Annotated in this window: 42 protein-coding genes; 19 read left to right on the top strand and 23 right to left on the bottom strand. The window is 69.1% G+C overall.

The window, feature by feature from the left end:
• Nucleotides 1–61: 61 nt before the first annotated feature.
• A complete protein-coding gene (locus Q4I23_RS04425) occupies nt 62–1,255 on the bottom strand; it encodes a sensor histidine kinase (RefSeq protein ID WP_498525425.1) in 1,194 nt (397 codons plus the stop codon).
• A 103-nt stretch (nt 1,256–1,358) separates the two neighbouring features.
• On the bottom strand, nt 1,359–2,300 hold the full coding sequence (locus Q4I23_RS04430) for a transglutaminase family protein (protein WP_498525426.1): 942 nt from the start codon (nt 2,298–2,300) through the stop codon (nt 1,359–1,361).
• A 193-nt stretch (nt 2,301–2,493) separates the two neighbouring features.
• Here Q4I23_RS04430 and Q4I23_RS04435 point away from each other — a divergent pair, with 193 nt between their 5' ends.
• The 4 genes from Q4I23_RS04435 (at nt 2,494) to Q4I23_RS04450 (ending at nt 4,786) form a co-directional block, all read left to right on the top strand.
• Entirely contained in the window at nt 2,494–2,928 is a 435-nt protein-coding gene (locus Q4I23_RS04435; protein ID WP_035679968.1) for a Fur family transcriptional regulator, read from the top strand.
• Nucleotides 2,929–3,090: 162 nt separating this feature from the next.
• Entirely contained in the window at nt 3,091–3,333 is a 243-nt protein-coding gene (locus Q4I23_RS04440) for a hypothetical protein (RefSeq protein ID WP_498525427.1), read from the top strand.
• A gap of 241 nt (nt 3,334–3,574) precedes the next feature.
• Nucleotides 3,575–4,273, top strand: a complete 699-nt coding sequence (locus Q4I23_RS04445) for an HAD family hydrolase (RefSeq protein ID WP_454020170.1) — start codon at nt 3,575–3,577, stop codon at nt 4,271–4,273.
• A 126-nt stretch (nt 4,274–4,399) separates the two neighbouring features.
• Nucleotides 4,400–4,786 (top strand): response regulator, encoded by a 387-nt coding sequence (locus Q4I23_RS04450; RefSeq protein ID WP_454020171.1) that lies wholly within the window; start codon nt 4,400–4,402, stop codon nt 4,784–4,786.
• Here Q4I23_RS04450 and Q4I23_RS04455 read toward each other — a convergent pair.
• Nucleotides 4,781–5,509, bottom strand: a complete 729-nt coding sequence (locus tag Q4I23_RS04455) for an SAM hydrolase/SAM-dependent halogenase family protein (RefSeq protein ID WP_498525428.1) — start codon at nt 5,507–5,509, stop codon at nt 4,781–4,783. The two genes, Q4I23_RS04450 and Q4I23_RS04455, sit on opposite strands and share 6 nt — an antisense overlap.
• Nucleotides 5,510–5,677: 168 nt before the next feature.
• On the opposite strand from Q4I23_RS04455, the gene Q4I23_RS04460 reads away from it, so the two are divergent.
• From Q4I23_RS04460 to Q4I23_RS04480, 5 genes are read left to right on the top strand one after another with little or no spacing between them, the layout of a single operon-like run.
• Nucleotides 5,678–6,676 (top strand): metal ABC transporter solute-binding protein, Zn/Mn family, encoded by a 999-nt coding sequence (locus Q4I23_RS04460; RefSeq protein ID WP_498525429.1) that lies wholly within the window; start codon nt 5,678–5,680, stop codon nt 6,674–6,676.
• Between the two features lie 22 nt (nt 6,677–6,698).
• The gene (locus Q4I23_RS04465) at nt 6,699–7,502 is read left to right on the top strand and encodes a metal ABC transporter ATP-binding protein (protein WP_454020174.1); all 804 of its coding nucleotides are present in this window, start codon (nt 6,699–6,701) and stop codon (nt 7,500–7,502) included.
• Nucleotides 7,499–8,704 (top strand): metal ABC transporter permease, encoded by a 1,206-nt coding sequence (locus Q4I23_RS04470; protein ID WP_498525430.1) that lies wholly within the window; start codon nt 7,499–7,501, stop codon nt 8,702–8,704. The genes Q4I23_RS04465 and Q4I23_RS04470 overlap by 4 nt, the downstream gene beginning before the upstream one ends.
• Nucleotides 8,701–9,687 (top strand): metal ABC transporter permease, encoded by a 987-nt coding sequence (locus Q4I23_RS04475; RefSeq protein ID WP_498525431.1) that lies wholly within the window; start codon nt 8,701–8,703, stop codon nt 9,685–9,687. The genes Q4I23_RS04470 and Q4I23_RS04475 overlap by 4 nt, the downstream gene beginning before the upstream one ends.
• Before the next feature lie 31 nt (nt 9,688–9,718).
• Nucleotides 9,719–13,144: a PAS-domain containing protein gene (locus Q4I23_RS04480; protein ID WP_498525432.1), complete on the top strand. Its 3,426-nt coding sequence runs from the start codon at nt 9,719–9,721 to the stop codon at nt 13,142–13,144.
• Nucleotides 13,145–13,151: 7 nt separating this feature from the next.
• On the opposite strand, the gene Q4I23_RS04485 is transcribed toward Q4I23_RS04480, so the two are convergent.
• Both Q4I23_RS04485 and Q4I23_RS04490 read right to left on the bottom strand, forming a co-directional pair.
• Nucleotides 13,152–13,361: a cold-shock protein gene (locus Q4I23_RS04485; protein WP_014238764.1), complete on the bottom strand. Its 210-nt coding sequence runs from the start codon at nt 13,359–13,361 to the stop codon at nt 13,152–13,154.
• A 369-nt stretch (nt 13,362–13,730) separates the two neighbouring features.
• Nucleotides 13,731–15,167 carry a sigma-54-dependent transcriptional regulator gene (locus Q4I23_RS04490; RefSeq protein WP_454020178.1) on the bottom strand — a complete coding sequence of 479 codons (1,437 nt, stop codon included), beginning with the start codon at nt 15,165–15,167 and terminating at the stop codon, nt 13,731–13,733.
• A 281-nt stretch (nt 15,168–15,448) separates the two neighbouring features.
• On the opposite strand from Q4I23_RS04490, the gene coaBC reads away from it, so the two are divergent.
• From coaBC to Q4I23_RS04530, 8 genes are all read left to right on the top strand, one after another.
• Entirely contained in the window at nt 15,449–16,705 is a 1,257-nt protein-coding gene (coaBC, locus tag Q4I23_RS04495) for a bifunctional phosphopantothenoylcysteine decarboxylase/phosphopantothenate--cysteine ligase CoaBC (RefSeq protein WP_498525433.1), read from the top strand.
• Nucleotides 16,702–17,196, top strand: a complete 495-nt coding sequence (gene dut, locus Q4I23_RS04500) for a dUTP diphosphatase (protein WP_454020180.1) — start codon at nt 16,702–16,704, stop codon at nt 17,194–17,196. Before coaBC ends, dut begins: the two co-directional genes overlap by 4 nt.
• Nucleotides 17,196–17,651: an RrF2 family transcriptional regulator gene (locus Q4I23_RS04505; protein ID WP_014238770.1), complete on the top strand. Its 456-nt coding sequence runs from the start codon at nt 17,196–17,198 to the stop codon at nt 17,649–17,651. Before dut ends, Q4I23_RS04505 begins: the two co-directional genes overlap by 1 nt.
• 75 nt (nt 17,652–17,726) lie before the next feature.
• A complete protein-coding gene (gene cysK / locus Q4I23_RS04510) occupies nt 17,727–18,686 on the top strand; it encodes a cysteine synthase A (protein ID WP_454020181.1) in 960 nt (319 codons plus the stop codon).
• A gap of 309 nt (nt 18,687–18,995) precedes the next feature.
• Nucleotides 18,996–19,805, top strand: coding sequence for a hypothetical protein (locus tag Q4I23_RS04515; protein WP_454020182.1), 810 nt, complete (start codon nt 18,996–18,998; stop codon nt 19,803–19,805).
• Between the two features lie 71 nt (nt 19,806–19,876).
• Complete coding sequence (locus Q4I23_RS04520) at nt 19,877–20,665, top strand: HesA/MoeB/ThiF family protein (protein WP_454020183.1); 789 nt, start codon at nt 19,877–19,879, stop codon at nt 20,663–20,665.
• Between the two features lie 26 nt (nt 20,666–20,691).
• Complete coding sequence (locus Q4I23_RS04525) at nt 20,692–21,129, top strand: DsrE family protein (RefSeq protein ID WP_498525434.1); 438 nt, start codon at nt 20,692–20,694, stop codon at nt 21,127–21,129.
• 5 nt (nt 21,130–21,134) lie between these two features.
• On the top strand, nt 21,135–21,392 hold the full coding sequence (locus Q4I23_RS04530) for a hypothetical protein (RefSeq protein WP_498525435.1): 258 nt from the start codon (nt 21,135–21,137) through the stop codon (nt 21,390–21,392).
• 194 nt (nt 21,393–21,586) lie between these two features.
• Here Q4I23_RS04530 and phoB read toward each other — a convergent pair whose 3' ends face one another.
• From phoB to ccoN, 17 genes are all read right to left on the bottom strand, one after another.
• On the bottom strand, nt 21,587–22,291 hold the full coding sequence (phoB, locus tag Q4I23_RS04535) for a phosphate regulon transcriptional regulator PhoB (RefSeq protein ID WP_137103701.1): 705 nt from the start codon (nt 22,289–22,291) through the stop codon (nt 21,587–21,589).
• Between the two features lie 31 nt (nt 22,292–22,322).
• On the bottom strand, nt 22,323–23,123 hold the full coding sequence (gene phoU / locus Q4I23_RS04540) for a phosphate signaling complex protein PhoU (RefSeq protein WP_454020186.1): 801 nt from the start codon (nt 23,121–23,123) through the stop codon (nt 22,323–22,325).
• Between the two features lie 59 nt (nt 23,124–23,182).
• The gene (gene pstB, locus Q4I23_RS04545; protein ID WP_173400345.1) at nt 23,183–23,968 is read right to left on the bottom strand and encodes a phosphate ABC transporter ATP-binding protein PstB; all 786 of its coding nucleotides are present in this window, start codon (nt 23,966–23,968) and stop codon (nt 23,183–23,185) included.
• Nucleotides 23,969–24,005: 37 nt separating this feature from the next.
• Nucleotides 24,006–25,304, bottom strand: a complete 1,299-nt coding sequence (gene pstA, locus Q4I23_RS04550; RefSeq protein WP_454020187.1) for a phosphate ABC transporter permease PstA — start codon at nt 25,302–25,304, stop codon at nt 24,006–24,008.
• On the bottom strand, nt 25,297–26,679 hold the full coding sequence (gene pstC, locus Q4I23_RS04555) for a phosphate ABC transporter permease subunit PstC (RefSeq protein WP_498525436.1): 1,383 nt from the start codon (nt 26,677–26,679) through the stop codon (nt 25,297–25,299). Before pstC ends, pstA begins: the two co-directional genes overlap by 8 nt.
• Before the next feature lie 92 nt (nt 26,680–26,771).
• Nucleotides 26,772–27,815, bottom strand: a complete 1,044-nt coding sequence (locus Q4I23_RS04560; RefSeq protein ID WP_237904664.1) for a PstS family phosphate ABC transporter substrate-binding protein — start codon at nt 27,813–27,815, stop codon at nt 26,772–26,774.
• A gap of 191 nt (nt 27,816–28,006) precedes the next feature.
• Nucleotides 28,007–29,512: an ATP-binding protein gene (locus tag Q4I23_RS04565; RefSeq protein WP_498525437.1), complete on the bottom strand. Its 1,506-nt coding sequence runs from the start codon at nt 29,510–29,512 to the stop codon at nt 28,007–28,009.
• Between the two features lie 148 nt (nt 29,513–29,660).
• On the bottom strand, nt 29,661–31,931 hold the full coding sequence (locus tag Q4I23_RS04570) for an NADP-dependent malic enzyme (protein ID WP_498525438.1): 2,271 nt from the start codon (nt 31,929–31,931) through the stop codon (nt 29,661–29,663).
• A gap of 218 nt (nt 31,932–32,149) precedes the next feature.
• A complete protein-coding gene (locus tag Q4I23_RS04575; protein WP_237904659.1) occupies nt 32,150–32,812 on the bottom strand; it encodes a Crp/Fnr family transcriptional regulator in 663 nt (220 codons plus the stop codon).
• Between the two features lie 207 nt (nt 32,813–33,019).
• The gene (gene ccoS / locus Q4I23_RS04580) at nt 33,020–33,157 is read right to left on the bottom strand and encodes a cbb3-type cytochrome oxidase assembly protein CcoS (RefSeq protein ID WP_454020535.1); all 138 of its coding nucleotides are present in this window, start codon (nt 33,155–33,157) and stop codon (nt 33,020–33,022) included.
• A complete protein-coding gene (locus Q4I23_RS04585; protein ID WP_498525439.1) occupies nt 33,111–35,579 on the bottom strand; it encodes a heavy metal translocating P-type ATPase in 2,469 nt (822 codons plus the stop codon). The genes ccoS and Q4I23_RS04585 overlap by 47 nt, the downstream gene beginning before the upstream one ends.
• Before the next feature lie 48 nt (nt 35,580–35,627).
• Nucleotides 35,628–36,152 carry a FixH family protein gene (locus Q4I23_RS04590; protein ID WP_498525440.1) on the bottom strand — a complete coding sequence of 175 codons (525 nt, stop codon included), beginning with the start codon at nt 36,150–36,152 and terminating at the stop codon, nt 35,628–35,630.
• A gap of 46 nt (nt 36,153–36,198) precedes the next feature.
• Nucleotides 36,199–37,737, bottom strand: a complete 1,539-nt coding sequence (gene ccoG, locus Q4I23_RS04595) for a cytochrome c oxidase accessory protein CcoG (RefSeq protein WP_498525441.1) — start codon at nt 37,735–37,737, stop codon at nt 36,199–36,201.
• Between the two features lie 291 nt (nt 37,738–38,028).
• Complete coding sequence (ccoP, locus tag Q4I23_RS04600; protein ID WP_183177485.1) at nt 38,029–38,916, bottom strand: cytochrome-c oxidase, cbb3-type subunit III; 888 nt, start codon at nt 38,914–38,916, stop codon at nt 38,029–38,031.
• 3 nt (nt 38,917–38,919) lie between these two features.
• Nucleotides 38,920–39,081 carry a cbb3-type cytochrome c oxidase subunit 3 gene (locus Q4I23_RS04605; RefSeq protein ID WP_014238792.1) on the bottom strand — a complete coding sequence of 54 codons (162 nt, stop codon included), beginning with the start codon at nt 39,079–39,081 and terminating at the stop codon, nt 38,920–38,922.
• Between the two features lie 13 nt (nt 39,082–39,094).
• Complete coding sequence (gene ccoO, locus Q4I23_RS04610; protein WP_114861498.1) at nt 39,095–39,835, bottom strand: cytochrome-c oxidase, cbb3-type subunit II; 741 nt, start codon at nt 39,833–39,835, stop codon at nt 39,095–39,097.
• A gap of 19 nt (nt 39,836–39,854) precedes the next feature.
• Nucleotides 39,855–41,351: a cytochrome-c oxidase, cbb3-type subunit I gene (gene ccoN, locus Q4I23_RS04615; RefSeq protein WP_014238794.1), complete on the bottom strand. Its 1,497-nt coding sequence runs from the start codon at nt 41,349–41,351 to the stop codon at nt 39,855–39,857.
• 246 nt (nt 41,352–41,597) lie between these two features.
• On the opposite strand from ccoN, the gene Q4I23_RS04620 reads away from it, so the two are divergent.
• The gene (locus Q4I23_RS04620) at nt 41,598–42,128 is read left to right on the top strand and encodes a hypothetical protein (protein ID WP_038525553.1); all 531 of its coding nucleotides are present in this window, start codon (nt 41,598–41,600) and stop codon (nt 42,126–42,128) included.
• Nucleotides 42,129–42,245: 117 nt separating this feature from the next.
• Entirely contained in the window at nt 42,246–43,454 is a 1,209-nt protein-coding gene (locus tag Q4I23_RS04625) for a class I SAM-dependent rRNA methyltransferase (RefSeq protein WP_498525442.1), read from the top strand.
• 76 nt (nt 43,455–43,530) lie between these two features.
• Here the strand turns inward: Q4I23_RS04625 and Q4I23_RS04630 are convergent, their stop codons facing one another.
• Nucleotides 43,531–44,799, bottom strand: coding sequence for a class I SAM-dependent RNA methyltransferase (locus tag Q4I23_RS04630; RefSeq protein WP_498525443.1), 1,269 nt, complete (start codon nt 44,797–44,799; stop codon nt 43,531–43,533).
• Nucleotides 44,800–44,824 lie beyond the last annotated feature (25 nt).

Here is a 44,824-nt window from a genome sequence, read left to right on the forward strand (position 1 = left end):
GGCATAAGGACCCCCCTCTCCCTCCCCCGCCCAGCGGGGGAGGGCCGGGGTGGGGGCAACGCTACCCGGCCACCCGCTCCGCCGGGAAGACCAGCGTCATGGTGGTGCCGCGGTCGGGGGCGGTGTCGATGTCAAGACGGCCGCCGTGAAGCTCCACCAGCCGCTTGGTCAGAGGCAGGCCCAGGCCCGTGCCGATGTGGTTGCGGCCCAGCGCGCTGTCGATCTGGCCCCAGGGCTCCAGCGCCTTTTCCAGCTCGTCGGCAGTCATGCCGATGCCGGTGTCGTGCACCGACAGGCACAGCGTCCCATCGGCCGCCACGCGGCCGTTCAGAGTGACCACCCCGTCGGGCGGCGTGAACTTCACCGCGTTTGACAGCAGGTTCAGCAGCATCTGCCGCAGCTTGCGCTCGTCGGCGCGCAGCGGCGGCAGGTCGGGCGGCAGGTCCGTGTCGATGCCGACCCCGGCCCGCCCGGCGCGGTCGGACAGCAGGCGGGCGCTGCCCACGGCGACGCGCGGCACGTCCACCAGGGATTCGGCCAGCTCCAGCCGCCCGGCCTCGGCCTTCGACAGGTCGAGCAGGTCGTTGATCAGGTCCATCAGATGGCGACCGCTTTCCGCGATGTCGCGGGCGTAGTCGCGGTAGAGCGGGTTGGAGATCGGCCCCAGGACCTCCTGTTCCAGCAGCTCCGCGAAACCCATCATGGCGTTCAGCGGGGTGCGGATCTCATGGCTCATGCAGGCGAAGAAGGCGGTCTTGGCCCGGTTGGCGCGCTCCGCGGCGCGGCGGGCCTCGTCAAGCTGGCGGGTCCGCTCGATGATCTGCTCGTCCGTCCGCGCCAGCAGGGCCACCCCCGACCCGATGCCGAGGTACCGCCCGTTCTCCAGCACGACGAAGCCGGACGCCAGCGCGCCGGGATTGTCCTGCATGATCCGCCGCGCGACCTCGCAGAGCGGAAGGTCCGCCTCGACCAGCAGCGGCGCCGGGTCCATCGCCGTCCGTGCCGGCGCCTGCGGATCGGCAATCCCCGCCAGCGCCAGACGGTCCACCAGCCCCAGAACGCGTCCGTCCTCCGCCGTCACGGCGAGCGCCGGCAGGCCGGGCTGGGCGGCCAACCGATCCCGCAGGGTGCGGCAGGGCACGTCCGGCCCGACGGACGGCTCAGGGACGGCCAGCAGGGCCGCCGTCAGGACAGGGGCGGCCTCCGTTTCCGGCGTGCCGCCGGGGGCGGGACTGGTCGGATCGGGATCGAGCACGGGGTAACGCAGCCTCGTCTGTCGGATGGGACGGTCGGTCCGGAACCGACACGGCCCCGGACCCTCCATTCTGGCAGACGTTCGTTTGCAATTGGTTGCCGTATCAGACGGCGCCAGCCGCCGGCATCGGGTTTTGCGGAGCGCCGCCGGCACCCGCCCCGCCGGTCGCCGTAACCTGCACATCCACCGTCATGCCGAGGAAATCCGCCGGCGCCCCGGTCCAGGAGCCGCCGAGCGGCACCGCCTGCGAGGGGTCGCGGGCGACGGCGACACGGATCAGGTTCTTGCCGCCGACGATGCCGTTGGTCGGGTCGAACTCCACCCAGCCGCAGCCCGGCAGGTAGATCTCCACCCAGGCGTGGGTCGCCCCGCCGCCGGTCATCGCGCCCTCCTGCCCGTCCCGCGCGGGATCGTAGAGGTAACCGGACACGAAGCGCGCCGCGAAACCAAGCGAGCGCACCGCCTCCATCATCAGAAGCGCGAAGTCGCGGCAGGAGCCGCTCTTCCACGTCAGGGTGTCCACCGGGCTCTGGGTGCCTTCCAGGTCGCGGGCCTGATAGGTGAAGGTCTCCTTGATGGCCCGGGTCATCGACACCAGCATGTCCTGCGTGTCGGGCGGCCCGCCCTCGCCCAGCGTCACGAACTGCCGGGCCCATTCGTCCACCAGATGCTCGGGGTCCGGATAGTGCCGCTGGGTGGTCAGCGCCAGATCCGGCACCTCCTCCGCGGAATAGCTGAAGGGATAGGAGCGCGCGTAGTCCTCGATGGGGAATTCCAGCTCGCCCATCGGGTAGTGATCGACCCGGATGTGGCTTTCGAAGCGCAGCTCCGTCGCCGGCTGGTCGAATCTCGCCACCGCGATGGAGTTGCCGAAAACGTCGTGGAGCCAGCGGACGGAGGCCGGCGGCGGGCTGATCACCAGACCCGTCTCGATCAACCGCAGATCGTGGCTGTCGCGGGGCCGGAACATCAGGCGGTGGTCGCCGAAGGTCACCGGATTGGCGTAGCGGTAGGTGGTGGTGTGGTGGATGTCCAGGGTCATCATGGCGCGCGCCCTCTCCGTAAGCCGACACCAAACGTCGGCGTTTGTGAATGGTTCCGAATCACAGTATGGTGCTCGGGCTTTTGGGTGGCCGTGCCGGGGAGGGACGGCGGCCAACGCGCGGCCGGGGCCACAGGCGCCAAGCCATACGGGGCCGAACCGCGCGCGCCAGTGAGACGACAACAAGGGGACTTCCATGCCTTCGCGCCTCGAACAGCTCTGCATCGAGAAAGGGCTGAAGATGACCGACCAGCGCCGCGTGATCTCGCGCGTGCTGTCGGAGGCCGCCGACCACCCCGACGTGGAGGAGGTTCACCGCCGGGCGTCCACCATCGATCCGCGCATCTCCATCGCCACCGTCTACCGCACGATGCGCCTGTTCGAGGACGCGAACGTCATCGACCGGCTGGACTTCGGCGACGGCCGCGCCCGCTACGAGGAAGCCGGGTCGGAGCACCATCATCACCTGATCGATCTCGAATCCGGAAAGGTGGTGGAGTTCCAGAATGAAGATCTCGAACGGCTGAAGGAAGTCATAGCCCGCGAATTGGGCTATGAACTGCTCGGCCATAGGCTCGAATTGTATGGTGTTCCGTTGCGCCGCCGCACCACCACGTCGGAGGGGGAGTAACGCCCGGGCGTGCCCAGCCTTGAGTCCTTTGGGACTCGCCGGGCACCATCCGGACGATAATCCCATCAATTGCGGGTTGCGCCGGGCGCGGGTCTGTCCAGAGGCGGTGCGTGGTCCTAGCTTCAGGACCGCACACGAATCATCGACGGACCAACCGCCGCCATGGACGACACGAACAACGACCCGGTTCTCGCCCACCTCGATCGGCTGACCGACAGCGTCACCCGCCGTCTGGACAAGTTGGAGGAGCGCCTGCGCATCCTGGAGCAGGACAACGGCGAGATCATCAACCTCCTGATCGCCGTGAAGGCCGGGCTGGAGGAATGCGCCGGAGAAATCGCCGTGGGCGAGATGCTCATCGAGGCGGACGACGCGGACGATTCCCCCAGCCCGTCGCTGCACTAAAGCGGATTGCAATCCGCTTTGGACCGCGACGGCGGTCCCGGCCGCACATGCGGCCGAAGCCCGCCTCTCGCGGGAACATCGTTCCCGCTGGCGGCAGGCGGATGCCATCGGCATCCGCTGAGAGCCGGCGAATGAGGCGATGTGAATCTAAAGCGAACGGAAGTTCGCTTTAAGTTGCCCCGGACGGCGCCGTTCAACGCATTTGGCTTGTGACGCGGCGCGTTCCGCCGGATAAGGGCGCATGCAGACCAGCGCCACGCCCGTTTTCGACGCCATCACCTCCGGTCCCTCCACCGGAGGCGCCACCACACACGGCGTCGGTCCCCTGGCCTCCATCGCGCCGGGGGTGGCCTTCTTCGACTTCGACGGGACGCTGATCCACGGCGACAGCCTGCTGATGTTCATCGGCGAGGTCATCGGGCGCAACCGCGCCCGGCTGGCCTTCCTGGACGCCCTGCGGTCCGGCCTGCACCGCCACGCGCGCGGGCGCGGGCCGGGGGTGGATTTTCCGGGATCGGTCAAGACCATCCTGCTGCGCCGCACGCTGCGCGGCGTTCCGGTGGCCGACGCGCTGGCCGCCGCGGAGCGGCTGGTCCATCGCATCCGCTGGCACGCCCCGCTGGTCGAGACCCTGAAGATGCACCGGCGCGAGGGGCGACGGGTGGTCGTCGCCACCGGGGCGCTCGACGTCTACATGCCGGCGCTGCTGCGCGGGCTGAACGTCGACGACCTGCTCGCCACCGGGATGGAGGTGGAGGACGGCACCCTGACCGGGCGGCTGTGCACCGGCAATTGCGTCCGGCTCGACAAGCTGGAACGGGTGCGCGGCTGGATCGCCGCCAATGGCCCGTTCGGCGAGACCTGGGGCTACGGCAACCGGCCCAGCGACCTGCCGATGCTGTCCATCGTCGACCGTCCCACCGTCGTCAAGATCCGCTGACCTCAAGATCCGCTGATCGGGCGGCGCGTGCCGCCCATGGGGATTTGCAACCGCAATCCGCTTGGCTTAGAAAGCCCCTCAGGTTCAAGGCCCCTGAAGTTCGGGGAAGCCCGTGGTGAGACCCCCATGACGACCGGCTTTTCCATCGACGCCGACATCCGCCCGCCCGGCCAGGGGGGCCGCAGCGCCGTGGTCGCCGACGACGATCCCGGCCAGCGGGACGCGCTGGCCCGCCATCTGGCCGAACGCGGCTTCACCGTGTCTACGGTGTCCGGCGGCTTCGAGGCGCTGAGCCTCATCGGGGCCGAGGGTCCGTCCGTCGCCCTGCTGCGCCGCCACCGGCTGGAGGATGAGGGGGACCGGGCCGCGGCGCTGGCCTGCATGCTCTACCCGCACACCCGGATCATCCTGACCGCCGGCGCGCCGGACGCCCAGCCGGGGAACAGCCCGGTCACCGTGCTGGTCCGCCCCGTGGATCTGGCGCTGCTCGACCTCTGCCTGGACGGGCTATAGGACGATCTCCACCGGCGTCCCCACCGCCAGCCCGGCGTCATGGTCGGCGCGGCCCCGGTTGACGGCGATCTCCGCCAGACCGCTGGAGTTCGCGTACCACAGCGCCTCCCCCACCGGGACGTCGGCGAAGGTCCGGCCCCGGCGCACCGTGCGCCCACCGGCCCGCAGCACCGCGTTCTCCGGCAGCCGGTCGGCGCGCAGGCCGGTCATGGCATTGCCGTAGACGTCCACATAGACGATCCGCGCCAGATCGTCCGGCCAGTCGGGCCGCGCGAGACTGGCCGGAGCGACGGGCTCCAGCGCGACCGGGTTCCCCATGGCAAGGCTGGCCGCCACCGGGGCAAACAGGTCCCGCCCGTGGAAGCTGGCCGACAGCCGCTCGGGCCGCCAGCCGATGGTCCAGGCGCGCGCCGCCCCGGCCCGCCGCCGCAGAAGCTCGAACAGGCCGTTGTCCGGCCCGACGAAGCGGCGTCCGTCGGCCTCCACCACCAGCGGGCGGCGGTCGGTCCCGACGCCGGGGTCCACCACGCAGAGGAAAACGCTGTCCGCCGGGAACTCCGGAGCGTAGGCGGCCAGCAGATAGGCCGACAGCTGCGGGTCGAAGGCGGGCGCGTCGGCGAACAGGTCGATGACCGGCAGGCCCGGCGCCATCCGCGCCAGCACCGCCTTCATCTGCCCGGTGTAGGGGCCGGACAGCCCGAAATCCGTAAAGAGCACGATCATTCCGCCACTCTAGCGCACTCCGCCCCGTTCGGTAAGACACGGATCGTTACGAGCCGCCTTGCAAGGCCCGAGAGGCGGTTCATATATTCATGGAACGCAAATGCATTCCGCCCCGTTTACTTGGTCCGTCCGCCCTAACCTTGCCGATCTTTGTCGGGATCAATGAATATGAACATATGTTCAAAAACCTTCGCGACGAAGAGCCTGACGAACTTTATTGCCATCATGGGCTTGGCCGTTTGCCTCCTCTTGCCGGGAGCGGCGCAGGCCGAAAGTGAACGGCCCCATATCGTCGCTACCACCGGCATGGTCGCCGACCTCGTGCGGGCGGTGGCCGGCGACCGGGCGGAGGTGGAGGCGCTGATGGGCGAAGGCGTCGATCCGCACCTGTTCAAGCCCACCCGCTCCGACACGGTGAAGCTGCTGCGGGCCGACGCGGTGTTCATCAGCGGCCTGCATCTGGAAGGCAAGATGACCGCTGCCTTCGACCGGCTGCGCGAGTCCGGCAAGCCGGTGGTGGCGTTGGGCGACGCGGTGCCCAAGGAGCGGCTGCTCAGCCCGCCGGAGTTCGAGGGCGCCCACGACCCGCACATCTGGATGGATGTGGGGATCTGGGCGAGCACCCTACCGTCCATCCGCGACGGGCTGGCCCGGCTCGACCCCGCGGGCGCCGAGACGTACGCCCGCAATGCCGACGCGTACGGGGCGGAGCTGGCGCGGCTCGACGCGTACGCCCGGCGCATCCTGTCCTCCATCCCCGGCAAGGCCCGCGTGCTGGTGACCGCCCACGACGCCTTCAACTATCTGGGCCGCGCCTATGGGATCGAGGTCCGCGGCATCCAGGGAATCAGCACGGAATCCGAGGCCGGGCTGCGGATCATCGAGGAGCTGGCCGCGTTGCTGGCGGACCGCGGCGTGCCGGCGGTCTTCCCGGAAACCAGCGTGTCCGACCGCAACGTCCGCGCCCTGGTCGAAGGGGCGGGGGCGCGCGGCCATCGGGTGACGCTGGGCGGCGCCCTGTTCTCCGACGCCATGGGTGCGCCGGGCAGCTACGAAGGCACCTACATCGGCATGATCGACCACAATGTAACGACCATCGCCCGCGCGCTGGGCGGCGAGGCGCCGGCCGCCGGCTTCCAGGGCAAGCTCGCCCTGGCGCAGCGCTGACGCGGCGGAGAAGGAACGGACCATGCAGTATCTCTGGCGCACCCCCGGCAGCCGCACCGCCCCCGAAGAGGCCTCGCCCATCGGGCCGCCGCCCCTGGAGATCCGCGGCCTGACCGTCGCCTACCACCGCCGGCCGGTGCTGTGGAACGTCGACTACGCCGCCCCGTCGGGTGGGCTGATCGCCGTGGTCGGGCCGAACGGGGCGGGCAAATCGACCCTCATCAAGGCGTGCCTCGGGCTGGTCCCCAGCGTGTCGGGGACGGTCGAGGTGTTCGGCCGCCCGATCGCCAAGCAGCGCCGCCTGATCGGCTATGTGCCGCAGCGGGAAAGCGTGGACTGGGACTTCCCCGTCTCGGCGCTCGACGTGGTGGCGATGGGCCGCTATGGGAAGATCGGCTGGTTCCGCCCGGTCACCCGCGCCCACAGGGAGGCGGCGCTGCACGCGCTGGAGCGGGTGGGCATGGCCGACTTTGCCAGGCGCCAGATCGGCCAACTCTCCGGCGGCCAGCAGCAGCGCGTCTTCCTGGCCCGCGCACTGGCGCAGGAGGCGCAGCTCTATTTCATGGACGAGCCCTTCGCCGGGGTGGACGCCGCGACGGAGCGCGCGGTGCTCCAGGTGCTGCGCGACCTCGACGCCGCCGGGCGGACGGTGATCTGCGTTCACCACGATCTTCAGACGGTCAGCGACTATTTCGACCACGCGCTGCTGCTCAACACCCGCGTGGTCGCCCAGGGGCCGGTCGCGCGGGTGATGACCCCCGATCTGCTGTCCCGCACCTATGGCGGACGGCCCATGCCGGCTCCCGCCGCCGCGGAGGCATCATGATCGACCCCATGTTCGAGGAGGCGTTGCGCGTCCTGACCTTCCAGTCCGGCTTCAACAGCGCCGTGGTGGTCGCCGGGACCGCCGCGCTGGGGCTGGCCGGCGGAACCGTCGGCACCTTCCTGCTGCTGCGCCGCCGCGCGCTGGTCAGCGACGCGCTGAGCCACGCCACCCTGCCCGGCATCGCCATCGCCTTCCTGGTCGGGGCGGCGCTCGGCCTGCCGGAGCGGTCGCTGCCCCTGCTGCTGGCCGGGGCGGTGGCCAGCGGGGTGGTCGGGCTGCTGACCGTGCAGGCGCTGTCCCGCTTCACCCGGCTGACCGAGGATTCGGCGATCGGCGCGGTGCTGTCGGTCTTTTTCGGGCTGGGCGTCGTGCTGCTCAGCGTCATCCAGAATTTGGAGCTGGGCGGGCAGGCCGGGCTGAAGACCTTCATCCTCGGCCAGACCGCCGCCATGGCTCAGGGTGAGGCCATCGCCATCGGCCTTCTGGCCGCCGGGGCGGCGCTGGCCGTCGCCCTGCTGTTCAAGGAACTGCGGGTGCTGGCCTTCGATCCCGGCTTCGCCGCCGTGCAGGGCTGGCCGGTCGGGGCGCTCGACCTCGTGCTGATGGGGCTGGCGACGCTGGTGACGGTGATCGGCCTCCAGACCGTGGGGCTGATCCTGGTGGTCGCGCTTCTCATCATCCCGCCCGCCGCCGCCCGCTTCTGGACCGACCGGCTGCCCGCCCTGACCGTGGCCGCGGCGGTGATCGGCGCGCTGTCCGGCTGGCTCGGCGCCACCCTGTCGGCCCTGCTGCCCAAGCTGCCGGCGGGGGCGGTCATCGTCCTGGTCGCCGGGGGCTTCTTCCTGCTCAGCTTCCTGTTCGCCCCGGCGCGCGGGCTGGTCGCCGCCGCGCTGCGTCAAGGGCGGCTGCGCCTGACCTTCGCCGAGCGGCGCGCCCTGACCGACCTTCTGGACGGCCGGCCGGTGGAGGGCTCCGTAGCGCTCTGGCTGCGCCTGCGCGGGTATATCCGGGACGGCGCCCTGACCCCCGCCGGGCAGACCGCCGCCCGGGCGGCGGCGCGCGACCGCCGGCTGTGGGAGCGGTTCCTGGCCGACTACCCGGCCCTGCTGCCCGCCCACGCCAACTGGGGCGTGGACCCCATCGACTCGGTCCTGCCCGGCGACATGGTCCGGCTGCTGGAGGAGCGGAGCGCCCCGTCATGATGCCCGACGTCCAGGAATTCCTTCAGATCGACGCCCCCGCCCTGCTCGCCGCGGTGCTGGCCTGCGCCGCCTGCGCGCTGGTCGGCAACTTCCTGGTGTTGCGGCGCCAGGGGATGATGGGCGACGCGGTCAGCCACGCCATCCTGCCCGGCATCGTCGGCGGCTTCCTGGTCGCCGGCACGCGGGAGACGCTGCCGATGATGCTCGGCGCGCTGGCCGCCGCGGCGCTGGCCGGCCTGCTGATCGAGGCGGTGCGGCGGCTGGGCCGGCTGGAGTCCGGCGCCGCCATGGGCGTCGTCTTCACCGTGATGTTCGCCGCCGGCGTGGTGATGATCGAGCAGGCGTCGGCCGGCGGGGTCGACCTCGACGCCGACTGCGTGCTCTACGGCCAATTGGAGACCATCCTGTGGCTGGCCCCCAAGGGCTGGGAGTCGCTGGCCGACCCGGCGGTGTGGGCGGCCCTGCCGCGGGAGGTGCTGACGCTGGCCGCCGTCTTCGCGCTTTGCGTCGCCCTGGTCGGGCTGTTCTACAAGGAGCTGAAGATCACCACCTTCGATCCGGCGCTGGCCTCCACGCTGGGCATCCCGGCCGGGCTGTTCCATTACGGGGTGGTGCTTCTGGTCGCCGCCACCGCGATCGCCGCCTTCGAGGCGGTGGGCTCCATCCTGGTCATCGCCATGCTGATCGCCCCGCCCGCCGCGGCGCGCCTGCTGACCGACCGGCTGGCCGCGCAGATCCTGCTCAGCGTCGCGCTGGGGGTGCTGGCGGCGCTGGCCGGCTATGGCGCCGCGGCCTTCGGGCCGATGCTGCTCGGGGCCTCCCACTCGCTGAACGCGGCGGGGATGATCGCGGTGGCGTCCGGCCTGATTCTGGCGCTGGCCGTCCTGTTCGGGCCGCGCCACGGTCTGCTGGGCCGGCGCCGCGCCGTTGGCCGGTTGCGCAACTCCCCCGGATTCATTGCTCCGGAGGCGCAAAAGCCGTAACGTTTTCGCCTCGTCCGATGCGGAGCGCCGAATGCCGTTCCCCCACCGCCGGCCGCGCCGCTGGAGCTGGCTCACCCTGGTCGCGTTCCTCCTCCTGATGGCGAGCGCGCTGCACACCCTGCAGCATCTTCTGGAACATGGGACGGACGAGCTGATCTGGCCCTTCTTCGGGATCGGGCTGGCCGGCGCGGTGATGGCCCTGGCGGTGCTGCGCGAGCGGGAGGCCACCCGGCGCGCCCAGGCGGAGGCCCGCGCCGCCGACAGCCGGGCGGCGGACGCCCACCGCCGCCTGTCCGAGGCCATCGAGGTCGTCAACGAGGGCTTTGCCTTGTTCGACGCGGATGACCGGCTGGTCCAATGCAACGCCCGTTTCCGCGAGATCTACGCCCTGCTGGGGCCTCTGGAGCCCGGCATCACCTTCGAATCGCTGATCCGCCGCGCCGCCGCCGCCGGCCATTACCCCGACTGCGGCCCCTGCGACATCGACCGCTGGGTCGAGCGGGAGATGGAGCGGCACCGCAACCCGCAGGGGCCGCAAGTGCTGCGGATCGGCGACGGACGCTGGTTCAAGATCGAGGAACGGCGGACCAGCGACGGCGGCTATGTCGGGCTGCGCACCGACATCAGCGAGCTGAAACGGCGCGAGCAGGAACTGGCCCACAAGTCCGACCTTCTGGAGGCCACCTTCAGCGCCATGTCGCAGGGCCTCGTGGTGTGGAGCGCGGACTATCATTTCCTGACCTGCAACCGGCGCCTGCGGGAAATGCTCGACCTGCCGGACGACGCGCTCCATCCCGGCCTCAGCATGGCCGGCTTCCTGCGCTTCATGGCCGAACGCGGCGAGTTCGGCCCCGGCGATACGGCGGAGATCGTCGCCCGCCATTTGACCAACCTGCGCCCCGAGGGCGTCAGCCGCATCGAGCGCACGCGCCCCGACGGCCGGGTCCTGGAGATCACCGCCGGCTTCCTGCCCGACCGCTCGGTCCTGATGACCTACACCGACATCACCGATCACCGCCGGGCGGAGCTGGCCCTGCGCGAGAGCGAGGACCGTTTCCGCAAACTGTCGGACGCCGCCATGGACGGGATCCTGGTGCATGAGCAAGGGGTGATCGCCGACGCCAACCGTGCCGCCGCCGCCATCCTGGGCTATGCGCCGGACGAGCTGACGGGGCTGTCCATCACCGCGCTGATGGTGCCGGAGGACCGTGAACTCAACTGGCTGCGCATCCGAGCCCGCGACGAAACCCCCTTTGAAGCCATCTGCCTGCGCCGCAACGGCGAACGGCTGACGGTGCAGGGGGAGACCCGCTACGTTCCCTACCGCGGGCGGACAATGGCCATGGTGTCCTTCCGCGACATCACCGCCCACCGCCTTGCGGAGGCGCAGCTCCGCCTCGCCAAGGAGCAGGCGGAGCTGGCGAGCCGCGCCAAGTCGGAGTTCCTGCGCACCATCAGCCACGAGATCCGCACCCCGATGAACGGCGTCCTCGGCATGCTGGGGCTGCTGCTGGACGGCCCGCTGGGGGAGGAGCAGCGCGCCTACGCCCGCACCGCCCGCGAGTCGGCGGAGGCGCTGCTGTTCATGCTGAACGACATCCTGGACATCTCCAAGATGGAGGCCGGGAAGCTGACCCTGGAGTCGGGCCGCTTCTCCCCCGCCGAGGTGGTGGAGAGCGTGGTCGAGCTGCAGGCTGCCCGCGCCTTCGCCAAGGGGATCGAGCTGGCCGTCTGCATCCCCGGCGGCCTGCCGGCGGCGCTGCGCGGCGACTCGGGGCGGGTCAGGCAGGTCCTGCTGAACCTCGTCGGCAACGCCGTGAAGTTCACCGACCGCGGTGGCATCGCCGTCACCCTGTCGGAGCTGGAGGGCGGCGGACAGGCGCCGCCGCGCCTGCGCTTCGAGGTGACCGACACCGGGATCGGCATTCCGCAGGACGCGCAGGCCGACCTCTTCACCGAATTCTCCCAGGTGCATCCCCGCCTGTCGCGGCGCCACGACGGCGCCGGGCTGGGGCTGGCGATTTCCAAACGGCTGGTGGAGATGATGGGGGGAAGCATCGGCTTCGACAGCACCGCCGACCAGGGCAGCCGCTTCTGGTTCACCCTGCCGCTGGAGCCCGGGCCGCTGGAGCCCGGGCCGCCGGAGGCCGGGCCACTGGAGCCCAGGACGGCGTGGGCCGCCGTCGCGGAACCGCCGCTGGCCGGGGAAACGGTTCTGCTTCTGGAATCCAACCCCGTCGCCCGGCGGGCTTTGGCCGAGCAGTTCCACTCCTGGGGGGCCACGGTCAGCGCGCCGGACGTCGTGGCGATGGTGGCCGGGCTGGACGCCGGCACCCTGCCCGCCGCTGGCATCGCGGTGATCGGCAGCGTGGAGACTCCGGTCGCCGGCTCGCTGACCGACCGGCTGCGCGCGCGGGGCGTGCGGCGGATCGTCCGTCTCGCCTTGCCGCACCGGACCGCGGGCGGGGACGGCAATGGCGCCGACGCCACGGTGACGAAGCCGGCCCGGCCCTCCCGCCTGCTCGCCGCCGTCACCGGGCGGAGCGTGGCGGAAGCGCCGCCCGCCGCGCCGTCGCCTGTGCAAAGCCCCGCCGCCCCGTCCACCGCCGGAACAGGCCGGCGGATTCTCCTGGTCGAGGACAGCCCAACGAACCAGATGGTCGCCGCCCTGCTGCTGCGGGGCGCCGGCTATCGCGTCGACATCGCCAACAACGGACGGGAAGCGCTGGAGGCGATGGCGGCCGCGGCGGCCGGCCCGTCGCCCTACGGGCTGGTCCTGATGGACCTCGCCATGCCGGAGATGGACGGGCTGACCGCCACCCACCGGCTGCGCGCCCTGCCGCCGCCGGCCGGCACCGTCCCGATCATCGCCATGACCGCCGACGCCATGGACAGCGACCGCGAACGCTGTCTGGCCGCCGGGATGAACGGGCACGTCGCCAAGCCGATCGACCGTCCGCATCTTCTGGAGACGGTGGCCCGCTGGCTGGACGCCACCACGGTGGAGTCCACCCCGTTGGAGTCCGCCGCCCTTGCCACGCCCTGGGACGGCCCCACCTCTGCGCGCGTCGGGGATATGGGCACGCCGGAGAAAGGCGTTTTGGACATGGAGGTCCTGCAACAGCTCGCCCAGGATCTCGACGCGGAGCTTCTGGCCGACGTCATCCGCCAGTTCGTGGAGGAGACGCTGGAGCGGGCCGAGAGGATCGCCCGCGGCGGCGCGGAAGCGGCGGGGGGAGGCCCGGCCGATCTCGCCGGGCTGGCGAAGGAGGCCCACACGCTGAAGAGCACCGCGGGGACCTTCGGCGCCCGCGACCTGTCGGCGGCCGCCCGGGCGCTGGAGCTGGCCTGCCGGAGCAACGCGGTGGGTGAGGTGACGTCGCTGTGCCGCGACATCCCCCGCCTCACCCGGGAAGCCGTGGAGGCCTACCGGCTCCGCGGCTACGTCACGTCATGACGCGGCTTCACTCCATGACGCTGATGTTGACCGCGGCGTCCTTGCCGTTGTTGCCGCGCGCGACCTCGAACTCGACGCGCTGGCCCTCGGACAGGGCGTGAAGACCCGACTTCTGCACGGCCGTGATGTGCACGAACACGTCCTTGGCGCCGGCCTCCGGCGCGATGAAGCCATATCCCTTGGTGGTGTTGAACCATTTGACGGTGCCGGTGGTCATAAGGCGAACTCCTGCTCCTCGGTCGGGTTCCGCCGCCGATCCGCGCCGCGGGGCGAAAGGGACCGGCGAAGGACGATGGACGGTGCGGCGGTCATGTGTGGCGATCCGGTGTGGCGCCACGCGGAAGCGCAAGCAAAGCAACGCGAGGGGAGGCTAGCCGGATGGCACCGGAACCGGCAAGGCGGCTTCACGGCATATGCCCAATGTGGCCAGACCGGTCATTTGGAAATAAGCCGATGGCGGCAGGTCCCGGCACGGCAAGACTTTCGATGGTCTTGCGTGAATTGAACGCACACGAAGCCTATGCTTCGACAGGACCAGAGGCGTGAGGCTGGAAACGGGGGATGGGACTCCCGGAGCGGCCGGAAATCAGAGTTTTCCTTCGGCCTGCCAGGCGAGACGCTTGCGGTAGATGGTGGAGGCGCTGATCTCCAGCAGGGCCGCGGCGCGGGGGATGTTGCCGTCGCAGGCGGCGATGGCCTCCTCGATGGCGTCGCGCTCCACCTCCCACAGCGGCTTCACCGTCTTCGGCGACGGCGCGTGGACCACGGGTCCATGGCCGGCGGCGTGCCCGCCGCCATGGCCGTTCCCGGCGCCGACCGCAGGCGACGCCACGGCGGCGCCCGCCGGGGTGCCGAGCGGGGCCGGCAGCATGACCGGCGTCACGGTGTCGCCGTCATGCAGAACCACGATGTTGCGCACCACATTCTGCACCTGCCGCACATTGCCCGGCCAGTGGTAGGTGCGCAGCGCCTGCTCCGCCGCCGGGGAGAAGCGGACGAAGCCCTTGCCCTCCTCCCGCGCGTAATCGCTCAGGAACTGGCGGCAGATCTCCAGCACGTCGTCCTCGCGCTCGCGCAGGGGCGGCAGATGGATGGGAATGACATGCAGCCGGTAATAGAGGTCCTCGCGGAAGCGACCCTCCTCGACCTCGCGCAGGGGGTCGCGGTTGGTCGCGCAGATGATGCGCAGATCGACCTTCTCCAACCGGCTGCCGCCGACCGGCGTGAAGGTGCCGGTCTGGATGAAGCGCAGCAGTTTGGTCTGGAGGTCGGGCGCCAGCTCGCAGATCTCGTCGAGGAACAGGGTGCCGCCATTGGCCCGCGCCGCGGCCCCCTCGCGGTCGGCCACCGCCCCGGTGAAGGAGCCCTTCATATGGCCGAAGATCTCGCTCTCCATCAGGTCCTTGGGGATGGCCCCGCAGTTGATAGCGATGAAGGGCCGGTCGGCCCGCGGGCTCTGACGGTGGATGGCCTCGGCGCAGACCTCCTTGCCTGTTCCCGACTCGCCGGTGATGAAGACCGTCGCGCGGGAGGAGGCGGCGCTGTCGATGATCCGGTAGACCGCCTGCATCGCCAGCGAGGAGCCAAGGAAACCGTGGTAGCGGCTGCGCCCCAGGTCCTTCTCGAAGCTGTCGACGAGCTGGGCGAGGCGCAGCCGCTCCATGGCGTTGCGCACGGTGACGGTCAGCCGCTCCGCCGAGAAGGGCTTCACCAGGAAATCATAGGCGCCGTAGCGCATCGCCTCCACCGCCACCCCGACCGAGCCATGGGCGGTGATGATGATGACCGCGCAGGGCAGCGCCTGGGCGCTGATCCGCTTCAGCACGTCCATCCCGTGCATGTCAGGAAGCTGGAGGTCCAGCAGCACGATCCGCGGCACGCCGTCGGCCAATTGCTCCAGCGCCTCGGCTCCCGTCTCCACCGTGGTGACGGCGGTGCAGTCCTTCTTCAGGAACTCCGCATAGACGCGGGCCAGCGACGGCGTGTCTTCGACGAGAAGGATTGGCGTTGAGCGGGCGGGCATGGACCGTTTGAATTCAAATGGAAAATACGGAAAAAGACAGTCGGATTGCACTGGTTATCAGCAAATCCTTAAAAATGCACTCTACGCGATGACGGGCCGCGGACGAAAGACCTGGAATGCGGGCGCGCAAGGAAATATCCCATCCATGGTTTCACATTTCGGTCATGGATGTGCATTTCACACCGGATTCGCTGTGAGGATCAGCGAAGGACGCTTGTACCGGGCGCCGTGATGGAATATCTGAATTCTACAAAATCCATAGCAAGGAGCGGCGGACGCCCGTGGCCGAAACATCCGTGCTGTCCGGCAAGCGCATCCTGCTCGTCATCGCGGGCGGCATCGCGGCCTACAAAAGCCTGGAGCTGATCCGCCGCCTGAAGGAGCGGGGCGTGCGCGTGCGCGCGGTCCTGACCCGTGCGGGGGCGCAGTTCGTCACGCCTCTGTCCGTGCAGGCGCTGACCGAGGACACCGTCTATCAGGATCTGTGGTCCCTGACCGACGAATCGGAGATGGGGCACATCCAGCTGTCGCGCGACGCCGATCTGCTGGTCGTCGCCCCGGCCACCGCCAACCTGCTGGCCCGCATGGCCGCCGGCATGGCCGACGATCTGGCCGCCACTGTCCTGCTGGCCACCGACAAGCCGGTGCTCGTCGCCCCGGCGATGAACGTCCGCATGTGGGAGCATCCGGCGACCCGGGACAATCTGGTGCTTCTGGAGAAGCGCGGCGTGCGCCGGATCGGCCCGAACAAGGGCGAGATGGCCTGCGGCGAGTACGGGTTCGGGCGCATGGCCGAGCCGATGGAGATCGTCCAGGCCATCACCACCCATTTCGAGGAGCTGGACGCGCCCAAGCCGCTGGCCGGCAAGCGCGCCCTGGTCACCAGCGGCCCGACGGTCGAGCCCATCGACCCGGTGCGCTACATCGCCAACCGCTCCTCCGGCAAACAGGGCCACGCCATCGCCGAGGCGCTGCGGCGGCTGGGCGCCGACGTGACGCTGGTCACCGGCCCGACCCGCCTGCCCGACCCGCCCGGCTGCACCGTGCGCCCCATCGAGACGGCACGGGAGATGCTGGCGGCCTGCGAGGCGGCCCTGCCCGCGGACATCGCGGTCTGCGCCGCCGCCGTCGCCGACTGGCGCGTGGCCGGCGTGTCGGACCGCAAGCTGAAGAAGGACGGCGGCGGCCCGCCGAGCCTGACCCTGACCGAGAATCCCGACATCCTGGCGACCCTGTCCCAGCCGGGGCCGCGCCGTCCGGCGTTGGTCGTCGGCTTCGCCGCGGAGACCGGCAACGTGGTGGACTACGCGACCGCCAAACGCGCGCGCAAGGGCTGCGACTGGATCGTCGCAAACGACGTGTCGCCGGGCACCACCACCTTCGGCGGGGCCGACAACACCGTCCATCTGATCCGCGACGACGGCGCCGAGGACTGGCCCACCATGGGCAAGGACGCCGTGGCCGCCCGCCTGGCCGAGGCCATCGCTCGGCATTTCACTCCGCCCTCTACCCCCGCCCCCCAGGAGACCATTCCGTGAGCGCAACGGCATCCGCCATTCCTGTTCCCATCGTCCGGCTCGCCCACGCCGCAGGGCTGGACCTGCCGGCCTACGCGACCGAACACGCGGCGGGCATGGACCTGCTGGCCGCGCTGGCGGAGCCGGTCGTCCTGGAACCGGGCCGCCGCGCGCTGATCCCCACGGGCGTCGCCTTCGCCCTGCCCGACGGCTACGAGGCGCAGGTCCGGCCGCGCTCCGGCCTGGCGCTGAAGCACGGGGTCACGGTGCTGAACAGCCCCGGCACCATCGACGCCGACTACCGCGGCGAGGTCGGGGTGATCCTGATCAACCACGGCGACCAACCCTTCACGGTGGAGCGCGGGCAGCGCATCGCCCAGCTCGTGATCACCCGCTATGAGCGCGCCGCCTGGGCCGAGTCGGCCGCGCTGCCCGACAGCGCCCGCGGCACCGGGGGCTTCGGCTCCACCGGCCAGTTCGTCCCGCCCTCCCCTGCGCAGGAGTCGCGCTGATGCTCCGCATTTCCAAGAAGCTGATGTTCGCGATCGAGGCGGTTCTGGACATCGCCTACAATGCCGGCACCGAACCCGTGCAGTCCGGCGAGATCACCCGCCGCCAGGGCATTCCCAAGCGCTATCTGGAGCAGGTGCTCCAGCAGCTCGTCCGCGACGGCGTCCTGGCCGGCGTGCGCGGGCCGCGCGGCGGCTACCGGCTGGCCCGCGAGCGCCGGCGGATCACGCTGGGCGAGATCGTGAAGGTCGTCCGCTCCATGGAGACCGCGACCGACCCCATCGAGGAACCGGCCGGCTCCATCCTGGGGCACAAGGTGGTGCGCCCGCTGTGGAACGAGCTTCAGGAGGAATGCATGAAGAAGCTCGACGACATCACCATCGAGGATCTCTGCCTGCGCGCCCGCACCGCCGGCGTCGAGAGCGAGACCGAAGACCGCATCGATTTTACGATTTGATCCCACCCGGAAAACGGTTAAATTCTACATATGCTGTAGAAAGTGGGAAAATACCACATACCGGAGGAGTGAAAAATGCCGGGTTCCGAGTTTCGCGGTAAGATCTACGACAGCATTCTCGACACCGTCGGCGCCACGCCGCTGGTGCGCGTCAATCGGCTGGCCGAGGACGCCGGGGCCAAGGCCCAGATCGTCGGCAAGCTGGAGTTCTTCAACCCACTGGCCAGCGTAAAGGACCGCATCGGCTTCGCGATGATCGACGCGGCGGAGCGCGCCGGCACCATCGAAGCGGGCCGCACCACTCTGGTCGAGCCGACGTCGGGCAACACCGGCATCGCGCTGGCCTTCGTCGCCGCCGCCAAGGGCTACCGGCTAATCCTGACCATGCCGGAAAGCATGTCGGTCGAGCGCCGCAAGATGCTGAAGCTGCTGGGCGCCGAGCTGGTCCTGACGCCGGCGGCGGAGGGCATGAAGGGCGCCATCCGCCGGGCCGACGAGATCGTCGCCACCGATCCGAACGCCTATATGCTCCAGCAGTTCAAGAACGCCGCCAACCCGGAGATCCACCGCAACACCACGGCGGAGGAGATCTGGAAGGACACCGACGGCAAGGCCGACTTCCTGATTTCCGGCGTCGGCACCGGCGGCACGCTGACCGGCGTGTCGGAGGTCCTGAAGGCCCGCAAGCCCGGTTTCCGCACCATCGCGGTGGAGCCGGAGGACAGCCCCGTCCTGTCCGGCGGCATGCCCGGCCCGCACAAGATCCAGGGCATCGGCGCCGGCTTCGTGCCGGACGTCCTGAAGAAGGACCTGATCGACGAGGTCGTGCGCATCTCCAACCAGCGCGCCTTCGAGACGGCCCGCAAGGTGGCGAAGCTGGAAGGCATCCCGGTCGGCATCTCCTCGGGTGCCGCGCTGGCCGCGGCGCTGGAGATCGGCTCCCGTCCGGAGAACGAGGGCAAGCTGATCGTCGTGATCCTGCCATCCTTCGCCGAGCGCTATCTCTCCACCGCCCTGTTTGAAGGGCTGGAGTAACCCGGCGCCCCTCTCCCACATCCACCTGCGGCTGTGGGAGAGGGATCTCCGGTACATGTTCCTGCGCAACCGGACGGCGAATATTGCGCCGCCGCGCATCCTGCTGTAGAGTGGGCTCCGTCCGGTCTTTGTGCCTGCCCCTGGCATCAGGCGGCGCTTTGACAAAAAGATTGGATTTTAGTAATCTAACTTGTCTGCGCCGGGAGTTTCGGCCGGCGCGGCTCCGCCTTTTCAGGCGACGGCCCGGCTTGCGCCACGGGCGCCCGACGATGCGGAGCTGACGGCACAGGACCAGCGGGGGAGGCCACCATGGGCGTCGCGATTCCGAATGCCTCGACGATGAACTGGTTCCAGTTCCGCGGCATCACCAACGAATTGGACTCCAACCTCGCATCCACCGACTACCGCCAGTTCACGGTGTCGAAGGCCGGCGAATTCAATTTCCGAATCGCCGACATCAACACCAACATCAAGATCGTCGACCAGAACAACAAGGTCGTCGCCGAGGCCAAGGCGAAGAACGAGGCGGCGGAGGCCAGCGCGAAGCTCGGCCCCGGCACCTACACGGCGGTCATCTCCCAGGCCGTCCGCGGCGTGAATGAACGCGAATACACGCTGGACATCACCGAACGCCAGAACATCATGATGGTGGGGACCGGCGCCCAGATGAAGGGCATCGCCCGCGCCGTCGTCGGCAAGGATCCAGGTGTCCAGAAGCACACGCTGACCGTCGCGCAGGGCGGCGAGTTCGTCGGCAACATGTCCCTTCCCTTGACGCGCTGGGCCCTCATGAGCAAGGAGGGCAAGGTCGTGGCCTCCGGCGACACGATGGACCCGGCCAAGTCGGGTGAGGACATGCTGAAGAAGCCCAGCTTCAAGATCGACCCCGGCCAGTACGAGTTGGTGATCGTCCCGCCGAAGAACGTGATCGGCGAAATCCCCTATCAGCTGAACTTCGTCCAGAAGGTCGCCAAGTCGCCCGAATCGACCGAGGAACGCCCGTTCGACAAGATCATGCGGGAGCGCGAGGCCCGGCTGAAGCAGTGGGCGGCGGAGGACGCGAACAAGTCGTCCAGCACGTCGAAGACCACCCCCTACAAGATGAGCCTGCTCGCCTGACGCCGCCCGCCGCAGGAGCCCGAGCGAGGGGGCTTGCGCGGCATGGGGCGTTCCGCGCTATTCTGCGGATCATGGATTTCACCGACACCCAGCTTCACCGCTATTCCCGCCACATCATCCTGCCGGAGGTCGGCGGCATCGGGCAGGAGGCGCTGTTGCGCGCCCGCGTCCTGGTCGTCGGGGCCGGCGGGCTGGGCGCACCGTTGCTGCTCTACCTCGCCGCGGCGGGGGTGGGGACCATCGGCGTCATCGACGACGACACGGTGGACCTGTCCAACCTGCAACGGCAGGTGATCCACGACGAGTCGTCGCTCGGCGTTCCGAAGGTGGAGAGCGCCGCCGCCCGCATCCGCGCGCTCAATCCCGACGTGGCGGTGGAGGTGCACAAGACGCGCCTGACGAAGGACAACGCGCTGGACCTGATCGGCCGCTACGACATCGTGGCCGATGGGTCCGACAATTTCGCCACGCGCTTCCTGCTGAACGACGCCTGCTACTTCGCGAAGAAGACGCTGGTGTCGGCGGCGATCCTGCGCTTCGACGGGCAGGTGTCCACCTTCAAGGCGCATCTCGGCGATCCGCACCCCTGCTACCGCTGCCTGTTCCCGGAACCGCCGCCGCGCGGGCTGGTGCCGTCCTGCTCCGAGGGCGGCGTGCTGGGAGCGCTGGCCGGCTTCGTCGGTTCGCTCCAGACGACCGAGGTGCTGAAGGAGATCATGGGCATCGGCGAGGGCCTGTCGGGCAGCCTGATGATGCTGGACACGCTGCACGCCTCCTTCCAGCGCATCACCGTGCGCCGCGACCCGGACTGCCCCTTGTGCGGCCCCCACCCGACCATCCACGACCTGTCCGCCCACTGAGCGGCGATTGGGAGAACCCTTTAGTCATGGAAGGTCCTGAGTCCCTGTCCATCGTCCTGTTCGCGGGCGGCTTCGACCGGGTTCACTACGCCCTGGTGATGGCCAGCGCGGCGGCGGCGACCAACCGCAAGGTCACGCTGTTCTTCACCGGCCGCGCCCTGAACACGCTGCTGGCCGAGGGTGCGGACGGCGTGCCGGGCTGGCACCGGCTGGACCCCGCCGACGACGGCAGCCGCCCGGCGGAGCGCGACGCCGCCTTCACCGCCAACGGACTGGCCGGCTTCGAGGAGTTGCTGGAGGCCTGCGTGATGCTGAAGGTCACGGTCATGGCCTGCGAAATGGGGCTGCGCGCGCTCGGCCTGCCTGCCGGTGTGCCGTTGCGCCCCGACGTGCCGGTGAAGACCGGCGGCGTCGTCACCTTCCTGAACGACGCGCCGAAGACCGGCGCGATCCTGTTCGTGTGAGCGCGATGACCGACGACCACAGCCTGGTGATCGAACAGGCGAACCGCTTCGAGGCGATCGCCGCGGAGGGCTTCGAGGGCCGCCCCTACCGGGACGCGCTGGTCCATCTGGCGCAGCATGTGACGGCGCATCCCAATCTCGCACCGCGGGTGGCGCACGCCCTGCGCATGATGATCGGCTTCATCGAGGACAGCGACCCGGCGAAGCGCTTCGGCCCGAAGGTGGCGATTTTGCGGGAGGCGGTGGAGCTGCTGGAGGGGTGAGGGCAGCTCTTCGGATTCCCGGCGAACAACAAAATTCACACGGATTGCACGGATTTAAGCACGGATGACACGGATTTTTCTTGGACTTGCTTCGTGCAAGCTGATCGATCCGACACGAGCTGCGCACGAGTATAAAAATCCGTGAAATCCGTGAAATCCGTGAAAACACTATTGCCCCCCAAAACTCCTGCCGCTCACACGGACTTGCTGTCCAGCGCGTAGCCCGCCGAGCGGACGGTGCGGATCAGGTCCATCTCCGTCTCCTCGTTCATCGCCTTGCGCAGGCGGCGGATGTGAACGTCGACGGTGCGCGGCTCGACATAGACGTCGTGGCCCCACACCACGTCGAGAAGCTGCTCGCGCGAGAAGACGCGGCCGGGATGCTGCATGAAATGGCGCAGCAGGCGGAACTCGGTCGGCCCCAGATGCACGTCGCGACCGTTCCGGCGCACCCTGTGGGCGGCCAGATCCATGGTCACGTCGGCGAACTGCAGCGTCTCGTCCGTCATGCCGGGGGCCGAGCGGCGCAGAACGGCGCGCATGCGGGCGACCAGCTCGGTCGGGGAGAAGGGCTTTGTGATGTAGTCGTCGGCGCCGGAGTTCAGGCCGCGCACGCGGTCCGCCTCCTCGCCACGGGCGGTCAGCATGATGATCGGGATATCGCGCATCTTGCTGTTGCGGCGCATCTGGCGGCAAACCTCCAGCCCCGACATCAGCGGCAGCATCCAGTCGAGCAGGACGATGTTCGGCGTCTGCTCCCCGGCCAGCAGAAGAGCTTCCTCGCCGTCGGTGGCGGCGTTCACGCGGAAGCCTTCCTTCTCCAGATTGTACTTCAGCAGCGTCACGATGTCGGCTTCGTCCTCGACGATGAGAACGAGCGGCTTCAGCGCCGAATTCATGCTTGTCCCGCTCCCACTGCGCGTCTCGCCGTCACGCGGCATGTCCCGCTCCATCGTTATCCGGACCACCGTCCCGCGGCAATCCCCGTTCCACCGCCTCCGTGGCCGCATCCATGACCGAACCACCCGGCTCGACCACGGCGAAGCTGCTGCCGTCGTTCTTCGGGCGCGCCGCGCGCAGCGTCGTCCCGACCACCAGATAATGGATGGTCTCGGCGATGTTGGTGGCGTGGTCGCCGATCCGCTCCAGGTTCTTCGCCATGAACAGCAGGTGCGTGCAGGGCGTGATGTTGCGCGGGTCCTCCATCATGTAGGTCAGGACCTCGCGGAACAGGCTGGTGTAGAGGTCGTCCAGCTCCTCGTCGCGCTCCCAGGCGGCGATGGCGCGCTGGACGTCGCGCTCGATATAGGCGTCCAGCACGTCCTTCATGATCGACTCGACCAGCCGCCCCATGCGCGGGATGGCCGCCGCCGGGCGCACCACCGGCACCTGGGCCAGCGCCAGCGAGCGCTTGGCGATGTTGGAGGCGTAGTCGCCGATCCGCTCCAGATCCGACGCGATCTTCAGCGCCGACACGATCTCGCGCAGGTCCTGGGCCAGCGGCTGGCGCAGGGCGAGCAGCCGCACGGCCTCGGCGTCGATATCGCGCTCGTAGGCGTCGATGCGCTGGTCGGCCTGCATGACCTGGGCGGCCAGCGCGACGTCGCGGCGGGCCACCGCCTTCACGGCGGCGTCCACCTGCGCTTCGGCGACGCCGCCCATCTGGGTGATCAGGTTGGACAGGCGCTCAAGTTCGTGCGCGAAGGAACGCACGATGTGTTCGTTGCTCATGCTTCACGTCCTTCGCTGAGGGAGGAGTGGCGGCGCTGTTGGGGATCAGAGGCCGGGGATCAGCCGTAGCGGCCGGTGATGTAGCCCTGGGTGCGCTCGTCCCGCGGGTTGGTGAAGATTTCCTCGGTATCGTCGCACTCCACCATGTCGCCCAGATGGAAGAAGGCGGTCTTCTGGGAGACGCGGGCCGCCTGCTGCATGTTGTGGGTGACGATGACGATCGTGTAGTTCTCGCGCAGCTCGTCGATCAACTCCTCGATGTGGGCCGTCGCGATGGGGTCGAGCGCCGAGCAGGGCTCGTCCATCAGGATCACCTCGGGGCTGACGGCGATGGCGCGGGCGATGCACAGGCGCTGCTGCTGGCCGCCCGACAGGCCGGTGCCCGGCTCGCGCAGGCGATCCTTCACCTCGTTCCACAGGCCGGCGCGCTTCAGCGAGGTCTGGACGATCTCGTCCATCTCGTCGCGGTGGCTGGCGATGCCGTGGATGCGCGGGCCGTAGGCGATGTTGTCGTAGATCGACTTCGGGAACGGGTTCGGCTTCTGGAAGACCATGCCGACGCGGGCGCGGAGTTGCACGGCGTCGATCGACTTGCCGTAGACATCCTCGCCGTCGAGCGCGATCAGCCCCTCGACGCGGCAGTTCTCGATGGTGTCGTTCATGCGGTTCAGGCAGCGCAGGAACGTCGACTTGCCGCAGCCGGACGGGCCGATCAGCGCCATCACGCGGTTTTCCTGGATCTCCAGGTTGATGCCCTTGAGCGCCTGTTTGGCCCCGTAGAACACCTTGACGTCGCGGGCGACCATCTTGGTGCCGTGAATGCCGGCGGCAGGACGCGAAGGCATGGCCGTGGCCGGGATGTGGGTCTGGACGCTCATGGGGTTACCAACGCCTCTCGAATTTCTTGCGCAGGAAGACGGCCAAGCCGTTCATCAGGATGAGGAAGGCGAGCAGGATCAGGATCGCCGCGGAGGTGCGCTCCGTGAAGGCCCGCTCGGGGCTGTCCGCCCACATGTAGATCTGCACCGGGATGGCCGTGGCGCTGTCGGTCAGGCCGCCGGGGATGTCCACGATGAAGGCCACCATGCCGATCATCAGCAGCGGCGCCGTCTCGCCCAGCGCGCGGGCCATGCCGATGATGGTGCCGGTCAGGATGCCCGGCAGGGCCAGCGGCAGGACATGGTGCGTCACCGTCTGCAGCGGCGAGGCGCCGACGCCCAGCGCCGCCTCGCGGATCGACGGCGGCACCGCCTTCAGCGCGACGCGCGAGGCGATGATGATGACCGGCAGGGTCATCAGCGCCATCACCAGGCCGCCGACCAGCGGGGCGGAGCGCGGCAGCCCGAAGAAGCCGAGGAACACCGCCAGACCGAGCAGGCCGAAGATGATCGAGGGCACCGCGGCGAGGTTGTTGATGTTCACCTCGATCAGGTCGGTCCAGCGGTTCTTCGGCGCGAACTCCTCCAGATAGACCGCGGCGGCGATGCCGATCGGCACCGACAGCAGCATGGTCACCACCAGCGTCAGGGCGGAGCCGACGACGGCCCCCAGGATGCCCGCCTGTTCCGGTTCGCGGCTGTCGCCAGCGGTGAACAGGGTGGTGTTGAAGGTGCTGCGGATCGACCCGTTGGCGACCAGCGCGTCGATGGCCCCGATCTTGACGTCGTTCAGCCGGCGCTCGCTCTCCGGCACGTCGCGCCGGATGAAGCCCTTCATGAACTGGTCGATCTCGTCGTCGGCGCGGACCCAGACCGTCTGCGTGGTGCCGACGATGGAGGGGTTGGCGTTGACCATCGCCTCCAGCTCGTACGGCGCGCCGGAGGACAGCAGGTCGTTCAGCGAGCGGCGGGTGGCGCGGTCGGTGGCCGCGGGGACCTGGGCGTAGAGCGCCTGCCGGACGATGGCGGTGTAGTTCCGCTCCTCGACCTGCTGCTTGTCCAGGGTCACCTCAAGCCGGATCTGCGCCTGCCAGAAGGCGGTGTAGCCCTTGCTGACGATGGAGCCGAGCAGAACCACCAGCATCAGAGACGCAATCCCGACGGCGAGCATCCCGGCGATCCGGAACCGGCGCTCCGCGGCGTAGCGGCGGCGCAGGCGGGCGGAGAACTCCTCGCTCTGGTAGCGCGACTTGGTGACGGCGACCGACATGGCCCGCGTATCCTGTTCCACGAGGTCAGTCATATTTCTCTCGATACTTCTGGACCACCCGGAGGGCGACCATGTTGAGGGTGAGGGTCACGACGAACAGGACGAGGCCCAGCCCGAAGGCCGACAGCGTCTTGGGGCTGTCGAACTCCTGGTCGCCGACCAGCAGCGTGGCGATCTGCGTCGTCACCGTGGTCACGGCGTCCAGCGGGTTGGCGGTCAGGTTGGCGGTCAGGCCGGCGGCCATGGTGACGATCATCGTCTCGCCGATGGCGCGGCTGACCGCCAGCATGACGGCGGCGACGATGCCCGGCAGGGCGGCGGGCAGCACGACCAGACGGATCGTCTCCGACTTGGTGGCGCCCAGCCCGTAGGAGCCGTCGCGCAAGCTCTGCGGCACCGCGTTGATGACGTCGTCCGACAGCGAGCTGACGAAGGGGATGATCATCACGCCCATCACGAAGCCGGCGGCCAGCGCCGATTCGGAGCTGACGCTCAGCCCCAGGCTGTTGCCCACGTCGCGGACGAAGGGCGCCATGGTCAGGGCGGCAAAGAAGCCGTAGACCACGGTCGGGATGCCGGCCAGCACCTCCAGGATCGGCTTCAGCCAGGTGCGCAGGCCCGGGCTGGCGTATTCCGACATGAAGATGGCCGCCATCAGCCCGACCGGAACCGCCACCGCCATGGCGATGCCGGTGATCAGCAGCGTACCGGCGAACAGCGGGATCGCGCCGAAGGAGCCGCTGGAGCCCACCTGGTCGGCGCGCATGGCCATCTGCGGGCTCCAGTGCGTGCCGAACAGGAACTCCAGGGGATTGACCACCGCGAAGAAGCGGATCGCCTCGAACAGAAGCGACAGCACGATGCCGATGGTGGTCAGGATGGCGACCAGCGAGCAGATGACCAGCGCGATGTTGACCGCGCGCTCCACCCGGTTGCGGGCGCGCAGGTCGGGGTCGATCCGGCCGCGGGCGTAGAGCAGGCCGCCGATGGCGACGCAGCAGCCGATGACCAGCAGGCTCCAGTCGCCGAGCGCGTGCAGCCGCAGATAGCGCTCCGCCGCGGCGACGACCTCCGGATCGGGCTCGCGGCCCGTGGCGACGCCGTGGGCGAGGTTCAGGATGTCGGCGCGCAGCAGGCCGAGCGACTGGGCGTCGCCGTTGACCAGCCGGTCCGGCAGGCCGGACAGGACCATCTGCATGACCAGCCAGCCTTCGGACGCCCCCCAGAAGGCGAAGAGCAGCAGGGCCGGAAGCCCCGCCCAGAGGGCGACGTAGAAGCCGTGGTAGGACGGCACCGAATGAAGCTCGACGATGCGGCCGCCGACGGAGGCGACGGCACGCGACCGGCCCATCTGGTAACCGATCACTGTGAGCAGGGCCAGAATGATGAGCAGTACCGTGAGCTGCATGCGAAACCGCCGGAAATGGGCTGAAAACGGGCTCCTGGCACAAACGGGAAACCGGCGGCCCTCCGAGGAGAGCCGCCGGTTCCGTCAGCCGGTCAGAGCTGGAGCGGGGTCAGGTTGGTCGCCGAGGTGCGGGCGGCGTCGCGCTCCGCCTTCGGCAGGGAGATCAGACCCTTGTCGGACAGGTAGCCGTCCTCGCCCATCGCGCGCTCCGAGGTGAACTCGGCGACCAGCTCGCGGATGCCGGGGATGACGCCGGCGTGGGCGTTCTTGATGTAGATGAACAGCGGGCGCGACAGCTCGTACTTGCCGGCCTGGACCGCTTCCGGCGACAGATCGACGCCGTCCATCTTGGCGGTCTGCAGCTTGTCGCGGTTCTGGTCGTAGAAGCTGTAGCCGAACACGCCGAAGGCGTCGGGGTTGGCGGTCAGCTTCTGGACGATCAGGTTGTCGTTCTCGCCGGCCTCGACGTAGCCGCCGTCCTCGCGGATGGTCATGCAAGCCTTTTCACGGGCCTTCTCGTCGGCGACGATGGTCTTGACCTCGGCGACCTTCTTGCAGCCTTCGAGCATCACCAGCTCGTTGAAGCTGTCGCGGGTGCCGGACGTCGGGGGCGGGCCGAGAACCTCGATCTCCTTGTTCGGGAGCTTCGGGTCGATGTCCGACCACTTCTTGTAGGGGTTGGCGACCATCTTGCCGTCGACCGGCACGTCCTTGGCCAGGGCCTTCCACAGGATCTGGGTGGTCAGGTCGGTGTGCGGGGCCTGCTTGGAGTAGGCGAGCGCGATGCCGTCGTAGCCGATCTTCAGCTCGGTGATCTGGGCGACGCCGTTGGCGGCGCACTGCTCGACCTCGGACTTCTTGATGCGGCGCGAGGCGTTGGCGACGTCCGGGTGCTGCGGGCCGACGCCCGCGCAGAACAGCTTCAGGCCGCCACCGGTGCCGGTCGACTCGACGACCGGGGTCTTGAACTTGCCGCCCTTGCCGAAGGCCTCGGCAACCGCCGTGGTGAACGGGAACACGGTCGAGGAGCCGACGGCGCGGATCTGGTCGCGCGACTGGGCGTTCGCAGCACCCGCGAAGGCGGCGGTCATGGCGACGACCGCGGCGGCGGTGACGGCGAGCTTCTTGGAATTCACGGTATCCCTCCGATGGTCCGGTTGCCCCTTTTCCGGGGAACGCGATGGTTCAACCCCGTGCCGCTTCCCCCAGGGGCGGGCGGCTTGCGGGGCGGACACTAGTCGGGGTCCGCGACGCGCTGATTACGGTTTTATGACAGTTTCATGACGACGCCCACTTTCGGTCACGCCGGACGGGGTAGACGCAACCTCTACGCTTGGCGCCGCACCGGCTCCGCGGCGCGGCCCTCTCCCGACTCCTCCGACGCGGCGGGCAGATAGACCGTGAAGGTGCTGCCCACCCCGACCGCGCTTTCGATGGTCAGGCGCCCGCGGTGGCGGTTCACGATGTGCTTGACGATGGCCAGCCCCAGCCCGGTGCCGCCCATCGCCCGCGACCGCGCGGCGTCGACCCGGTAGAAGCGCTCGGTCAGGCGCGGCAGGTGGGTGCGGGCGATGCCCTCCCCCTGGTCGCGCACGGCGACGGCGACCATTTGCATCCCCCGCCCGCCGCGGCCCGCCGGGCCGGACACCCCGACCGCCACACCGTCGGCGAGCGACACGGCGACGGTCACGTCGGTGTTCTCGCGCGTGTATTTGATCGCGTTGCTGACGAGGTTCTGGAAGACCTGGGTGAGCTGGTCCTCGTCGCCGACCACCGCGGGCAGGCCGTCCGGCGCCTCCAGCGTCAGGCGGATGCGGCGGCTGGCCGCCTTCAGCTCCAGCGCCGCCATCACCCCGTCCAGCCGGTCCAGCACGTCGACCTTGCCGGCGGGCGGCATGTGCTCGTCCAGCTCGATCCGCGACAGCGACAGCAGGTCGTTGACCAGGCGGGCCATGCGGCTGGCCTGGTCCTGCATGATCGACAGGAAGCGCTCGTGCGCCTCCAGATCCTCGCGGGCGGGGCCGCGCAGCGTCTCGATGAAGCCGAGCAGGGAGGACAGCGGCGTGCGCAGCTCGTGGCTGGCGTTGGCGATGAAGTCGGCGCGCATCTGCTCCGACCGGCGCAGCGCGGTGATGTCGTGCAGCGTCAGGATGACCATCCGCCCCGGCACGGTTCCGGCGGGCACCCCGTCATCGCCGGGGGCCGGGCGGGGGACGCGCCGCTGGAAGGGCTTGACCCGCACCTCGAACATGCGCTCCACCGGCACCGGCAGGCTGAATTCCAGGATGCGCGAGGCGCCGCCCTTCAGCACCGCGTCCACCGCCTCCAGCACCGCCGGGTTGCGCAGCGAGGCGGCGAGGTCGCGGTCGAGGATGCGGTCGCCGAACAGGGCGCGCGCGGCTTGGTTGGCCCGCGCCACCTGCCGCTCCGCCCCGACCAGGACCAGCGGGTCGTGCAACGCCTCGATGATCGACTCGTTGGCTTCGAGTTGGGCCAGCGCCAGTTCGGTGCGGGCGTTCATGACCCGGTGCAGCCGCACCGCCGCCGCCGCCGCCGCCCGCACCGGGCGGGAGGCGGTGACGGGCAAGGACGGGACCGCCTCCGTCGGGCCGGCGGCGAGCTGTGCCGCGTGGGCGGCCACCGTCCGCAGGTCGCGGAAATACAGCTGGATCATCAGCGCCACCCCACCGACCCCGGCCAGCCCGCCCAGGATCGCCACCGCCGGTCCGATCGTCCCCTGCCGCCACAGTCCCCACAGGGCCGGCAGCAGCGGCGCCAGCGCCAGCGCGGCGGCAAGGATCAACCGGAGGGGCGGCATCGGCTTGGGAGTCATGATCGGCGCTTTCCGTGCGTCGGACGGTTGTCGGGACGGAACTCCGCTTTTACACCATCCCGCAAGCCGGTGAGCGGGCGTCACAAAAGATTAACGCGCGGGCCGGGGTCATCGCCCGGCCCGCGCGTCGTCCAAAAAACCCTCCCGCTTACCAGGGCAGCGAGTCGTGGGCCGCCAGCGCCGCCGCGGTGACCAGATCGTTGACCGAGGCGCCCATGGTGACGATCTGCGCCGGCTTGTCCAAGCCGATCAGCAGCGGGCCGATCATCTGGCCGCCGGCCATCTTGTTGAGCAGCTTCGCCGTGATGTTGGCCGAATGCAGGCCGGGCATGATCAGCACGTTGGCCGGGCCGGACAGCCGGCAGAAGGGGTAGACCCGCTTCATCAGCTGGTAGTCCAGCGCCACGTCCGCCGACATCTCCCCGTCATACTCGAAATCGACGCGGCGGCTGTCGAGAATGGAGATGGCCTCGCGCAGCGGGTCGGTGTGGGGGTGCGGGTGCTGGCCGAAGTTGGAGAAGGACAGCAGCGCCACCCGCGGTTCGTGCCCCATCTGGCGCGCCTTGGCCGCGGCGCCGATGGCGATGTCGGCCAGCGTCTGGCCGTTGGGGCGGACATGCACCGTGGTGTCGGCGATCAGCACCGTGCGGTTGCGCGTCAGGAAGACGTGCAGGCCGAAGACCGGCTCGTTCGCCTTGGCGTCGATGACCCGGCGGATCTCCTCGAAGGCCACGCCGAAGGTGCGGGTCAGGCCGGTGACCATGGCGTGGGCGTCGCCCTGCGCCACCATCAGCGCGGCGAAGACGTTGCGGTCCTGGTTCACCATGCGCTGGCAGTCGCGCAGCAGGGCGCCCTTGCGCTGCATCCGGCGGTACAGATAGTCGCTGTAGCGGCGGTTGGCGTCGGAGACTCGGGCGTTGTGGATCTCCAGCGAGACGCCGGACTGGCCCATCGCCGCCAGTTGCTCCTTGATGACCGCCTCGCGCCCGATCAGCACCGGCGTGCCGAAGCCGGCGGCGCGGTAGGCGAGCGCGGCGCGGATCGTCCGCTCCTCCTCGCCCTCGGCGAAGACGACGCGGCGCGGGTTGGCCTTCACCTTCTCCAGGATGAGCTGGAGGCTGTCCGCCGTGGGGTCGAGCCGGGTGCGCAGCGAATTCCGGTAGCCCGCCAGATCGACGATGGGCTTGCGCGCCACGCCGGTTTCCATGGCGGCCTGGGCCACCGCGGCGGGCACCGTCACGATCAGCCGCGGGTCGAAGGGCACCGGGATGATGTATTCCGGCCCGTAGCGCAGGCGGCGGCCCGAATAGGCGGCGTCCACCTCGTCCGGCACGTCCTCGCGCGCCAGGGCGGCCAGCGCCTTGGCGGCGGCGACCTTCATCGCCTCGTTGATGGTGGTCGCCCGCACGTCGAGCGCGCCGCGGAACAGGTAGGGGAAGCCCAGGACGTTGTTAACCTGGTTCGGATAGTCGGAGCGGCCCGTCGCCACAATGGCATCGGAGCGGACGGCCTTCACCTCCTCCGGGGTGATTTCCGGATCGGGGTTGGCCAGCGCGAAGATGATCGGCTTGGCCGCCATCGACTTGACCATCTCCGGCGTCATCGCGCCCTTGGCCGACAGGCCGACGAAGACGTCGGAGCCGGCGACCGCCTCCTGGAGCGTGCGCTTGTCCGTCTCCACCGCGAAGGACGACTTCCACTGGTTCATGCCGTCGGTGCGGCCGCGGTAGACGACGCCCTTGGTGTCGCACAGGATGATGTTCTCGCGCGGCACGCCCATGGTGGTGAACAGCTCGGCGCAGGCGATGCCCGCAGCACCGGCGCCGTTGACCACCATCGTCACGTCCTTGAGGTTCCGCCCGGTGATGTCGCAGGCGTTGATCAGGCCGGCGGCGGCGATGATGGCGGTGCCGTGCTGGTCGTCGTGGAAGACGGGGATGTCCAGCAACTCGCGCAGGCGCTCCTCTATGATGAAGCAGTCCGGCGCCTTGATGTCCTCCAGGTTGATGCCGCCGAAGCTCGGCCCGAGGAAGCGGACGCAGTTGACGAACTCGTCGACGTTTTTCGTATCGACCTCCAGGTCGATGCCGTCCACGTCGGCGAAGCGCTTGAAGAGCACCGCCTTGCCCTCCATCACCGGCTTGGAGGCGAGCGCGCCGAGGTCGCCCAGACCCAGCACCGCCGTGCCGTTGGAGATGACGGCGACGATGTTGCCCTTGGCCGTGTAGTCGTAGGCCGTGCTGGGGTCCTCGGCGATGCGCAGGCAGGGAACGGCCACGCCCGGCGAATAGGCCAGCGACAGGTCGCGCTGGGTCGTCAGCGGCTTGGTGGGCGCGATCTCCAGCTTGCCCGGACGTCCGGAGGAGTGCAGCAGAAGGGCTTCTTCGTCGGTGACGCGCTTGGTATCGGGTTCGGTCATCGGGGTTCGGTTCCTGAGCGTGGGCTGTTGCAGCCGTTCTTCTTTGGGCCGGCCGTCGTTGTTGTTTTCGGTTCCGGCCAGTCGGGCGGCGGATGTTAGCCCGCGCGGGCGCGTCCCGCCAGAGCGGGATCGCACGAAAGATGCGAATTTTTCCTGGAATACGACATATCAGATCACGAATGATGACCGAAGCAATCGTTTCGTGCCCGAAAAGAGACTCAGCAGCCCTCGGCCATGTCGTAGATGGCGTCCATGTCGCTGATCAGAACCTTGTTGCCTTCCTGCAGCGAGATGGCCCCGGCGGTCTTCAGCTGGGTGAAGGTGCGGCTGACCGTCTCGGTGGTCAGGCCCAGATAATCGGCGATGTCGGCCCGGCTCATCGGCACGTAGACGGGGTTTTCCTTGTGCCCGCGCCGGGCGGCGCGCTGGGACAGCATCAGCAGGAAGGAGCAGATCTTCTCCTTCGCCGTCTTGCGGCCGAGCAGCAGCATCTGGTCTTGCGCCGCCGCCAACTCGTTCGAGGCCATGGAGAAGAGACGGCGCTGCATCTTCGGGAACTCGTCCATCAGCGCGTCGATCTTCTTGCGCGGAAAGCGGCAGAGCGTCGCGGCCGTGACCGTCTCCGCGGTGTAGGCGTAGCTCTCGTTGACGGCCAGACCCAGGAAGTCGCCGGTGACGAGGAAGCCGGTGATCTGGCGGCGCCCGTCCGGCAGCAGCTTGTACAATTTCACGGTGCCGGCGGTGACGTTGTAGAGCGCGTCCGCCGCGTCGCCCTCGCTGAACAGGGTCTGTCCGGCTTCGACGCGGGACGTCTGGAGGATGTCGGCGAGACGGCGCAGTTCCTCGGGGTCCAGAGCGGCACAGACGGTCAGACTGCGCACGGGACAGGCCCCACAGGGATTCATCTCACTCGCCGCGCCCTTTTCGCGGGCGCGCCCCATGTCAAAGGGTGGCATGGCATGACCCAACCCTTAGCCGTACAACGCCCCCATAATCGTCATATTCGGTCTGTTTCGCAACGGTGCTCACGGGGGCCGTGGCCGAATTGCCATACGAATGCCTTATGAGCGGCCCGCCGGAGCGGCCAATCAGCGCCCTTTTGGCGGGTTCGACGGCTCGGCGTTCGGGCGCGGCGGTTCGTCGTCGAACAGGATGCGGTGGGCCGCCCCGTCCAGATCGTCAAACTGCCCGGACTTGAGAGCCCACAGGAACGCCCCCAGGCCCATCAGCCCCAGGCTCAGCGCGATCGCGATCAGATAGAGAAGCTCGGTCATCGGTCAGGTCCTTGGTCACCGCACCGCGGCTGAGCCGCAGGGCGTTGGCGATAACGATCAGGGAGGAGGAGGACATGGCCAGCGCCGCCAGCAGCGGCGTCAGCATGCCCGCCATGGCGATGGGCACCGCGAACAGGTTGTAGACCAGCGCGATGCCGAAATTCTGGCGCACCAGCCGCCCGGAGCGGCGGGACACCTCGAACGCCTCCAGGATGGGGCGCAGGCGGCGGCCCTGGAACACCACGTCGGCGGCGGTCTGGCTGACGTCCACCGCGGTGGACGGCGACATCGACACGCTGGCCGCGGCCAGCGCCGGGGCGTCGTTCAGCCCGTCGCCGACCATCAGCACCTTGCGGCCCTCGGCGGCGAGCGCGTCCAGAACGGCGGTCTTGTCGGCGGGCGTCTGGCCGGCCCGCCAGTCCTCGATGCCCAGCTGCGCGGCCACCGCGGCCACGGCACCACGGCGGTCGCCGGACAGCAGCCGGACGTCCAGGCCCCGCGCCTTCAGCCCGCGCACCACCGCCGCGGCGTCGGCGCGCGGCGCGTCGAGGAAGGTGATGCGCACCGGCGCGGCGCCGGGACGGGCCAGCCACAGCTCCGGTCCCGCGGCGTCCTCCGCCGTGTCCGGCGCGCCGGTGAAGGCGCGGCTGCCCAGCCGGATCTCGCCTTCCGGCCGGTCCAGCGCGAGGCCGGCGCCGGGTACCTCCCGCACGCCGGTGGCGACGGGAACATTGGGCAGCGCGCGGGTCAGGGCGCGGGCCAGCGGATGGCGGCTGGCCCCGGCGAGCGCCGCGGCGAGGCGCAGGTCGTCCTCGGCCACGCCGTCGAGCTGCGGGACGGGGCGCCCCTCGGTCAGCGTGCCGGTCTTGTCGAAGACCACCGTGTCGATGACGGCCAGCCGCTCCAGCGCCGTGGCGGTCTTCAGCAGGATGCCCTGCCGCATCAGCCGCCCGCTGGCGATCACCTGGACCACCGGCACGGCGAGCGCCAGCGCGCAGGGGCAGGTGATGATCAGCACGGCGACCGCGTTCATCAGCGAATCCTGCCAGGGCAGCCCGCCGAGCAGCAGCCAGCCCAGAAAGGTGCCCAGCGCCGCCACATGGACGACCGGAGCGTAATGGCGCGACACGCGGTCGGCGATGGCGACGTATTTGGCGCGGCCCTGCTCCGCCACCTCCATCAGCCGCACGATCTCGGCCAGCAGCGTGCCCTCCCCCACCGCCGTGACGGTCACGCGCAGCGGGGCGGTGAGGTTGAGCATGCCGGCGAACACGCGGTCGCCGGGGCACACGCTGCCCGGCACCGTCTCGCCGGTGATCAGGGCGGTGTCGAGGTCGGACACGCCGTCGCAGACCGTGCCGTCGACCGCGACCCGCTCGCCCACCGCCACCAGGATGGTGGAGCCGGGGCTGACCTGGTCCGGCGGGACAATGGCGCTGCGCCCGTCCTCGTTCAGAACGGTCACCGAGGTGGCGTGCAGGCCGAGAAGCTGCTCCGCCGCCGAGCGCGCCCGGCCCCGCGCCCGCTGGTCGAGGTAGCGGCCGATCAACAGGAAGAACAGCAGCATCATCGCGCCGTCGAAATAGGCGTGCTGGCCGCTGTTGATCGTCTCGAACAGGCTCATGCTGGTGGCGAGCAGGACGCCGATGGTGATCGGCACGTCCATGTTCGTCCGCCCGCGCCGCAGCGCCTGGAAGGCCGAGCGCGCGAAGGGCCGCAGGGCGTAGGCGATGGCCGGCATGCAGACCAGCGCCGACAACCAGTGCATCAGGTCGCGCGTCGCGCTGCCCATGCCGGTGGCGTGACCGGCCCAGACCGACACCGACAGCAGCATCACGTTGCTGGCCCCGAAGCCGGCGACGGCCAGCGAGCGCAGAAGCTCTTTCTCCGTCTTCGCCTGGGCGTCGCCCAGCCGTTCCGGATCGAAGGGGACGGCGCGGTAGCCGATGCGGGCGACGGTGTCGACCACCGTGTTGGCGTCGGTCTCGGCCGCGCGCCACGTCACCGACAGGCGGCGCGTGGTCATGTTCAGCCGCGCGTGGGTCACCCCCGGCTGGCGGGCCAGCGCCGTCTCGATCAGCCAGACGCAGGCCGCGCATTGCAGCCCGTCGACCATCAGGTGCAGCGAGGCGGTGCCGTCCTCGGCGTGCTTGGCGTGGGGGGCGTAGTCGAGCGGCGGTGCCTCGCCGTCCGGGCGCAGGGGCCGGGCGGCGGGATCGACGCAGCGCCGCTCGTAATAGCGTTCCAGCCCGAGCCCGCGGACGAGATCGTAGGCCGCCGCGCAGCCGGTGCAGCAGAAGGGGCCGGTACCATCGGAGGCGGTGGTGCCGGTGCCCTCGGGATGCTCCTGCCCGCAGTGGAGGCAGACGGTCATGTCACGGAACCCGTATGCTTGTTTGCCGTAGGTTTGGGCGCTGGGCGCTTACTTGATGAAGAGGCGCTGCTCGTCCTGGTAGTCGCCGGTGGCATGGTGGATTTCCACGCGCAGATCCCACTGGCCGGCCAGCGGCAGCGACACCGGGGCGGCGAAGCGGCCCTCGCCCAGATAGGGCAGGTCGAGGCGCACGTCGTGGCCCTCGCTGGTCGGGCGGATGAAGGCGACCTTCACCTCGGCGTCCTTCAGCAGGTTGCCGTACTTGTCGTGCAGCGTCAGCGCCAGGATGCCCTTCTGCGCTTCGGTGCTGGTGAAGTCGGTGGAGACCTTCCAGCCGCGCTCGGCCTGGGCGCGGGCGCCGGCCAGATCCTCATTGTACTTCAGGCCCTTCATGAAATGCTGCTCGGTCTGGACACCGGTCCAGCTCGACAGGGCGAAGTGCAGCATCACGCCGTTGACCGCGATCACGACGGCGAATCCGGCCACGAAGATCCAGGGGATGTACCAGCCGGGCTGGCGACCGGTCCGGCGGGGCGGGGTGCGGCGGGTTCCGGCGTCGGTGGACAGCGTCATCGTCGTCTTGACCTTTGGTGAATGCAGCGCGAAGAGCCGGTCGGGATCAGTTGGCCGGCCCCATGAAGACGGAGTCATAGGTCGCCACCTCACCATCGGCCGAGGCAAGCCTGAAGGTAAGGGGCTGGGAGGCGCCTTGCAAACCGGTGCGCGGCGCGGTCACGAAAATTCTGTAGGTCGCCACCATGTCCGGATCGGCGGTCAGGCGCTGGGTGCCGGCCTGCTCATCCTGGCCGTCGCCGGCCACCGACAGGCTGGCCCCCGCCACGCCGGACACCGCCAGCGTGTAGGCGCGCGGGTCGCGGGTCATGTTGGAGATCTTGAAGGTGTAGGCGTTGCGCACCGACCCGTCGGACAGCGCCACGAACAGCGGGGCGCGGTCGCGCAGGACGCTGATGTCCAGCCCCGGCTTCAGCAGCAGCCCGACCCCGATGCCGCCGGCGATGACCAGCATCATCAGCGTGTAGAGGATCGTGCGCGGGCGCAGCAGGCGGAAGGGCACCGGTTGCCCGCCGGTGGCGATGGCCACCTGGCTGGTCTGGGTGTCGAATGTGATGAGGCCGGTCGGCCGCCCGACCTTGGTCATGATCTCGTCGCAGGCGTCGATGCACAGGCCGCAGCCGATGCACTGCATCTGCAGCCCGTCGCGGATGTCGATGCCGGCGGGGCAGACCTGGACGCAGTTGAAGCAGTCGATGCAGTCGCCCAGCCCCTCGGCCCCGCGCTCCTCCCAGCTCTGCGACTTGCGCAGCAGGCTGCGGCCTTCGCCGCGCCAGTCCTGGTAGGTGACGATCAGGCTGTCCTCGTCGATCATCGCCGACTGGAAGCGCGGCCACGGGCACATGTAGGTGCAGACCTGTTCCCGCGCGAAGCCGGCGAGAAGATAAGTCGTGGCGGTGAACAGCCCGATGAAGCCGAGGGCGGTCGAGGACAACTCGAACCGCAGCATCTCGCCCAGCAGGGTCGGCGCGTCGGTGAAGTAGAAGATCCAGGCGCCGCCGGTCGCCAGAGCGATCAACAGCCAGATCAGGTTCTTCAGAACCTTGCGCCCGGCCTTCCGGGCGGTCCAGGCGCCCTGGTCGAGGCGGATGCGCTCACCACGGTCACCCTCGACCAGCCGTTCGACCCAGACATAGAGGTCGGTCCACACCGTCTGCGGGCAGGCGTAGCCGCACCAGACGCGGCCCGCCAGCGAGGTCGCCAGGAAGAGGCCCAGCGCCGCCAGGATCAGCGCGCCGGTCAGGTAATAGATCTGCTGCGGCCACAGCTCCACGAAGAACAGGTAGAAACGGCGGTTGGCGAGGTCGAGCAGAACCGCCTGGTCGGGAGCGTTCGGCCCGCGGTCCCAGCGGACCCAGGGCAGCACGTAGTAGATCGCCAGGAAAACCGCCAGCGCCGCCCATTTGATGCGGCGGAAGGTGCCGTGCACCGCCTTGGGATAGACCTTCGAATGCTTCTGGTACATCGAGCGCGCGGCACGCCGCGGCGCCTTCGGAGAAGGGGCGGCGAAGGGGTCCCCGGCGACCGCCTCCGGGCGTTCCAACAGATCGGTCTGGGGCGGTTGCTGTTCGGTGGTCGTGCTCATGACCTCGCCTTCCTCCTCCGGCGTCCGCCGCGGGGCGGCTTGGCCATGCCGACATGGTTCGGCGGTGGCGAGGGGACTATGGCGTCAGAACGTCACAGGGGCATTGCGCTGGATCAAAGGATTTTCGGGCGGATTTTAGGGCGGATTTTCAGGGTCCGTCGCCCTTCCCTATCCCCCGGTCGCGGCCCGGAAAAAGAAAATGCCGGGGAGTCGCCTCCCCGGCACCGAAGTCCGGCGAACCCGCCGGAAAGGGTGTGCCCCTTTCCGGCCGGCCGCTCCTGGCTGGGCGGCTTACTTGCCGCCGCCCAGGTTGTGGACGTAGACGGCCAGCGACTTGACCGTCGCGTCGTCCAGACGCTTCGACCAGGCGGGCATCACGCCGGCGCGGCCGTTCGTGATGGTCTCCACCAGCGTGGCCTTGTCGCCGCCATACAGCCAGTTGGCCGTGACGAGCGGCGGAGCGCCGACGTCCATGCCGACCGCAACCGAGCCCTGCGCGCTGTCGCCGTGGCAGGCGGCGCAGTTCTCGTCATAGACGGTCTTGCCCTTTTCCGCGGCGGCGGCGTCGGTCGACCGCTTGTTCAGCGACAGGACGTACTCGGCGACCTGGCCGATCTGCTCGCGGTTCAGGATGCCGTCCCGGCCGAAGGCGGTCATGCCGATGCCGACCGTCCCGCGGGTGTCGCCGTCATCCGCACGGATGCCGTGCTGGATGGTCTTGTAGATGTCGGCGGTGGTGCCGCCCCACAGCCACACGTCGTCGGCGAGCGTCGGGAAGCCCTTGGCACCCTGACCGCCGGCGCCGTGGCAGGCCGCGCAGTTCTCGTTGAAGTAGGAGCGGCCGCCGGCCATCGCGAAGGCAAGGAGGTCCTTGTTCTTCTGGATGTCCTCGACCGAGGTCGCCGCGATGGCCGTCAGGTACTTTTCCTGAGCCTTCTTGCCGTCGGCAACCTTCTGCACCAGCTCCTCGCGCTGCGAGTAGCCGAGCAGGCCCTTCGTGTAGCTCTTGCCCAGCGGCCAAGCCGGGTAGAGCACGTAGTAGACGAGGGACCACGCGATGCAGACGTAGAAGATGTACAGCCACCACTTGGGCAGGGGGTTGTTCAGCTCCCGCAGGCCGTCCCACTCGTGGCCGGTGGTCTCGACGCCGGAAAGGGCGTCCTTTTCTTTCTGTGCCATGGCCTAAAACTCCTGACCATCTTCCTTGAGCGGGATCCGGGAGGCGTCTTCGAACTTGCCCCGGTTGCCTGGCCACATGGCGTAGACCACGATGCCGGTGAAGAGCAGGGCCAGCCAGACGGTCCAGAAGGACCGCAGGGCGACAGTGATCGAATCCAAGTCCATGGATCCCTCCCGGTTACTGCTGGAGCTGCTTGGGCGACTGGTACTTGGTGAAATCCACCATGGTGCCCAGGACCTGCAGGTAGGCCACCAGCGCGTCCATTTCGGTGACGCCCTTGTTGCCCGTGAAGTTCGCCACGACGGCCTTCGGGTAGCGCTTCATCAGACCGGCCGTGTCGGCGTCCGGGTTCTTCTGCGCTTCGAGGTCGGCCTTGGCACTGGCGATCTGCTCGTCCGTGTAGGGGACGCCGACGATGCGCAGGGTCTTCATGTGATCCTGGATGTCGGTGTACTTCAGCGGACGGTCCTTCATCCAGGCGTAGCCCGGCATGATCGATTCTGGCACCACGGCGCGCGGATCGACCAGATGGGCCACCTGCCAGTCGTTGGAGTACTTGCCACCCACGCGAGCCAGGTCCGGACCGGTGCGCTTGGAGCCCCACTGGAAGGGATGGTCGTACATGCTTTCCGCGGCCAGCGAGTAGTGACCGTAGCGCTCCACCTCGTCGCGGAACGGACGGATCTGCTGGCTATGGCAGTTGTAGCAGCCTTCGCGGAAGTAGATGTTCTGGCCAGCCAGTTCGAGCGGCGAGTAGGGACGGACCCCATCCACCTTCTCGATCGTCGACTCGATCGTGAACAGCGGGACGATCTGGACGAGGCCGCCGATCGACACGGTGATCAGGATCAGAACGATGAGCAGAAGCGTGTTCCGCTCGATCGTGTCGTGACTAAAGCCCTTTTTTTGCTCAGCCATTTTCTCAGTTCCTCCGGCGTCAGGCCGCACCGACCGCCGCCTTGTGCGGGGCGGAGGCATAGGGCTTCTCGATGCGGACGTCACCCTTGGCCGTGCGCCACAGGTTGTAGACCATGATCAGGGCACCAGCCAGGAACAGGACGCCGCCCAGAGCACGGATCACGTAGAAGGGATGCATGGCCGCGACCGTCTCGACGAACGAGTACTGGAGGAAGCCGAGGTTGTCGTAGGCGCGCCACATCAGGCCCTGCATGATGCCCGACACCCACATGGCGGTGATGTAGAGCACGATGCCGATGGTGGCGGTCCAGAAGTGGTAGCTGACCAGACGCAGGCTGTAGAGCTGCGAGCGCTTCCACAGGACCGGGACCAGATAGTAGATCGCGCCGAAGGAGATGAAGGCCACCCAGCCGAGCGCACCGGAGTGCACGTGGCCGATCGTCCAGTCGGTGTAGTGCGACAGGGCGTTGACCGGCTTCACCGACATCAGCGGACCCTCGAAGGTCGACATGCCGTAGAAGGCCACCGACGTCACGAGGAAGCGCAGGACCGGGTCGGTGCGCAGCTTGTCCCAGGCACCCGACAGGGTCATGATGCCGTTGATCATGCCGCCCCAGGACGGCATCCACAGCATGACCGAGAAGGTCATGCCCAGCGTCTGCGCCCAGTCCGGCAGAGCCGTGTAGTGCAGGTGGTGCGGGCCGGCCCAGATGTAGAGGAAGATCAGCGTCCAGAAGTGCACGATCGACAGGCGGTACGAATAGACCGGCCGCTCCGCGCGCTTCGGAACGAAGTAGTACATGATGCCGAGGAAGCCGGCGGTCAGGAAGAAGCCGACCGCGTTGTGGCCGTACCACCACTGCACCATGGCGCTCTGCACGCCCGAGACGAACGGGTAGGACTTCATCCCGGTCAGCGACACCGGGACGTTGACGTTGTTGCCGATGTGGAGGATCGCGACGGTCAGGATGAACGCCATGAAGAACCAGTTGGCGACGTAGATGTGCGACTCCTTGCGGGTCATCACCGTGCCGACGAACTGGATGGCGTAGAGGACCCAGATGACCGTCAGGTAGAGGTCGAGGATCCACTCCGGCTCCGCATACTCCTTGCCCTGGGTGTAGCCGAGCACGTAGCTGAGCGCCGCCAGGACGATGAAGATGTTGTAGTTCCAGAAGACGAACTTCGTGAGGCCTTCACCGCCGAACAGGAACTGGCGGCTGGTGCGCTGCACGGAGTAGAGCGAGGTGGCGAACAGGACGTTGCCGCCGAACGCGAAGATCACGGCCGACGTGTGGACCGGCCGCAGGCGCCCGAAGCTCGTCCACTCAAGGCCGAGATTCAGCGCCGGAAAAGCGAGCTGCAGCGCGATGAAGACGCCGGCCAGGAAGCCGACGACGCCCCAGAACACTGCAGCGATGACGAAGAGTCGGACGGCGTCTTCGTAGTAACGCACATTTTCCGACACCCGCTGGCTGCCCAGGGCGGCCCCTGGCGTCAGAGTCGCTGATGTCATTCAATCTCTCCCGTTTGCCCCGGGCGGCTCGGGCCGCTCCCTCTGAGGTTGCACCACCGCTGGGTACGTACTGTTAAGGAGGGGGGCAGGTTCACATACGATGCACTTCTTATGCGGACGCCGGTTGCGCCTGCCTCCAATAATCCCAATATGTGTAGGGGTGGACCTTGCAACATTGATCTACGTCAACGACCGGTCTTACCGGTGCCTGCCATCGTTCACCGTCCTTCACGCGGTCGGACGGGCATGGACGAAAGCTTCATCGCGAAACCTCTCGGTCAGCGTCAGATCGACCAGGCCTATCCGCTGGTGCGGGCCATCTTCCCGGACCTGCCGGTGGAGCAATGGCGCGCATTTGCCGCAGCACTTATCGGGCCGGTTGATACCCCCGCGACGCCGACGGGCATCATGACCGTGCAGAACGCACGGGGGTACCTCCATGGACTTTTCTCATACGCTATTGCGGAGCATCTTCGCCACGGCCGAATTCTGGCCGTGGAGAATTTCGTCGTGCTCGACCTGTTCGACATGACGGGTCCGGCGGAGACTTTGCTGCGCTCCATGGATCGTCTGGCGCGCAGCCACGGATGCACGGCGATTCACACCTCCCTGCCGGAATTGCTGGCCGGGGAGACCGGGTCGCGCGGGTCCCTGCTGACATGCTTTCACCAGGACGGGCACCGCACGGAAACCTTGCGGCTGTGCAAGGCGATGGACGGCGCCAACGACAACCGCGCGCATCGGTCGCAGGCGGAAAGCCCACTCGGCATCCCGTAAGTCCCGCCGGAACGGGCCGGCGCCCCGCCCCATCCCGCGACTCCATCCTCCGTTTCCTACGACTCCGGCGATGTGACCGTTTGCTCGGCGGGCGCGAGCGGCTAGGATGCGGCCATCATGACCGACACCCCCACCACCCCCGTCAAATACCGGGCGATCCATCTGCAGGCCGGCCGCCAGCGGCGCGTCCTGCACGGCCACCCCTGGGTCTATTCCAACGAAGTCCAGATGGACACGGCGGCCAAGGCCATCCCGCCGGGCAGCCCGGTGCGCCTGCTGGACCCCGGCGGGAAACCGCTGGGCATCGCCACCTTCAACCCGCACACCCTGATCGCCGCGCGGATGCTGTCCAGCGACCCGGCGACGGTGGTCGACCACGCCTTCCTCGCCGGGCGGCTGAGGAGCGCGGTGGCAACGCGCGAGGCGCTGTTCGGCCGGCCCTACTACCGCGTCGTGCACGCGGAGGCCGACGGGCTGCCGGGATTGATCGTGGACCGCTACGGCGACGTGGTGACGGTGCAGGCCAACAGCGTCTTCATGGACCAGCGCATCGACGCCATCCTGGCCGCCATCGACGAGGTGCTGGCCCCGCGCGCGGTCATCCTGCGCAACGACAGCACCCAGCGCGCGCTGGAGGGGCTGCCCGAGGAAAGCCGGCTGGTGAAGGGCGAGATCGACGGCCCGATCCGGCTGGAGGAAAACGGCGCCACCTTCTTCGCCGACCCGCTGGGCGGGCAGAAGACCGGTTGGTTCTACGACCAGCGCGACAACCGCGCCTTCATCGCCAAGCTGGCGAAGGGCAAGCGGGCCATCGACTTCTTCAGCTACAACGGCGGCTTCGGCGTGCTCTGCGCCGTCGAAGGCGCGTCGTCGGTGGTGTCGGTCGACCGCTCGCAGGGCGCGTTGGACAACGCCGCCCGCGCGGCGGAGGCCAACGGGGTGGCTGACCGCTTCGAGGCGCGCCGCGCCGACGCCTTCGAAGAGATGGAGCGGCTGAACGCCGAGGACGAGCGGTTCGGGGTGGTCATCGCCGACCCGCCGGCCTTCGTGAAGGCCAAGAAGGACCTCGCCGTCGGCTGCCGCGCCTACCGCAAGATGACCCGTCTGGCCGCCAAGATCACCGCGCCGGGCGGCTTCCTGCTTTGCGCGTCCTGCAGCCACAACGTGGACCCGCCGACCTTTGCCGAGCAGGTCGCCCGCGGCCTGCACGACGCCGGACGGACGGGGCGCATCCTGCGCAGCGCCGGGGCCGGCCCGGACCATCCGGTGCACCCGCATCTGCCGGAGTCGGCCTATCTCAAGGCCATCGTGATGCAGTTGGACTGAGGGTGACTCACCACGAAGGCACGAGGATGGTGATGATCGTCGTGCCCTTTGTGGCTCCCCGTTCCCCTCGCGGCCGCTACGGGCGGCTGAACACCCCGACGACCTCGACGTGGGCGGACCACAGGAACTGGTCCACGGGGTAAACGCGGCTCAACACATACCCGCCGTCCACCAGCGTCCGGGCGTCGCGGGCGAAGGTCGCGGGGTTGCAGGACACCGCCACCACCCGCGGCACCTTCGAGCCGGCCAGGGCCTGCGCCTGGGCGGTGGCGCCGGCGCGCGGCGGGTCGAAGACCACCGCGTCGAACCGCGCCAGTTCCTTCGCCGTCAGCGGGTTCTCGAACAGGTCGCGCCGCTCCGTGGTCAGGCGCAGCGCCCCCGCCGCCTTGTTCAGCGCGGCCAGCGCCGGGGCGTCCCCCTCCACCGCATGGACCGCCGCCCGCTGGGCCAGCGGGACCGCGAAGGTGCCCAGCCCGGCGAACAGGTCGGCCACCCGCTTCGGCTCCCCGATGTTGGCGAGGACGGCGGCAACCAGGGCGGCCTCCCCCTCGGCGCTCGCCTGGAGGAAGGCGCCGGGCGGCGGGGTGACCGGCAGGCCGGCGAAGGACACCGCCAGCGGACGGCGGTGGGCGATGGGCTCCGATGTGCCACGCTCGTCGGCCTGCCAGGAGATGCGGGCCACACCCTCCGCCTCGCCGAAAGCCACCAGCCGCTCCCGAGCCGCGCGGTCCAGGCTGCGCGGGCCGACCAGCACGAGGTCGATCCCGCCCTCCAGGTCGGTGGCGATCACGTCGCAGCCGCTGCCGTCCGGCAGAACCGACAGCAGCAGCCCGCGCAGCGGCTCCACCAGCGCGAACAGGCCGGGCCGCAGCACCGGACATTCCGTCAGGTCGGCCAACCGGTGGCTCATCCGCTCGTTGAAGCCGAGCCAGACGCGGCGTCCCCGCTTCAGCGCGGCGAAGCGCGCGCGGCGGCGCGCGGCCGGAGGCGTCCGGGACAGCGGCTCCAGGGGCGCGTCACCCAGCCCGACACGGGCCAAAGCGCCCTGCACCAGCCCGACCTTCCAGGCGGCGTAGGCGGCGTCCTCCATGTGCTGGAGCGTGCAGCCGCCGCAGGTTCCGAAATGGGAACAGGGCGGCACGGCGCGTCCCGGGCCGGGCTCCAGGATTTCGAGCAGGTCGGCGCGCAGACCGTCTCCCTTGGCGTTGGCGGCCTCCTTCACGGCCACCCGCACGCGGTCGCCGGGGACGGTCAGCGGCACGAAGAGCTTGGCATCTTCGAAGCTGGCGATGCCGTCGCCGCGGGCGCCGACCTCGCCGATGGTCACCTCCTGTCTCTTATACACATCTCCGAGCCCACGAGACTATAAC

It is taken from the genome of Azospirillum sp. UFLA03-27 (genome assembly GCF_059803775.1).

Bases quoted from the DNA above. Each gene is read 5' to 3' on its own strand.
- Q4I23_RS04450 (WP_454020171.1), top strand. From the start codon at position 4,400: ATGACGACCGGCTTTTCCATCGACGCCGACATCCGCCCGCCCGGCCAG.
- ccoG (WP_498525441.1), bottom strand. From the start codon at position 37,737: ATGAGCACGACCACCGAACAGCAACCGCCCCAGACCGATCTGTTGGAA.
- Q4I23_RS04625 (WP_498525442.1), top strand. From the start codon at position 42,246: ATGACCGACACCCCCACCACCCCCGTCAAATACCGGGCGATCCATCTG.
- Q4I23_RS04460 (WP_498525429.1), top strand. From the start codon at position 5,678: ATGAACATATGTTCAAAAACCTTCGCGACGAAGAGCCTGACGAACTTT.
- Q4I23_RS04430 (WP_498525426.1), bottom strand. From the start codon at position 2,300: ATGATGACCCTGGACATCCACCACACCACCACCTACCGCTACGCCAAT.
- phoB (WP_137103701.1), bottom strand. From the start codon at position 22,291: ATGAATTCGGCGCTGAAGCCGCTCGTTCTCATCGTCGAGGACGAAGCC.
- Q4I23_RS04605 (WP_014238792.1), bottom strand. From the start codon at position 39,081: ATGGACTTGGATTCGATCACTGTCGCCCTGCGGTCCTTCTGGACCGTC.
- Q4I23_RS04445 (WP_454020170.1), top strand. From the start codon at position 3,575: ATGCAGACCAGCGCCACGCCCGTTTTCGACGCCATCACCTCCGGTCCC.
- Q4I23_RS04490 (WP_454020178.1), bottom strand. From the start codon at position 15,167: ATGCCCGCCCGCTCAACGCCAATCCTTCTCGTCGAAGACACGCCGTCG.
- Q4I23_RS04520 (WP_454020183.1), top strand. From the start codon at position 19,877: ATGGATTTCACCGACACCCAGCTTCACCGCTATTCCCGCCACATCATC.
- Q4I23_RS04620 (WP_038525553.1), top strand. From the start codon at position 41,598: ATGGACGAAAGCTTCATCGCGAAACCTCTCGGTCAGCGTCAGATCGAC.
- Q4I23_RS04590 (WP_498525440.1), bottom strand. From the start codon at position 36,152: ATGACGCTGTCCACCGACGCCGGAACCCGCCGCACCCCGCCCCGCCGG.
- Q4I23_RS04585 (WP_498525439.1), bottom strand. From the start codon at position 35,579: ATGACCGTCTGCCTCCACTGCGGGCAGGAGCATCCCGAGGGCACCGGC.
- Q4I23_RS04505 (WP_014238770.1), top strand. From the start codon at position 17,196: ATGCTCCGCATTTCCAAGAAGCTGATGTTCGCGATCGAGGCGGTTCTG.
- ccoP (WP_183177485.1), bottom strand. From the start codon at position 38,916: ATGGCACAGAAAGAAAAGGACGCCCTTTCCGGCGTCGAGACCACCGGC.
- cysK (WP_454020181.1), top strand. From the start codon at position 17,727: ATGCCGGGTTCCGAGTTTCGCGGTAAGATCTACGACAGCATTCTCGAC.
- ccoS (WP_454020535.1), bottom strand. From the start codon at position 33,157: ATGGGCCTGGGGGCGTTCCTGTGGGCTCTCAAGTCCGGGCAGTTTGAC.
- pstA (WP_454020187.1), bottom strand. From the start codon at position 25,304: ATGACTGACCTCGTGGAACAGGATACGCGGGCCATGTCGGTCGCCGTC.
- Q4I23_RS04565 (WP_498525437.1), bottom strand. From the start codon at position 29,512: ATGACTCCCAAGCCGATGCCGCCCCTCCGGTTGATCCTTGCCGCCGCG.
- pstC (WP_498525436.1), bottom strand. From the start codon at position 26,679: ATGCAGCTCACGGTACTGCTCATCATTCTGGCCCTGCTCACAGTGATC.
- Q4I23_RS04480 (WP_498525432.1), top strand. From the start codon at position 9,719: ATGCCGTTCCCCCACCGCCGGCCGCGCCGCTGGAGCTGGCTCACCCTG.
- Q4I23_RS04525 (WP_498525434.1), top strand. From the start codon at position 20,692: ATGGAAGGTCCTGAGTCCCTGTCCATCGTCCTGTTCGCGGGCGGCTTC.
- ccoN (WP_014238794.1), bottom strand. From the start codon at position 41,351: ATGACATCAGCGACTCTGACGCCAGGGGCCGCCCTGGGCAGCCAGCGG.
- Q4I23_RS04475 (WP_498525431.1), top strand. From the start codon at position 8,701: ATGATGCCCGACGTCCAGGAATTCCTTCAGATCGACGCCCCCGCCCTG.
- phoU (WP_454020186.1), bottom strand. From the start codon at position 23,123: ATGAGCAACGAACACATCGTGCGTTCCTTCGCGCACGAACTTGAGCGC.
- Q4I23_RS04470 (WP_498525430.1), top strand. From the start codon at position 7,499: ATGATCGACCCCATGTTCGAGGAGGCGTTGCGCGTCCTGACCTTCCAG.
- Q4I23_RS04435 (WP_035679968.1), top strand. From the start codon at position 2,494: ATGCCTTCGCGCCTCGAACAGCTCTGCATCGAGAAAGGGCTGAAGATG.
- ccoO (WP_114861498.1), bottom strand. From the start codon at position 39,835: ATGGCTGAGCAAAAAAAGGGCTTTAGTCACGACACGATCGAGCGGAAC.
- Q4I23_RS04465 (WP_454020174.1), top strand. From the start codon at position 6,699: ATGCAGTATCTCTGGCGCACCCCCGGCAGCCGCACCGCCCCCGAAGAG.
- Q4I23_RS04515 (WP_454020182.1), top strand. From the start codon at position 18,996: ATGGGCGTCGCGATTCCGAATGCCTCGACGATGAACTGGTTCCAGTTC.
- Q4I23_RS04455 (WP_498525428.1), bottom strand. From the start codon at position 5,509: ATGATCGTGCTCTTTACGGATTTCGGGCTGTCCGGCCCCTACACCGGG.
- Q4I23_RS04570 (WP_498525438.1), bottom strand. From the start codon at position 31,931: ATGACCGAACCCGATACCAAGCGCGTCACCGACGAAGAAGCCCTTCTG.
- pstB (WP_173400345.1), bottom strand. From the start codon at position 23,968: ATGCCTTCGCGTCCTGCCGCCGGCATTCACGGCACCAAGATGGTCGCC.
- Q4I23_RS04440 (WP_498525427.1), top strand. From the start codon at position 3,091: ATGGACGACACGAACAACGACCCGGTTCTCGCCCACCTCGATCGGCTG.
- Q4I23_RS04530 (WP_498525435.1), top strand. From the start codon at position 21,135: ATGACCGACGACCACAGCCTGGTGATCGAACAGGCGAACCGCTTCGAG.
- Q4I23_RS04485 (WP_014238764.1), bottom strand. From the start codon at position 13,361: ATGACCACCGGCACCGTCAAATGGTTCAACACCACCAAGGGATATGGC.